This is a genomic window from Nocardioides sp. Bht2 (genome assembly GCF_047308515.1).
In the GTDB taxonomy this organism is placed as follows: domain Bacteria; phylum Actinomycetota; class Actinomycetes; order Propionibacteriales; family Nocardioidaceae; genus Nocardioides.
Window position 1 is genome coordinate 1 of record NZ_JBLBWI010000012.1, and the last position, 57,671, is coordinate 57,671.

51 protein-coding genes (1 of these 51 running past the window's edge) are annotated in these 57,671 nt (G+C 69.2%); 38 read left to right on the plus strand and 13 right to left on the minus strand.

Annotation, left to right across the window (positions count from 1 at the left end; all coding sequences use genetic code 11):
• The coding region (locus ACLM5J_RS14600) for an HNH endonuclease signature motif containing protein (RefSeq protein WP_413657167.1) at nt 1-293 on the plus strand (293 nt) is incomplete at its 5' end.
• 269 nt (nt 294-562) lie between these two features.
• Here ACLM5J_RS14600 and ACLM5J_RS14605 read toward each other — a convergent pair.
• Together ACLM5J_RS14605 and ACLM5J_RS14610 are read right to left on the minus strand one after the other, a co-directional pair.
• Complete coding sequence (locus ACLM5J_RS14605) at nt 563-1,180, minus strand: class F sortase (protein WP_413657168.1); 618 nt, start codon at nt 1,178-1,180, stop codon at nt 563-565.
• Nucleotides 1,181-1,185: 5 nt separating this feature from the next.
• Nucleotides 1,186-2,865: a hypothetical protein gene (locus tag ACLM5J_RS14610; protein ID WP_413657169.1), complete on the minus strand. Its 1,680-nt coding sequence runs from the start codon at nt 2,863-2,865 to the stop codon at nt 1,186-1,188.
• A 747-nt stretch (nt 2,866-3,612) separates the two neighbouring features.
• Between ACLM5J_RS14610 and ACLM5J_RS14615 the strand changes: the two genes are divergently transcribed.
• Nucleotides 3,613-4,764 (plus strand): glycosyltransferase family 4 protein, encoded by a 1,152-nt coding sequence (locus tag ACLM5J_RS14615; protein WP_413657170.1) that lies wholly within the window; start codon nt 3,613-3,615, stop codon nt 4,762-4,764.
• A gap of 10 nt (nt 4,765-4,774) precedes the next feature.
• On the plus strand, nt 4,775-6,130 hold the full coding sequence (locus tag ACLM5J_RS14620; RefSeq protein WP_413657171.1) for a UDP-glucose dehydrogenase family protein: 1,356 nt from the start codon (nt 4,775-4,777) through the stop codon (nt 6,128-6,130).
• Nucleotides 6,131-6,139: 9 nt separating this feature from the next.
• Here ACLM5J_RS14620 and ACLM5J_RS14625 read toward each other — a convergent pair whose 3' ends face one another.
• From ACLM5J_RS14625 to ACLM5J_RS14635, 3 genes are all read right to left on the minus strand, one after another.
• Nucleotides 6,140-6,586, minus strand: a complete 447-nt coding sequence (locus ACLM5J_RS14625) for a nuclear transport factor 2 family protein (protein WP_413657172.1) — start codon at nt 6,584-6,586, stop codon at nt 6,140-6,142.
• A gap of 95 nt (nt 6,587-6,681) precedes the next feature.
• The gene (locus ACLM5J_RS14630) at nt 6,682-7,770 is read right to left on the minus strand and encodes an LOG family protein (protein ID WP_413657173.1); all 1,089 of its coding nucleotides are present in this window, start codon (nt 7,768-7,770) and stop codon (nt 6,682-6,684) included.
• 24 nt (nt 7,771-7,794) lie between these two features.
• Nucleotides 7,795-8,634, minus strand: a complete 840-nt coding sequence (locus ACLM5J_RS14635; RefSeq protein WP_413657174.1) for a serine protein kinase RIO — start codon at nt 8,632-8,634, stop codon at nt 7,795-7,797.
• A 163-nt stretch (nt 8,635-8,797) separates the two neighbouring features.
• On the opposite strand from ACLM5J_RS14635, the gene ACLM5J_RS14640 reads away from it, so the two are divergent.
• The 11 genes from ACLM5J_RS14640 to ispG all read left to right on the plus strand — a co-directional run bounded on the left by ACLM5J_RS14640 (nt 8,798) and on the right by ispG (nt 21,639).
• On the plus strand, nt 8,798-9,367 hold the full coding sequence (locus ACLM5J_RS14640) for a hypothetical protein (protein WP_413657176.1): 570 nt from the start codon (nt 8,798-8,800) through the stop codon (nt 9,365-9,367).
• Nucleotides 9,364-10,803 carry a M1 family metallopeptidase gene (locus ACLM5J_RS14645; RefSeq protein WP_413657177.1) on the plus strand — a complete coding sequence of 480 codons (1,440 nt, stop codon included), beginning with the start codon at nt 9,364-9,366 and terminating at the stop codon, nt 10,801-10,803. Before ACLM5J_RS14640 ends, ACLM5J_RS14645 begins: the two co-directional genes overlap by 4 nt.
• A 12-nt stretch (nt 10,804-10,815) precedes the next feature.
• Complete coding sequence (gene dxr / locus ACLM5J_RS14650) at nt 10,816-11,919, plus strand: 1-deoxy-D-xylulose-5-phosphate reductoisomerase (RefSeq protein ID WP_413657178.1); 1,104 nt, start codon at nt 10,816-10,818, stop codon at nt 11,917-11,919.
• Nucleotides 11,916-13,220, plus strand: coding sequence for a M50 family metallopeptidase (locus ACLM5J_RS14655; RefSeq protein ID WP_413657179.1), 1,305 nt, complete (start codon nt 11,916-11,918; stop codon nt 13,218-13,220). The genes dxr and ACLM5J_RS14655 overlap by 4 nt, the downstream gene beginning before the upstream one ends.
• Before the next feature lie 156 nt (nt 13,221-13,376).
• Nucleotides 13,377-14,396 carry a BMP family ABC transporter substrate-binding protein gene (locus ACLM5J_RS14660; protein WP_413657180.1) on the plus strand — a complete coding sequence of 340 codons (1,020 nt, stop codon included), beginning with the start codon at nt 13,377-13,379 and terminating at the stop codon, nt 14,394-14,396.
• Nucleotides 14,397-14,398: 2 nt separating this feature from the next.
• On the plus strand, nt 14,399-15,922 hold the full coding sequence (locus ACLM5J_RS14665) for an ABC transporter ATP-binding protein (protein WP_413657181.1): 1,524 nt from the start codon (nt 14,399-14,401) through the stop codon (nt 15,920-15,922).
• Entirely contained in the window at nt 15,922-17,001 is a 1,080-nt protein-coding gene (locus tag ACLM5J_RS14670) for an ABC transporter permease (RefSeq protein WP_413657182.1), read from the plus strand. The genes ACLM5J_RS14665 and ACLM5J_RS14670 overlap by 1 nt, the downstream gene beginning before the upstream one ends.
• Nucleotides 16,998-17,918 (plus strand): ABC transporter permease, encoded by a 921-nt coding sequence (locus tag ACLM5J_RS14675; RefSeq protein WP_413657184.1) that lies wholly within the window; start codon nt 16,998-17,000, stop codon nt 17,916-17,918. Before ACLM5J_RS14670 ends, ACLM5J_RS14675 begins: the two co-directional genes overlap by 4 nt.
• 53 nt (nt 17,919-17,971) lie before the next feature.
• Nucleotides 17,972-19,102 (plus strand): acyl-CoA dehydrogenase family protein, encoded by a 1,131-nt coding sequence (locus ACLM5J_RS14680; RefSeq protein WP_413657185.1) that lies wholly within the window; start codon nt 17,972-17,974, stop codon nt 19,100-19,102.
• A complete protein-coding gene (locus ACLM5J_RS14685; protein ID WP_413657186.1) occupies nt 19,102-20,478 on the plus strand; it encodes an LLM class flavin-dependent oxidoreductase in 1,377 nt (458 codons plus the stop codon). Before ACLM5J_RS14680 ends, ACLM5J_RS14685 begins: the two co-directional genes overlap by 1 nt.
• 9 nt (nt 20,479-20,487) lie before the next feature.
• Nucleotides 20,488-21,639 (plus strand): flavodoxin-dependent (E)-4-hydroxy-3-methylbut-2-enyl-diphosphate synthase, encoded by a 1,152-nt coding sequence (ispG, locus tag ACLM5J_RS14690; RefSeq protein ID WP_413657187.1) that lies wholly within the window; start codon nt 20,488-20,490, stop codon nt 21,637-21,639.
• Nucleotides 21,640-21,649: 10 nt separating this feature from the next.
• On the opposite strand, the gene ACLM5J_RS14695 is transcribed toward ispG, so the two are convergent.
• The gene (locus tag ACLM5J_RS14695; RefSeq protein ID WP_413657188.1) at nt 21,650-22,546 is read right to left on the minus strand and encodes a homocysteine S-methyltransferase family protein; all 897 of its coding nucleotides are present in this window, start codon (nt 22,544-22,546) and stop codon (nt 21,650-21,652) included.
• Nucleotides 22,547-22,670: 124 nt separating this feature from the next.
• On the opposite strand from ACLM5J_RS14695, the gene ACLM5J_RS14700 reads away from it, so the two are divergent.
• Entirely contained in the window at nt 22,671-23,513 is an 843-nt protein-coding gene (locus ACLM5J_RS14700; protein WP_413657189.1) for a GNAT family N-acetyltransferase, read from the plus strand.
• 62 nt (nt 23,514-23,575) lie between these two features.
• Nucleotides 23,576-25,354, plus strand: a complete 1,779-nt coding sequence (locus tag ACLM5J_RS14705) for a proline--tRNA ligase (RefSeq protein ID WP_413657190.1) — start codon at nt 23,576-23,578, stop codon at nt 25,352-25,354.
• Between the two features lie 127 nt (nt 25,355-25,481).
• Here the strand turns inward: ACLM5J_RS14705 and ACLM5J_RS14710 are convergent, their stop codons facing one another.
• From ACLM5J_RS14710 to ACLM5J_RS14720, 3 genes are all read right to left on the minus strand, one after another.
• Nucleotides 25,482-26,009, minus strand: coding sequence for a GNAT family N-acetyltransferase (locus tag ACLM5J_RS14710; protein ID WP_413657191.1), 528 nt, complete (start codon nt 26,007-26,009; stop codon nt 25,482-25,484).
• 354 nt (nt 26,010-26,363) lie between these two features.
• Complete coding sequence (locus ACLM5J_RS14715; RefSeq protein ID WP_413657192.1) at nt 26,364-26,771, minus strand: DUF4439 domain-containing protein; 408 nt, start codon at nt 26,769-26,771, stop codon at nt 26,364-26,366.
• The gene (locus ACLM5J_RS14720; protein WP_413657193.1) at nt 26,768-27,286 is read right to left on the minus strand and encodes a hypothetical protein; all 519 of its coding nucleotides are present in this window, start codon (nt 27,284-27,286) and stop codon (nt 26,768-26,770) included. Before ACLM5J_RS14720 ends, ACLM5J_RS14715 begins: the two co-directional genes overlap by 4 nt.
• 72 nt (nt 27,287-27,358) lie before the next feature.
• On the opposite strand from ACLM5J_RS14720, the gene rimP reads away from it, so the two are divergent.
• The 14 genes from rimP to ACLM5J_RS14790 all read left to right on the plus strand — a co-directional run bounded on the left by rimP (nt 27,359) and on the right by ACLM5J_RS14790 (nt 48,698).
• Nucleotides 27,359-27,841: a ribosome maturation factor RimP gene (rimP, locus tag ACLM5J_RS14725; protein WP_413657194.1), complete on the plus strand. Its 483-nt coding sequence runs from the start codon at nt 27,359-27,361 to the stop codon at nt 27,839-27,841.
• On the plus strand, nt 27,841-28,815 hold the full coding sequence (gene nusA / locus ACLM5J_RS14730; protein WP_413657195.1) for a transcription termination factor NusA: 975 nt from the start codon (nt 27,841-27,843) through the stop codon (nt 28,813-28,815). Before rimP ends, nusA begins: the two co-directional genes overlap by 1 nt.
• Nucleotides 28,816-28,881: 66 nt before the next feature.
• Nucleotides 28,882-29,193, plus strand: coding sequence for a YlxR family protein (locus tag ACLM5J_RS14735; protein WP_413657196.1), 312 nt, complete (start codon nt 28,882-28,884; stop codon nt 29,191-29,193).
• Between the two features lie 141 nt (nt 29,194-29,334).
• Entirely contained in the window at nt 29,335-32,208 is a 2,874-nt protein-coding gene (infB, locus tag ACLM5J_RS14740; RefSeq protein ID WP_413657197.1) for a translation initiation factor IF-2, read from the plus strand.
• 89 nt (nt 32,209-32,297) lie between these two features.
• Complete coding sequence (gene rbfA, locus ACLM5J_RS14745) at nt 32,298-32,777, plus strand: 30S ribosome-binding factor RbfA (RefSeq protein WP_413657198.1); 480 nt, start codon at nt 32,298-32,300, stop codon at nt 32,775-32,777.
• A complete protein-coding gene (truB, locus tag ACLM5J_RS14750; protein WP_413657199.1) occupies nt 32,774-33,649 on the plus strand; it encodes a tRNA pseudouridine(55) synthase TruB in 876 nt (291 codons plus the stop codon). The genes rbfA and truB overlap by 4 nt, the downstream gene beginning before the upstream one ends.
• 67 nt (nt 33,650-33,716) lie before the next feature.
• Nucleotides 33,717-34,655 (plus strand): bifunctional riboflavin kinase/FAD synthetase, encoded by a 939-nt coding sequence (locus ACLM5J_RS14755; protein WP_413657200.1) that lies wholly within the window; start codon nt 33,717-33,719, stop codon nt 34,653-34,655.
• A gap of 125 nt (nt 34,656-34,780) precedes the next feature.
• On the plus strand, nt 34,781-38,611 hold the full coding sequence (locus ACLM5J_RS14760; RefSeq protein WP_413657201.1) for a CshA/CshB family fibrillar adhesin-related protein: 3,831 nt from the start codon (nt 34,781-34,783) through the stop codon (nt 38,609-38,611).
• A gap of 154 nt (nt 38,612-38,765) precedes the next feature.
• Nucleotides 38,766-40,169: a CshA/CshB family fibrillar adhesin-related protein gene (locus ACLM5J_RS14765; protein WP_413657202.1), complete on the plus strand. Its 1,404-nt coding sequence runs from the start codon at nt 38,766-38,768 to the stop codon at nt 40,167-40,169.
• Between the two features lie 35 nt (nt 40,170-40,204).
• Nucleotides 40,205-43,879: a hypothetical protein gene (locus ACLM5J_RS14770; protein WP_413657203.1), complete on the plus strand. Its 3,675-nt coding sequence runs from the start codon at nt 40,205-40,207 to the stop codon at nt 43,877-43,879.
• Between the two features lie 3 nt (nt 43,880-43,882).
• Nucleotides 43,883-44,362, plus strand: coding sequence for a hypothetical protein (locus ACLM5J_RS14775; RefSeq protein ID WP_413657204.1), 480 nt, complete (start codon nt 43,883-43,885; stop codon nt 44,360-44,362).
• Nucleotides 44,363-44,526: 164 nt separating this feature from the next.
• Nucleotides 44,527-44,802, plus strand: coding sequence for a 30S ribosomal protein S15 (gene rpsO, locus ACLM5J_RS14780; protein WP_343991827.1), 276 nt, complete (start codon nt 44,527-44,529; stop codon nt 44,800-44,802).
• 282 nt (nt 44,803-45,084) lie between these two features.
• Nucleotides 45,085-47,328, plus strand: coding sequence for a polyribonucleotide nucleotidyltransferase (locus ACLM5J_RS14785; RefSeq protein ID WP_413657206.1), 2,244 nt, complete (start codon nt 45,085-45,087; stop codon nt 47,326-47,328).
• Nucleotides 47,329-47,330: 2 nt separating this feature from the next.
• Nucleotides 47,331-48,698, plus strand: coding sequence for a M16 family metallopeptidase (locus ACLM5J_RS14790; protein ID WP_413657207.1), 1,368 nt, complete (start codon nt 47,331-47,333; stop codon nt 48,696-48,698).
• A 217-nt stretch (nt 48,699-48,915) separates the two neighbouring features.
• Here the strand turns inward: ACLM5J_RS14790 and ACLM5J_RS14795 are convergent, their stop codons facing one another.
• Complete coding sequence (locus ACLM5J_RS14795; protein ID WP_413657208.1) at nt 48,916-49,431, minus strand: class I SAM-dependent methyltransferase; 516 nt, start codon at nt 49,429-49,431, stop codon at nt 48,916-48,918.
• A gap of 79 nt (nt 49,432-49,510) precedes the next feature.
• Between ACLM5J_RS14795 and dapB the strand changes: the two genes are divergently transcribed.
• Both dapB and ACLM5J_RS14805 read left to right on the plus strand, forming a co-directional pair.
• Nucleotides 49,511-50,269, plus strand: a complete 759-nt coding sequence (gene dapB, locus ACLM5J_RS14800) for a 4-hydroxy-tetrahydrodipicolinate reductase (RefSeq protein WP_413657209.1) — start codon at nt 49,511-49,513, stop codon at nt 50,267-50,269.
• Nucleotides 50,270-50,443: 174 nt separating this feature from the next.
• Nucleotides 50,444-52,027 (plus strand): M4 family metallopeptidase, encoded by a 1,584-nt coding sequence (locus ACLM5J_RS14805; protein WP_413657210.1) that lies wholly within the window; start codon nt 50,444-50,446, stop codon nt 52,025-52,027.
• An 89-nt stretch (nt 52,028-52,116) separates the two neighbouring features.
• On the opposite strand, the gene ACLM5J_RS14810 is transcribed toward ACLM5J_RS14805, so the two are convergent.
• On the minus strand, nt 52,117-52,671 hold the full coding sequence (locus ACLM5J_RS14810; protein ID WP_413657211.1) for an N-acetyltransferase family protein: 555 nt from the start codon (nt 52,669-52,671) through the stop codon (nt 52,117-52,119).
• Nucleotides 52,672-52,821: 150 nt separating this feature from the next.
• On the opposite strand from ACLM5J_RS14810, the gene ACLM5J_RS14815 reads away from it, so the two are divergent.
• Nucleotides 52,822-53,118 (plus strand): hypothetical protein, encoded by a 297-nt coding sequence (locus tag ACLM5J_RS14815; protein ID WP_413657212.1) that lies wholly within the window; start codon nt 52,822-52,824, stop codon nt 53,116-53,118.
• An 87-nt stretch (nt 53,119-53,205) separates the two neighbouring features.
• Here the strand turns inward: ACLM5J_RS14815 and ACLM5J_RS14820 are convergent, their stop codons facing one another.
• Together ACLM5J_RS14820 and ACLM5J_RS14825 are read right to left on the minus strand one after the other, a co-directional pair.
• A complete protein-coding gene (locus tag ACLM5J_RS14820; protein WP_413657213.1) occupies nt 53,206-53,958 on the minus strand; it encodes a hypothetical protein in 753 nt (250 codons plus the stop codon).
• A 41-nt stretch (nt 53,959-53,999) separates the two neighbouring features.
• Nucleotides 54,000-54,587 carry a DUF3043 domain-containing protein gene (locus ACLM5J_RS14825; protein WP_413657214.1) on the minus strand — a complete coding sequence of 196 codons (588 nt, stop codon included), beginning with the start codon at nt 54,585-54,587 and terminating at the stop codon, nt 54,000-54,002.
• 103 nt (nt 54,588-54,690) lie between these two features.
• On the opposite strand from ACLM5J_RS14825, the gene ACLM5J_RS14830 reads away from it, so the two are divergent.
• The 5 genes from ACLM5J_RS14830 to ACLM5J_RS14850 all read left to right on the plus strand — a co-directional run.
• Nucleotides 54,691-55,452, plus strand: a complete 762-nt coding sequence (locus ACLM5J_RS14830; RefSeq protein ID WP_413657215.1) for a PspA/IM30 family protein — start codon at nt 54,691-54,693, stop codon at nt 55,450-55,452.
• Nucleotides 55,449-55,727, plus strand: coding sequence for a PspA-associated protein PspAA (gene pspAA, locus ACLM5J_RS14835; RefSeq protein WP_413657216.1), 279 nt, complete (start codon nt 55,449-55,451; stop codon nt 55,725-55,727). The genes ACLM5J_RS14830 and pspAA overlap by 4 nt, the downstream gene beginning before the upstream one ends.
• Before the next feature lie 6 nt (nt 55,728-55,733).
• Nucleotides 55,734-56,657, plus strand: a complete 924-nt coding sequence (gene htpX, locus ACLM5J_RS14840) for a zinc metalloprotease HtpX (RefSeq protein WP_413657217.1) — start codon at nt 55,734-55,736, stop codon at nt 56,655-56,657.
• Nucleotides 56,654-57,226, plus strand: coding sequence for a PspA-associated protein PspAB (gene pspAB, locus ACLM5J_RS14845; protein ID WP_413657218.1), 573 nt, complete (start codon nt 56,654-56,656; stop codon nt 57,224-57,226). The genes htpX and pspAB overlap by 4 nt, the downstream gene beginning before the upstream one ends.
• Before the next feature lie 101 nt (nt 57,227-57,327).
• Nucleotides 57,328-57,671, plus strand: partial view of a hypothetical protein gene (locus ACLM5J_RS14850; RefSeq protein WP_413657219.1) — the 5' portion only. The gene runs 145 nt beyond the window's last position; the window shows 344 of its 489 coding nt (coding positions 1-344); it begins with the start codon at nt 57,328-57,330; its stop codon lies beyond the right edge, outside the window.

Sequence of the window (57,671 nt, forward strand, 5' to 3'; positions counted from 1 at the left end):
CGCCGGCCTGGATGGCTGAGCAGGTACGTCAGCGCGATCCGCACTGCGTCTTCCCGCATTGCGCCCGCAGTTCAGCCGACGCGGACCTTGACCACATCACTGCGTACGACGAGACGGGGCCACCGGGCCAAACCACGCCCGAGAACTTGGCCCCGCTCTGTCGCCGCCACCACCTCGCCAAGACTCACGGCCGCTGGCGCTACCAACGCACCAAAGACGGCAACTACCTCTGGACCGACCACCGCGGACAGACCTGGCTGGTCACCACCGTCGGCACGATCCGACTCGATTGAGCCCATTCGATTGAGCCCATTCGACTGAGCCCACTCCACTGCAGCAAGGCCGAGCCCTCCGGAACCACGCGGTCACCGGAGGTATCGGCGCGCCTCACTCACCAGCAACCGCGGGCGAGGTTGCCTGCGGCGTCGATCAGATCGACGACGCCCGTACAGCCGCTCTTGCACGCTGCCGCGAGCACAACAACCGGAACGCCGCCCCAACGCGATTTGAGGAGAAGCCCCATTCCGTCGACTGCCACCAACCTGATGGCACGGCATCACATCTAGCCACGCGGGGTGGCGGAAACGTCGTCGCCGGTGATCGGGACCGCGTACCAGACGGTGCGGTGCGTCCAGCGACCCGGACCGAGCCGTTTCCCGGAGCAGACCACGATCACCACCTGCTCCTTGCCCCAGCTCCGGAACGCCTTGCGCTGGGGGAAACGCTTGACCGGATAGGACCGGCGCTCGGTCACTCGATAACAGGCCTTCTTCCTGCCAGCAGAGTCGAGGGTGATCACGTCGCCGCGTCGCAGTTTGCGGAGCAGGGTGTTGCCCAACGCGCCGCCACCGGGCCAGGTGTGGGCGTCGAGGATCACCGATCCGCGGCCGTTGGCGGGCTTGGTGTGCGGGTCCCAGCCGACGAGCCGTTTGCCGCGTGCGGTCAAGGGCGGAGTGCCGATCGCACCCGAAGGGGTGCGGGCCACCCGAACCACGTCGAACTTGCGCCGCACGGAGGAGAAGCGGGCCACCTTCGGCCGGAAGGCGGTCGCCGACGTCTCACATGTGTGGCTGCTCGGCGGAGCACCAGCCGCCGCCCCGGTCGGTGCCGGCACGAAGAGTGCCGTACCGACCAAGGCGGCGATCACTGCGCCGACTCGGCGCGCTGGCGGTGAGGACACGGAGGTCAGTTGACCCGTGCGCCGGTGTTCGGAGCGATCGGCAGGGCAGGCTTCTTGCCCTTCACCACGGCCTTCGAGGACTTCGACTCGACAGCAGCGCCGCCGGGGGTGGTGGCCGACGCCGTCGCGACGTTCACGATCTTGCCGCGCCGCACGTCCTTCTTGTGGACGGTGTACTTGGCCGTGCAGACGACCCGCTTACCCGGCTTCAGACCACCGGGCAGGCTCGGGCACTTCACCTTGGGCGTACGGCCCGCGCCGCTGAACTGCTTCTCGTTGATCTTCAACTTCTTCAGCGTCACGTTGCCGGTGTTGGTCACCCGGAAGGTGTAGACGACCTTCTGCCCGGCCTTGGTGAGCTTCTTGGGGTTCGCCTTCTTGACCAGGGCCAGGCCCGGCTTGGCCGGTGCCAGGGTGGTGGCAGCCGTGTTGTTGGCCGGGTTGCCGCGGTCGGTCACGGTGACGGTGTTGGTCACCGAGGTCGTGTCGCTGTGCGCGACGTTGTAGACCAGGGTGAGCTTCTCGCCCACGTCGAGGCCGCGGGCCCCGGCCGGGTCCGGGCGCGAGCAATCGATGTCAGCGATCACGATCGCCGTGCCCACGGCGGGCGTGCAGGTGAACGCCGCGCCGGCACCACTCGCGGTGGCGCTGACCAGGGTGCCGCCAACGGCGCGCGGGTCGGTGATCGTCACGGTGTCACCGGCGACCATGCGCTCGGGACCGTGGTTGGTGACGGTGACGACGTAGCGCACCGGGACGCCTGCCTCGAAGGCCTCGGCGGTGGTCGTCTTGGTCACGCCCAGGTCGTAGTCGCAGGGCGTCCAGGCCAGCGAGACGTTGCCCGCGGTGCCGGCGGCCGGACTGCCCAGGGTCGCCGAGGTGAAGGTCGCCGCGTCGTCGATGAAGCTGGCTCCGCCGCCACCGCCACCACCACCGTGGTTGGGCGCACCGTCGCCCTTGGTGCTGGCGCCACCGCCGGCACCGAAGTAACCGCCACCGCCACCGCCGCCGGTGTCGGCGCCCGGGTCAGGGGCTCCGGTACCGCCGTCGCGACCGACGCCGGCCGAGCCGCTCTGGCCGGGGATCGTGGTGTGGACGCCGCCAGCACCCGGAGCGGCCGCCTGGCCGCCCTGACCGCCGCCGGGGCGGACCGCCGCCGGGTCGGCCGGGTCCACGGTGTCGTCGTCCTGGCCGGCCATACCGTCAGCTCCGGGCGTGACGACGCCGACGGCAGTGGGCACGCCGGCGTCGCCACCGTGGCCGCTGCCGACCACGTGTCCACCGCCCGTGCCGCCGCCGCCGCCGGCGATCGCCAGCAGAGCGCCGTCGAGGGAGATGTCGGTGTAGCCACCTCCGCCACCGCCGTTGTGGGTACCGGCGCCCGCGGTGCCGCCACCGTTGACGCCGCCAGTACCAGCACCACCAGCGCCGCCGACCGTACCGGCGAACACCTGGCCGGGCGAGGCGGGAAGCGAGAAGCTCAGTACCGCGCCCGCGCCTGCGGCGTCGGCGGGGATGGTCTCGCCCGGGTTGGCGACGATCGAGACGCCACCGGCCGCGCCGGCCACGGTGACGTCGACGCCGCAGACGCCGTTGGGGGTCACGAAGGAGAAGGCGCCTGCCGTGGTCTGTTCGGCGTTCACCGGAAGCGGGGCGGGGCCGGCGAAGGAGAGGGGAGAGCTCACCAGGCTGAGGCTTGCCGCCAGCGAGACGACGAGGGCAGGACCGGTCTTTCGGAGGAGCCCGTTCGGTCGAGGAGTTGAGTTCATGTGACCGGACCTTAGGAGCGCCGGGCGGTCTCCCGCTGGAAGTGCCGAAGCCCGCGAAACCGCCCGCACGGGTTCCGGCGAGGGTCGCGAACACCCGCATCGACGGGCCGACGAGCGCCCCTGAAGGGACCGCCGACAGGGGGAGCCTAAGAGCTCGGAGGCAGGGTCGCGGAGAGCCCGGCCGCCCCAGAGCGGCGTACCGGACAGAGGCCTTGGCGCTGTCGGCCCCAGAATCACGTTTGCTCAGCTCAGCAAGGGGTTTCGCAGGATCCGAGGGGCAGATCCGCGCTGGTCGGAAGCAACGGTTGGCGCCGCGATCCGACCTCCGCCGCTCCTTCGCCGTGCTTACCGCCCAGGCCGTCACCGGCTGCCGTGGCGCACCGATCACGGGTGGTGCGGCATGAGCGCTCGGCCGACGCACACCCGCTCCCCATCGGTTGCCGGAGCAGGTTGAATCTTCTCCCGAAAATGACCCCCGAACGGGGGTCGGCGAGCTCTGCGTGAAGCCAACGGAGATGAAGGTCGCCGAGAACCCTGTCACCGAAGGATCGACGTTGCCGGACCGTTCATGTGACGTCCATGTGGCACGCCCGCAACGTTCGGAGCGGCTTCCTAACGTCGGCGTCGTTGAGGGTTCCTGTCGAATCGCAAGGAGCGTTGATGATGTCAACAGCGCGCGACGGCCAACCGGCGCTCAAGGTCCTGGTTGTCAGCGAATCGTTTCTCCCGCAGGTCAACGGCGTCACCAACTCGGTACGTCGCGTTCTCGACCATCTCGCCCGTGAAGGCCACCGTGCCGAGTTGGTCGCGCCGACCGGGCCAGCGAGCTACGCCGGCTTCCCGGTCCATCTGGCACGTGGCACGAAGCTCCCGTTCTACAAGGAGTTCCGGATCGGGTTGGAGACCCGGCGACGGTTGCGCGCCACCATGCTCCGCTTCCAACCGGACGTCGTCCACGTCGCCTCGCCGGCCACCTTGGGCCATCAGGCGGTCCGGGCCGCGGGGGAACTCGGTATCCCCGTGGTCGCGATCTACCAGACGGATCTGGTCGGCTTCGCCATGCAGTACGACCTGCCCGGGGGAGTGCGGGCGATGACGGCGCTCACCCGGCGGATCCATGACCACGCCGACCGCACCTTGGTCCCCTCGACCGCGAGCCTGGACCAACTGACCCACTTCGGGATCCAGCGGCTGGGCCGTTGGCCGCGCGGAGTCGACCTTGACCTCTTCCACCCAGCACGCCGCGACGAAGCCCTCCGTTCTCGGCTGGCGCCGGACGGCGAGCTGCTGGTCGGATATGTGGGTCGCCTAGCACCGGAGAAGGAGCTGGGCCTGCTCCGGCACCTCCGGTCGATTCCCCAGACCCGGTTGGTGATCGTCGGTGGTGGACCGGTCGAGTTCGAACTGCGTAAGGCGCTTCCGGGCGCCGCCTTCCTGGGGGTGCTGCACGGCGAGGAGTTGGCTGCGGCCTATGCCAGCCTCGACCTCTTCGTGCACACCGGCCGCTACGAGACCTACTGCCAGGCGGCTCAGGAGGCGCTTGCCTCCGGGGTGCCGGTGGTGGCGCCGCGCAGTGGTGGACCGATCGACGTGGTGGCCCCCGAAGCGGGCGTGCTCTACCGGCCCGGCGATGCGCAGGCGTTCGCGGCCACGGTCCGCGGGTTGGTCGACGATCCGCTGTTGCGACGCGAGTTGGCGGCCTCGGCCCGGCCCAGCGTCGCGGATCGATCCTGGGCCTCGGTCAACCGGCGACTCGTCGCGCACTATCGCGAGGTGATCGCCGAACGGCGCGGACCTCTCCGGCTCGTGGGATAAGGACGGCGACATGGTCACGATCTCGGTTATCGGTACGGGATACCTCGGCGCCACCCATGCCGCGGGGATGGCGGAGTTGGGATTCGAGGTGATCGGCGTCGACAACGACGCGGCCAAGGTCCGGGCGCTGGCTCGGGGCGAGGTGCCCTTCCATGAACCAGGCCTGCCGGAGCTGTTGCGCCGTCACCTGAGCTCCGGAAGGCTCCGCTTCGCCACCTCGCTGGCCGAGGCCGCCGCGGTGGCCGACCTGCACTTCATCTGCGTCGGCACCCCGGAGGGCGTCGACGGCGCTGCAGACCTGACTGCGGTGCACGGGGTCGTCGATGAGCTCGGGCCGCTGCTGCGCCGCAACGCGCTGGTGGTCGGGAAGTCGACCGTGCCGGTAGGTACCGCACGGGAGTTGAGCCGACGCCTCGAAGCCGTGACCCAGCCCGGCCTCCAGGTGGAGGTGGCCTGGAACCCGGAGTTCCTCCGGGAGGGCCACGGGGTGCACGACACCCTGCACCCGAACCGTTTGGTCTTCGGCTGCGAGGGGCCCGGCGCGGAGTGGCTGCTCCGCGAGGTCTACGCCCGGCCGATCGCGGACGGCGTCCCGGTCGTGGTCACGGATCTGCCGACCGCAGAACTGGTCAAGGTCTCGGCGAACGCCTTCTTGGCAACGAAGATCTCTTTCATCAACGCGATGGCCGAGCTCTGTGAGGCGGCAGGTGCCGATGTCCTCACCCTGGCCACGGCGTTGGGCCACGACGACCGGATCGGTGCCAAGTTCCTCGGCGCCGGGCTCGGCTATGGCGGTGGATGCCTGCCCAAGGACGTGCGGGCGTTGATCGCCCGTGCGCGCGAACTCGGCTCAGGTGAGTCGGTGGCGTTCTTGGCCGGGGTGGAGGAGATCAACCAGCGTCGCCGCGACCGGGTGGTCGCCGAGGCGTTGGAGGTGCTGCGGGGCGGCCCGGGCTGGCGGACCGGGCGGGTGGCGGTGTTGGGCGCGGCCTTCAAGCCGCACTCCGACGACGTCCGCGACTCCCCGGCGCTGGAGGTCGCGCAACGGCTCCATCGGGCCGACGCCTTGGTCACCGTCTTCGATCCTGTCGCTGCGGTCCGGGCGCGTGCGGTGGCACCTCAGTTGCGCTACGCGGCGAACCCGTATGCGGCGTGCCGCAAGGCCGACGTGGTGCTGCATCTCACCGAGTGGCCGGAGTTCGGGCAGTTGGACCCGGCGCGGCTGCGCTCGATCGTGCGACGCCCGATCATGATCGATGCCCGCAACACCCTCGACGCCGGTCGGTGGCTTGCTGCCGGATGGGAGTTCCGCCGCCCGGGTACGACGTTGCCGGTGGCGACCCCGCTGGGGATGGTCGCCGGCTGAGGGTGCGGACTACCGTCCAGAAGGCGTCAGCAGGTGATCGCTGAGGTCGCCGATCAGATCGAGCAGCGAGTAGTCGCGGGTGGCGAAGTGCCAGGTGCCATCGCCGTCCCGGGCGAAGGTGTCGTGGTACCGGCCCGAGCAGATCGGCTGGAGCGGCAATGCCGGCGTGGCCTGGAAGACGGTGTAGTACGAGCGACAGTTCGCGGTCCCGGCTGCTTCGTCGACCTCGATGATCGGGTTGCTGATCACGTGCTTGGTCCGCGGAGTGCCGCAGGGGTGGATGCGGACGTTCTGCTGCCACAAGGCCAGCATCGGGGCGCTGCCCTGAACCCGGCGGTCACCGGCCAGCCGGACCTCGGCGCGGGCGAAGAGGTCGGCGGCTGCGACGAGGTCACCACCGTCGATGGCTTCGGCGTAGCGGTAGAGCAGGTTGGCGATCGCGACGGCGGAGTTCATAGTGTGACGCTAGCCACGAGTCCCGGCAGCGGGTCTAGGATTTCCGCTCAGCGGCACGGCCGGCACACAGCGCCGCGGAAGGTACGGGCCCGGAATCAGATCGGGCAGACCAGGGCCGCGGCTTCGTCGAGCGTGTCGACGAGATGGATCTGCTGTTCCATCGGGCGCCCCTTGGCCAGGTTCGCCAACAGCGGCCACACCGGCAGCGTCCGGGTCCAGTGCTGGACCCCGACGAGCACCATCTTCGCCACCGATGACTCATCCGCGTAGTAGTTCTCGCAGGCGTCCTGGAAGACCTCCTGCACGGTGCCCGCAGCGCCGGGGAGGAAGACGATGCCGCGGTTGCAGATCTGCAACAGGATCGCTTCCCGGGTGGAGTTCTTGAAGTACTTGGCGATCGCGGTGGCGAACGGGTTTGGCGGCTCGTGCCCGTAGTGCCAGGTCGGGATCCCCAACGACTCCTCGCCGTCGGGGAACTCGTCGAGAACCTCGAAAGCGACCCGCGCCCATCCGCCGACGTCGGGGGTGAAGCTCGGGATCAGGCTGAGGTCGTCCACCGCGCGGGTCAGCTCAGCCGCGCTGCGCCGAGCCATCCAGGCCCCCAGGTTCGCAGCCTCCATGGCGCCCGGGCCACCGCCGGTCACGACGGTGGCGCCGCCGCGGGTGAGCAGCCGACCGAGTTGGGCGGCCTGCAGGTAGCCGGCCTCGCCGCGCACCGCGGCGTGCCCTCCCATCACGCCGACCAGTTCACGCCCGATCGTCCAGTCCGCCAGGGCTTCGTCGATCGCCAGGTCGTGCAAGGTGGTCGCCAACGCGGACTCGCGACTCTGGTGGGCGCGGGTCCAGCCGTAGGCACGGGCGTCGAAGCTGTGCTGGTAGTCAGCGGAGTCGTAGAGGTCGCGGGGCGCGTAGAGCAGCGATCGGTAGGTGTCGACGGGAGAGCCGGGAACCTCGGGAAAGACGATCGCGCCGCGGGACCTGATCGACTGCTCGTCGCCCGGCGCGAACCGGCAGCCGAGGAAGAGCGCCCCGGCAACTGCGCAGCGCCGCAGGATCGAGGACCTCTGGGAGAGGTCGACGCTGAGCAGTTGCCAGCCGGTCATCGAGCTGACGCCGACGCTGGTGCGACGATCGAACTCGGCGAGCGTTCCGATCTCCACCACTTGACCACGACGTGCACGCATGGCGCAGACGTTAGCGGGCCAGGGCTACCAGCAGTGCGCGGCCACCTCCCCGAAGAGGGCGTCGGCGTCGGCGATCGCCGGGTCGAGGCCACGCCGCACGAACCAGGTGCAGAGGTTGACGCAGTCGCGGTGCAGGAAGTCGAAGCCGTTGAGGTTGCCGGCCAGGTCGACGGCCTGCGGGAGATCGATGATGACCAGGCGTTCGCCCGCGGCCAGGATGTTGTACGGCGACAGGTCGCCGTGCGCGACGCCGTCCTGGGCCAGGGTGATCAGTGCCGCACGTAGCTGGTCGAACCACACCTGCAGTAGGTCCGGCGAGGGCCGGGTCTGCGCGAGTCGCGGTGCCGGCAGCCCATCGTGTTCGATGAACTCCATCAGGATCTCGGTCCCGTCGATCTGGACCGGGTAGGGGACCGGGAGCCCCGCACTCCACAGCCGGGTGAGTGCCTGCCACTCGGCGTTGGCCCACTGCGCAGCGGCAAGCTCCCGGCCGTAGGTGCTGCCGGCCTTGATCGCCCGGGCATCGCGGGAGCGCCGCGTCGACCAGCCTTCGGTGTAGGTGGCACTGCGATGGAAGGTGGAGTGCTCGCGGGCGCGGTAGCGCTTTGCGGCCATCACCACCGACGGTCCACCGGCGACGGCGCGTTCGAGCAGATGGACGTCGGCTTCCTTACCGGTCTTGAGGATGCCGAGCTCGGTGTCGATGGCTGCCTGCGAGGTGATCACCCAGTCGGGGCGCGGTTGCGGGCCCCTGCAGAGGGGTTCCACGGCCAACCAGGTGGACCAGCGCTGGCCCTGTTCGGCGAGGTCGTCGAGCGGGCGGAAGTCGAAACGGAAGTCAGGGTTGATCTCGTCCTGAGACAAGGGAGGTGCTCCAGAGGTGTGAGAGGTGGTCTGCGGACAGGCCAGAGACAGTGGGCTGCATGTCACGGCTCCTCTCGAACTGGGCACGACGCCTCGTCGTACGCTTCACCGGCAACCTTGCGCCAGCGGTCCGGCTCAGGGCAAACGATTTTCTGGAGAGCCGATGAACCTTTGCTTCGACGCCGTCGACCTGCGGGTCGTGCACGGATCGGCGACCGCTGCTGCGGTGGCCGGCGTCCAGGAGCTCGACTACGCGAACCTGTTGGAACAGGTCGGGGCGGTGGCTGGGCTCTTCCACGGACTGGGCACGGAGAACGAGACGGTCCTGGGCGTCGCGGTGGCCGACCCGTTCATCGAACTGCTCACCCTGTTGGCCGGTGCCCGGCTCGGCGCCACCGTGGTCTCGCTCGACGACGTGGCGCGGCTCGAGGCGTACCGCCCGACCCTTGTGGTGAGCGACGCGCTGCTCGATTTCGCCGGTCACGAGCCGCGCGCCACGGTCCTGATCGGTGTCGAGCCCGCCGACCCACAGCGCGACATCACCTGGGAGATGGGGCTGCGGGCAGGCAGGACCAAGCCGGCCGGTGCGGCGGTGGTCCGCGGTGACCAGCTCGCCTACGTCCTCGACGGCGAGGTGACGGTGGCTGAGGCCGCCGACGACCAGAGCCGTTACGGGGCATGGCTCCGCCTGCTGCGGTCCGGACAGCCGATCGAACTGGGGACCTCGGCTTGAGGACGCCTCTCGTCCGCCGGGCCGCGGCGTTCGTCGCAGTCGGCGCGTTGGCTCTGGGCGGCGTCGCCGCTGCGGAGCCGCCGACACCGACCGTCGGTGCCGCCGGGATCGGCGACCCGTACTTCGCGGAGGCGGGCAACGGTGGCTACGACGTCACCAGTTACCGGATCTCGCACACCATGCGGTTGAAGACCGGGCGGCTCCGGGGGCAGACCCAGATCCGAGCTCGGGCCGAGCAGGCCTTGCGTAGCTTCAACCTCGACTTCCTGTTGCCGGTGACCTCGGTGACGGTCAACGGCGTCAAGGCCCGCTTCAGCCGTCCCAGCAAGCACGAACTGCGGGTGACCCCGTCAACGGTCCTCGCTGCCGGAGCCTCGTTCCGGGTCGTGGTCGGCTATCGCGGCAAGCCGGGCGAGTATCGCTGGCGTGGCGAGCGGGCCTGGCTGGCCGACAAGCACGAGGTCGTCGCGATGGGCGAGCCGCAGATCGCCGCCTGGTGGTTCCCCAGCAACGACCACCCGCGGGACAAGGCCACCTTCGACATCTCGATCCGGGTGCCGCGTGGCCAGCAGGCGATCGCCAACGGGCGGTTGGTGAGCAAGAAGAAGACCAGGCACTGGACGACGTGGCGTTGGCGGGCCAAGGAGGAGATGGCGCCGTACCTGGCCTTCTTCGCCGCCGGTCACTTCGAGTTGGAGCGCGGCCGGACCAGCGACGGCACCCCGTGGGTCAACGCCGTCTCCGAACAGCTGCGCCCAGCGAGCCGCCGCGGTGCCCTGAAGTTCCTGCGTCGAACCCCGTCGGTGATCGCGTGGCTGGAACGGCGGCTCGGTCCCTACCCGTTCGCTGACGCCGGTGGTGTGGTCACCTCGCTCAACACCGGCTTCGCCCTGGAGAACCAGACCCGGCCGACCTACCCCGAGCTCTACGACTGGAGGCATGGCGGCGGTCTGCTCGCCCACGAGCTCGCGCACCAGTGGTTCGGTGATCTGGTGGCGGTGCAGAACTGGCGCGACATCTGGTTGAACGAGGGTTTCGCCGGCTATTTCGGCGACCTCTACGACGCCGGCCGCTCACTGAGCGCGGAGAGTTCGGCTGTGATGTTGAGCCAGCGGTGGCAGTGGCTGGGCACCGACCCCTCCTTCTGGGCGGTCGACATCGCGAACCCTGGCCCGAAGCAGCTGTTCAACCAGCAGGTCTACGTGCGCGGTGCGCTCGCGGTCGCGGCGTTGCGGCAACGGATCGGCGACCACGACTTCTGGCGGCTGCTGCGGAGTTGGCTGACCGGGCGCTCGCACGGAAGCGTGGCGGAGTTCGAGGCGTTGGCCGCCGAGATCTCGGGCCAGGACCTGGACAGCTTCTTCGACGCCTGGCTCCGCGCGGACCGTCGTCCGGCCAAGACGGTGGAGAACGGGCTGGTCGCACCACCCACCTGAGAGGATGGGCCGGTGAGTGCACCCCGCGACATCGTCATCCTCGGTTCCACCGGCTCGATCGGTACCCAAGCCCTCGATCTGGTCCGCGCCAACCCGGGTCGGTTCCGGGTGGTGGGGCTGACCGCCGGTGGCAGCAACCCCGAGCTCTTCGCGGCCCAGGTCGCCGAGTTCGCCCCGGGGTTCTCCGGGCTGGGGGAGCAGGCTTCGGTCGAGGCCGCCTCGATCCCGTGTGACGTGGTGCTGAACGGGGTGACCGGTGCGGTCGGTCTTCGCCCGACGTTGGCCGCGCTCGAAGCGGGCAACACGTTGGCGCTGGCGAACAAGGAGTCGCTGATCATCGGCGGCCCGGTGGTGAAGCGGATCGCGGGCCCGGGACAGATCGTCCCGGTCGACTCCGAGCACAGCGCGATCGCCCAGAGCCTGCGTGCCGGACGGGCCGACGAGGTCCGCAAGCTGGTGCTGACGGCGTCAGGCGGTCCGTTCCGGGGCTACACCCGCGAGCAGTTGGCCGACGTCACCCCGCAGCAGGCGTTGGCGCACCCGAACTTCGCGATGGGCAAGGTGATCACCACCAACTCGGCGACCCTGGTCAACAAGGGGCTGGAGGTGATCGAGGCGCATCTGCTCTTCGACGTGCCGTTCAGTGCGATCGACGTGGTGGTCCACCCGCAGCAGTACATCCACTCGATGGTCGAGTTCATCGACGGCGCCGTGGTCGCCCAGCTCGGTCTGCCGACGATGCTGGTCCCGATCGGGATGGGCCTGGCCTGGCCGGAGCGGGTGCCGGACGCGGAGACCCCGATCGACTGGACGAAGGCGGCCGACTGGCGCTTCGAGCCGCTCGACGACGGCGTCTTCCCGGCGATCACCCTGGCCCGGCAGGCCGGCGAGCTCGGCGGCACCGCGCCCGCCGTGTACAACGCCGCCAACGAGGTCTGCGTCGAGGCGTTCCACGACGGTCGGCTCTCGTTCCCGGGGATCGTCTCCACGATCGAGCGTGTTCTTTCCGGTCACGACGTAGGCTCGATGGCGAACCTCACCGTCGACGACGTCCTGGCTGCTGACGCCTGGGCCCGCGACCAGACCGAACGATTGATCCAGGGGGCCGCCCGATGAGCGTGCTGTTCTACACGCTGGGGGTACTCGTCTTCGCCGCCGCGATCGTGATCTCGATCGGGTTGCACGAGGCGGGCCATATGTTCTGGGCCAAGCGCTTCGGCGGCAAGGTCACCCAGTTCTTCGTGGGCTTCGGCAAGACGGTCTGGTCCAAGCGGATCGGCGAGACCGAGTACGGCTTCAAGGCGATCCCGCTCGGTGGCTTCGTCAAGATCATCGGCATGTTGCCGCCCGACCGGAACGGTCATCTGCGGCAGAGCAACACCGGCATGTTCACCCAGTTGGTCTCGGATGCACGCGCTGCCGAGTGGGAGCTGGTCGGGGACACCGACCACGATCGGCTCTTCTACAAGATGAGTTGGTGGAAGAAAGCCATCGTGATGGCGGCCGGGCCGCTGGTGAACATCGCGATCGCCTTCGTGATCTTCGGTGCGCTCTTCGCCACCTATGGCAACATCGGCGACCCGCGGACGCTGCCCGAGGTGGCTGGCGTCAGCAAGTGCGTGGTGCCCTACAGCGAGTCCGGCCGGGCCTGTACCGAGGACGACCCGGTCAGTCCGGCAGCCAAAGCGGGGTTGGAGAACGGCGACAAGTTCGTCTCGTTCAACGGCACCCGGATCGAGGACTGGGCACAGCTCTCCTCGCTGATCCGGGGCAACAACAACGGCGAAGCCGAGATCGTGGTGAGCCGCGACGGCGAGCTGGTCACCCTGCACACGAACACCCTGGTCACCGCCCGGCCGAAGTCGGCCGAGGACACCACCCAATCGCAGGTCGGTTTCCTCGGGGTGAACCCGGTGGTGGAGCCGACCACCGGAGGCCTGGGGTACACGGTCGGCCAGATGGGCGAGATGACGCTCAACACCGTCGAGTCGTTGGCCAGCCTGCCGAGCAAGGTGTTCGACGTCGGTCAGGCGATCGTCGGGATGGAGGAGCGTGATCCCGAGGGCCCGATGAGCGTGGTCGGTGGCGGCCGGATCGCGGGTGAGACGGCGGCCAGCGAGGCCTTCCCGTTCCAGGAGAAGGCCGTCTTCCTGCTGATGCTGATCGCTGGCTTCAACTTCTTCATCGGCATGTTCAACTTCGTGCCGCTGCTGCCGCTCGACGGCGGCCACATCGCGGGTGCGCTGTGGGAGGCGCTGCGGCGGGGCTGGGCCAAGCTCCGGCGTCGTCCCGACCCGGGCTATGTCGACGTCGCGAAGCTGCTTCCGGTGGCCTATGTCGTGGCCGGTGCGTTCCTGGTGATGAGTGTGGTGCTCATCGTGGGCGACTTCGTGGTGCCGATCAGCATCAACAGTTAGCGACCCTCCTCTCTCCGCTGAGCGGGAGAGCGATGCCCTGGGCATCGTTCTCCCGCTTTTTGCATCTGTCCACCTGGTGAGCAGAGCGGAGGAATCGGACATCCTGCGATTAAAGTCGATCAAGTTAATCAACTTTGCCAAGAATTGAGGAACCCCATGAACCTGCGCGCCACCCTCGGCGGCCTCGCTGCCCTCGTCACCGTTGCTGCTGGGGCCACCGCGTGCTCCTCGGGCGAAAGCTCCGCCACCGCCGACGACGGTCGGCTGAAGGTGGCCGTCGTGCTCGGCGGTCTCGCCAACGACGGTGGCTTCAACCAGTACGCCGCCGACGCGCTCAACGCCCTGGAGAAGGAGGGCCTCCTCGACGCGCAGATCCGGGAGTCGGTGGTCAACCCCGCCGACGCCGAGCCGATCTTCCGGCAGTTCGCCGCCGAGAAGTACGACCTGGTGATCGGCTGGGGCCTCGGCTTCTCCGACTCGGTCTTCAAGGTCGCCGAGGAGCTCCCCGAGACGCACTTCGTCGCGACCGGGAGTAGCGACATCCTGGAACGCTCCACCGCCAACGTGGAGACCTGGAGCTACGCCTTCGACGAGGTCGGTTACCTCACCGGCTGGGTGGCCGGGAAGTCCCAGCTCTCGCCGGTCGCCGTGGTCGACGGTGAACTCGCGCCCTTCAACGAGCTCAGCTACCGCTACCTCAGCGTCGGCCTGAAGGCCGCGAATCCTTCGGCACGTGAACTGAAGCCGGTCTTCACCGGCAGCTGGGAGGACCCGAAGCTCGCCCACCAGGCCACCAAGGCTCAGATCGCGGCGGGCGCCAAGCTGGTGGTGACCGGGGCCGAGGGGTTCACCTCCGGGGTGCTCGCGGCCGCCGAGGACGGCGGGATCGCCACGTTCGGGGCCTCCGACGGTTCCAGCCAGAATGCGGCCAAGGTGAACATCGGGCTGGTCAAGCTCGACTTCACGCCGACCCTGCGGCTGATCGTCGACCGTCTCGATGACGACACCTTCGGTAAGACCAGCTACGAGTCGACGATCGCCAACCGGGGCTTGATCCTGGCCGACTTCCACGCGGTGCAGGCCGCGCCGGAGCTGCCCGCCGACATCGAGGGCCAGGTGGAGAAGTTGGCCGCCGACCTCGCCGACGGCACCGTCACCATCCCCGAGGTGCGTTGACCATGTCGGCCCTCTCCCTGCGTGGCGTCGGCAAACGCTACGGCGAGCACTGGGCGCTGCGCGACGTCGACCTGGAGCTGGCTCCGGGCCGGGTCCATGCGGTGGTCGGCGCGAACGGCGCCGGCAAGTCGACCCTGGTGAATGTGATCGCGGGGCTGGAGCCCCCCAGCTCCGGTGCGTTGTTGCTCGACGGTGTGCAGCGCCGGTTGTCGGGGCGGAGCGCCGCGCTGCGACACGGCATCGGGCTGGTCGCCCAGCAGCTCAGCCTGGTCGAGACGATGACCCTGGCCGAGAACCTTGCGCTGGCCAGCCCCGAGTTCCGGGTCCGACGCCGCCGTGCCCGGGCTCGGCTGCTGGAGACCGCGGAACGGGTCGGCGTCCGGGTCGCGCCGGACCGACCGGTGGCCGAGCTCAGTGTGGCCCAGCGGCAGCTCGGCGAACTCACCATCGCGCTGGCCCAAGGAGCCCAGGTGCTCCTGCTCGACGAGCCGACCTCGGCGATCGGGCCGCATCAGGTCGGTGGGCTCTTCGAGCAGGTACGGAAGATCGCCGACGACGGTGCAGCCGTCGTCCTGGTCACGCACCGGCTGCCCGAGGTGCGCGACGTCGCCGACGACGTCACCGTGCTGGCCCAGGGGAGGATCACTCTGCAGGGCCGGGTCAGCGACTTCGGTGACGCCGAGCTGGTCACCGCGATGGTCGGCAGCGTGCCCGCGGTGGAGCGGTCCGTCGGGGATCGCACGCCGGGGCCGGCCCGCCTTGAGATGCGTTCCCTGACCGCCCGCGCTGATGCGAGCCACGGCGTCACCGATCTCGACCTGACCGTGCGCGGCGGTGAGGTCCTCGGCGTGCTCGGGGTCGCCGGCAACGGCCAGCGTGAGTTGGCCGACGCCGCGGCCGGTCACCTGGTGCCCCGCCACGGCGAGGTGCTGGTGGACGGGGTGCCGGTGACCGGCCGTCCGGCGGTCGCCCTGCAGCGGGGCCTCGGCTATCTGCCCGAGGATCGGAGCCGTTTCCTCCTGGCCGAGGCGCCGCTCTGGGGTTCGGCGATCGCCCGTCGCCTGCATGCGCGGGAGTTCGGTGGCCGGGCGCGGCTCGACAAGCGGGCAGCTCGGCGCTACGCGGACCGGCTGATCGCGGCCTTCGACGTCCGGCCGACCGATCCGAACCTCGGCGCCGGCTCCCTCTCCGGTGGCAACCAGCAGAAGCTGGTGCTCGGCCGCGAAGTGGACGCGACGCCCGCTGTGGTGGTGCTGCACGGACCTACCCAGGGGCTCGACCTGCATGCCGCGGCACTGCTGCGCGGCACGGTCCGCAGGGTCGCGGACGACGGCGCCGCCGTGTTGCTGATCTCTGCTGAGTTCGACGAGGTGGAGGCGCTGGCGGACCGCGTCGTCGTGCTGAGCGGTGGCCGCATCGTCGATGAGTTCCCGATCGCGGAGTGGGACCTGCAACGGGTCGGCGCCGCGATGGCCGAGGCTCACCGAGCGGCGCCGGGAGCACCCGACACGTGGCGGGCCGCGTGATGAGTGTCGGCGTACTCGAACAGGTGCGCTCGCGGCGAACTGCACTGATCCTGGGCTACCTGGTCGCCGCGGTGGCCGCGCTCGCTGCGTTGGTGCTCGCGACCGGGGGATTCGTGGACACCGCCATGCTGGGTTGGTATCGCGGCGCCTTCGGCACCGGCTTCAACCTGGTGCAGACGCTGGCCTACGCCACCCCGCTGGTCCTGATCGGGCTGGGCGTGGCGCCGGCGCTGCGGGCTGGCGTGATCACCGTCGGCGCCGAGGGCCAGCTGGTGATGGGAGCCATCGCCGCGGCCTGGATCGCCCTGAACCTGGACGGACTCCCGCCGATCCTGGCGCTGCCGCTCGGCGCGGTCGGCGGTGCGGCGGCAGGTCTGGGCTGGGCGCTGGTGGCCGGCTTCGCGCGGGTGCGCTGGGGAGTCAACGAGATCCTCTTCACCCTGCTCGCCAACTACCTGGCCGGCTATCTGTTGGCCTATCTGCTGCGGACCAGCCTCCGCGACCCGGCGAGCACCGGGACGCCCAAGTCGCCGGTACTTCCGGATGCCGCACTGCTGCCGATCCTGCCGTTGCCCGGCCGGCTCCATGTGGGTGCGCTGCTGGTGGTCGGCCTGGTCGTACTGGCCTGGTACTGGCAACGGACCCGGTCGTCGTTCCTGGTCGATCTGCACGGCGCCCGTCCGGAGTTGGCAGCCCGGCTGGGGCTGAGCTCGGGCCGGGCTGTGCTGACCACCTTCGCGGTCTCGGGTGCTGCTGCCGGCCTCGCCGGCTGGATGCAGTTGGCCGGGGTGGACGGACGGTTGCAGCCCGCCGTCAGCGCCGGCGTCGGGTTCGCCGGGATCGCTGTCGCGGTACTCGGTGGGTACCGGCCGCTCGGGATCGTGCTGGCCGCCATCGCCTACGCCTCCTTGACCACCGGCGGCAACGGGATCCAGATCGCCACCGGCACGGTCCCGGCCTCGATCGGCACCGTCGGTCAGGGCGTGTTGCTGCTCACCGCCGCGCTGGTGGTCGGGGTCCGGCAGGTACTTCCGGCCGTCGCGACCCGACGTGAGCGCGCCGTGCAGGAGGTCCGATGACCGACCTGACCTTCTGGACCGCGGTGATCGCCGGTGCATTCACCCTCTGCGTCCCGGTGGTGCTCGCCGGACTCGGCGAGATCATCCTCGAACGCAGCGGCGGATTCAACGTCGGCATCGAGGGGATCATGTTGCTGGGTGCGGCATCCGGCGTTGTCGGCGCACTCCAGGGTGGCTTCGTCATGGGGCTGCTCAGTGGCGTCGCCGCCGGAGCCCTGCTCGGCTTCCTGCTCGGCGCCGCCACCGCCTGGGGGCGTGCCGACATCATCGTCTCCGGTATCGCTGTCGGCCTGCTCGGCAGCGGTTTGAGCATCGCCGTCTACCAGGCGCTGGCCCCCGCCGGGTCGGGGAACCGGATCGCTCCGGTCCAGCCCCACCTCGCCCTCGACTGGCTGCGAGCGGTGCCCCTGGTCGGTACCGGGATCGCCGACGCCGGCCCGCTCTTCGGGCTGACCCTGCTCCTGGTCGGGCTGGTCTGGTGGTTCCTACGCCAGACCCGCCTCGGGCTCCGGCTGATCGCCGTCGGCGACGACGAGGCTGTCGCCGCGGTACGCGGCATCCGCGTCCGCGAGGTACGGCTCGGCGCGGCCGTCGTCGCCGGTGCCTTCGCGGGCCTCGGTGGCGCGGCGGTACCGCTCAGCGACATCGGCAGCTTCACCCCGCAGATGACCGGCGGTACCGGCTTCATCGCACTGGCCGTGGTGATCATCGCCCGACGCCACCCCGGGGGACTTCTTGCCGGGGCGCTGCTCTTCGCCGTCTTCAACTCGCTCGCCCTGTTGTCGCAGACCCGCGACGTCGAACTACCGGTCGAGCTCTATCAAGCCCTGCCCTACCTGGCGACCTTGTTCGTGCTGATCGTGACCGCTCGGCGGCGCACGGCACTGCACGCCCGCAGCCTCGCCAGTCCTGCCTGACCCACCCCGAACGCACCGCGACGAGGTCACGGTGCCGCCCCTAAGGAAGTCACATGTCTGCCCCGACCAGCCCCTACCCGTTCAGCGACCTCGAACAGCGCCTGCTCAGCGACATCGACAAGTTGGCGTCGGAGTTCGCTCTCCGCGCCCCGGAGCTCGACGCTGCGGCGGAGTTGCCGATCGAGAACCTCCACGCCCTGCACGCTGCCGGGATCGACCGGGCGTTCCTGCCCCGAGCCCTCGGCGGCGACGGGATCAGCTACCTCGCCTTCGGCGAGATCGTTCGCACCCTCGCCGCGGCCTGCCCGTCGACGGCCACGATCTGGGTGATGCACTCCGGGGCGGGGATCGGACTCGCCCAGCTCACCCGCGACAGCCAGGGCACGTTCTTCGCCGACGAGTTCCTGGCCGGCAAGCGGTTCGCCAACGCGCTCAGCGAACCGACCAGCGGCAACCAGTTTCTCAACCCGCAGCAGGCCGCAGAGCCGGTGCCGGGCGGCTTCCGCCTCGACGGCGCCAAGCGGTTCGTCTCGGGGAGCGAGGTCGCCGACTATCTCCTCGTCAACGCCTCGGTGGCCGGGGAACCGGCGTTCTTCGCGGTGATCCCGGACGAGACCGTCTCGATCATCCCGATCTGGGACACCCTGGGTCTGCGCGCCACCCGCAGCCAGTTGCTCTCCTTCGAGGCGACCGTCCTTCGCGCCGAACTGCGTGGCCGGGCGATGGGTCCTGGGGACATCAACCCGATCGGGGCGGGGCTGCCGATGATCTCCCTCGGCATCGCCGACGCCGCGCTCGCTGCGGCGGTCGCGCATGCCCAGCAGCGGATCATCCTCGACGCACCGTTGAGCCACCAGCAGTGGGTGCAGCACGAGATCGCCGACGTCCATGCGCGCCTGGAAGCCGCGCATGCGTTCACCCAGATCGCCTTGTGGCGCAGCGAATCGGGAGACCCGGGGGCCCTGGGTGCGCTCGGCACAGCGAAGTATCTGGCCAACAAGATCGCCGTCGACGCCGCCCAACTCGGGGTGCGGATCGGGGGAGGGTCAGGCTTCCTGCGGAGCTCGCCCATCCAGCGTCATCTCCGCGATGCCCAAGCAGGACAGCTGATGGCGCACTCCACCGAGGTGCTGGCCACCCTGATCGGCCAGCAGGTGCTCGGCGTCGCCCAGGTAGGTGCCTGATGTCGCGACCACGGATGATCTTCAACGCCTTCAACATCTTCTCCGCCTCCCACCACGACCAGGGCATGTGGGCCTGGCCCACCTCACGGCAGTTGGAGTACAACTCCTTCGACTACTGGGTCGATGTCGCGCGACTGTTGGAGCGTGGCCACTTCGACACCCTCTTCTTCGCCGACGTGTTGGCTCCGTACGAGACGTTCTCGAACTCGCGCGAGCTCGCGGTCCGCAGCGGAATGCAGTTCCCGATCAACGACCCCGGCGAGCTGATCCCGGCGTTGGCCTACGCCACCAGTGATCTCGGCTTCGTGCTCACCCAGAACATCCTCCAGGAACCGCCGTACACCTTCGCCCGCAAGATGTCGACGCTCGACCACCTCACCCGGGGCCGGATCGCCTGGAACATCGTGACCACCTTCCTGCCTGGGGCCGGACGGAACCTGGGCCTGGGCGGACTGCCGGAGCACGAGGACCGCTACGCCCGCGCCGACGACTTCACCGACGTCGTCTACAAGCTCTGGGAGGCGTCCTGGGAGGACGACGCGGTGCTGCGGGACCGCGTCACCAAGCAGTACAGCGATCCGGCGAAGATCCACCAGATCGACCACGTCGGTCCGTTCTACGACGTCACCGGTCCGCATCTGTGCGAACCGAGCCCGCAACGCACCCCGTTCCTGGTCCAGGCAGGGGTCTCGCCGCGGGGCAGGGCATTCGCCGGGCGCAACGCGGAGGCACTGTTCATCAACTCGCTCGACCCGGCGTCCGCGGCCCCGGTGGTGGCCGACGTTCGCCGGGCCGCGGAACAGGCCGGTCGGCGCCGCGACAACGTGAAGCTGTTGGCGATCCTCGGTTTCGTGGTCGGCTCGACGGAGGAGGAGGCGCGCCGTCTGCACGAGGAGATCACCGATTTCCAGTCGATCGAGGCGAACCTCGCCAAACAGAGCGTCTTCCTGGGCCATGATTTCAGCCAGTACGACCCGGTGGAGCCGATCTCGGAGATCGCGCGCCGCCCCGAAGGCCGACAGGGGATCCTCGGCGAGCTGATCGCGATGTCTCCACGCACGGACATCACCGTCGGCGAACTGGTCCGTTGGTACGGAAACCTGCGGGTGGTCGGCACCCCGGAGCAGATCGCCGATCAGATCGAGGCCTGGCAGGACGCCGGCGTCGACGGGCTGAACGTGCAGTACGTCACCTCGCCGGGAACCTTCGAGGATTTCGTGGACCAGGTGGCCCCGGTACTCCGTTCGCGTGGCCTGATGCAGGACCGGTACGGCGAGGGCACGCTGCGCGAGAAGATCTTCGGTCAGGGGCCGTTCCTGCCCGACGAGCACCGGGCTCGGGGCTTCCGGCGGGCGGCCTGGGGTGACGGCTCGTAGACTGGGACCATGACCTCGATCTCCCTCGGCATGCCCGCAGCACCGCCTCCGGTGCTCGCACCTCGACGCACCACCCGCCAGATCCAGGTCGGCAAGGTCGGGGTGGGCAGCGACCACCCGATCTCGGTGCAGTCGATGACGACGACGCTCACCTCGGACGTCAACTCCACGCTGCAGCAGATCGCCGAACTCACCACCGCGGGTTGTGACATCGTCCGCGTCGCCTGCCCCTCGCAGGACGACGCCGAGGCGCTGCCGGCGATCGCCAAGAAGTCCCAGATCCCGGTCATCGCCGACATCCACTTCCAGCCGAAGTACGTCTTCGCGGCGATCGAGGCGGGCTGCGCGGCGGTCCGGGTGAACCCGGGCAACATCAAGAAGTTCGACGACCAGATCAAGGAGATCGCCAAGGCGGCCTCCGACCATGGCACCTCGATCCGGATCGGCGTCAACGCCGGTTCGCTCGACAAGCGGCTGCTGGAGAAGTACGGCAAGGCCACGCCGGAGGCGTTGGTGGAGTCGGCCGTCTGGGAGGCGAGCCTCTTCGAGGAGCACGGCTTCCGCGACTTCAAGATCTCGGTCAAGCACAACGACCCGGTCGTCATGGTCCGTGCCTACGAACTGCTCGCCGAGGCCGGCGACTGGCCGCTGCACCTCGGCGTCACCGAGGCCGGCCCGGCGTTCCAGGGCACCATCAAGTCGGCGACCGCCTTCGGTGCGCTGCTCTCGCGTGGCATCGGCGACACCATCCGGGTCTCGCTCTCGGCCCCTCCGGTCGAGGAGGTCAAGGTCGGCATCCAGATCCTGGAGTCGCTGAACCTGAAGCCGCGCCGGCTGGAGATCGTCTCCTGCCCGTCCTGTGGCCGGGCCCAGGTCGACGTCTACACCCTGGCCGAGCAGGTCACCGCAGGCCTTGACGGCCTGGAGGTTCCGCTGCGGGTCGCCGTGATGGGCTGCGTCGTCAACGGTCCCGGTGAGGCCCGGGAGGCCGACCTCGGTGTCGCCTCGGGCAACGGCAAGGGTCAGATCTTCGTCAAGGGCGAAGTGATCAAGACCGTGCCCGAGTCCAAGATCGTGGAGACCCTGATCGAAGAGGCGATGCGGATCGCCGAGTCGATGGAGCCGGTCGAGGGCGCGGAGCCGAGCGTCTCCGTCTCCTGACCCGCGGCGCTCAGGCGCCGGCACCCCACATCGCGGCGACATGCCGGATGTCGGTGCCGCAACAGCCACCGAGCACTTCGAGTTCGCCGAACGCGTCGAGGAGTGGCCGCTGGTCGGCGGCGAGCCCTGCGGGGTCGCCGTCGTCCAGGGTCTCCATCTGATCCAGCTCCGCATGGCTCATCGCCGAGGCGTTGCAGCGCAGGCCGCCGATCCGACTCCGCCAGGCGCCCTCGTCGAGGCCACGCAGCACGTGGCTGGGATGGGCGCAGTTGATCAGGTAGTGCGCCGGGGGAGCGACCTCGTCGACGGCGGCGACGGCGTCGGCCAACGTGGTGCCGTCCGGGAGCCGCCCATCGGTCTCGACGGTGAAGCCGATCGCCACCGGCAGCCCGACGGCGTCCGCCGCCCAGACGACCCCGATCGCCTCGCCGACCTCGGTCAGGGTGAGTGCGGTGGCCCGGTGCGCCCCGGCCGCCACGAACGACTGCAACTGTGCCCGGTGGTACTCCGCCGCTCGTTCCGGCTCTACCGGGCCGGCGCTGCGGTATCCGTCTCCCCGGGGACCGACGATGCCGCCCACCTGCCACCCGGGGAGGTCGGCGGCGTGCTGCTCGGCCAGGTCGGCGAGCAGATCCACCGCGGCCCGATTGACGGCGTCCAAGGTGGCGGTGTCGTAGCCGAGCAGCGCGCCGTGGTCCGGATTGGCCCGCCAGGTCGGTGTCTCCAGCAACAAGGGCGTACCCAGTGCAGCGGCGAGCCGCAGGTAGTCGAGGTAGTAGGCGTCCAGCACTGCCCGGCCCTCGGCGGAGTCGAGCAGCGGGAAGGCGGCGAACTCGGGTAGATCGACGCCACGTAAGAAGATCAGGTCGGTCTCCAGACCGCCGTCGGTGAGATATCTGGTCGGCATCGCGGTGCCTTTCGCACAGTTCCCGCCGTCACTGCCGCGACGGATCGCCTCGCAGTCTCCAGCGCACACCTGACCCGGCGGTGCGGTCAACCCCCATGGAGGGGCGATGACCTAGGGTCTGAGCGTGTCGTCCTCCCAGAGCGTTCGTGTCCTCGGGCCCAGCGACATGCTCGAGTTCATGGCCCTGGTCGACCGCGACCCGGTGGTCAACGTCTTCGCCGGGCATCGGGCGCGGTTGACCACCTTGGAGCCGCGTTGGCTCGGCGGAGAGGTGTGGGGCCGTTTCGTGGACGGCGAACTGAGTTCGGCCCTGCACGTCGGAGCCAACCTGGTGCCGATCAACTTCGGTCCCGACGACGCCGAGGCCTACCTGGGTCAGGCTCTTGACGACCGCCGTGGTGTCGCCACGATCGTCGGCCCCCAGGACGCCGTCGAGCAGCTCTGGACGGGACTTCGGCCGCGGTGGGGCCCGGCGCGCGAGGTGCGCCGCGGTCAGCCGCACCTCGAGATCGCCCACGCGCCACTCGTCCCGTTCGACCCCCGGGTGGCGCCGACCGGGCGCAACGAGCTCGACCTGGTCTATCCGGCCTGTGTCGCGATGTACACCGAAGAGGTGGGCGTCTCGCCCGAGCAGGACGGTGGCTCGGACCTCTATCGGGCGCGGGTCGCGCAGTTGATCGCCCGCGGCTGGCAGTTCTCGCTGATCGAGGACGGTCGGGTCGTCTTCAAGGCCGAGGTCGCCTGCGCGACCGCGCGCGCCGCGCAGATCCAAGGGGTCTACGTGGTCCCTGATCGGCGCGGTGGCGGGTTGGCCACCAGCGGGATGGCGGCGGTGGTGGAGTTGGTCCGGCGTACCATCGCCCCGGTCGTCTCGCTCTACGTCAACGACTTCAACGTCTCCGCGCGCGCCGTCTACGCGAAGGTGGGCTTCGTCGAGACGGCACGGTTCACCACCGTGATGTTCTGAGCAGCGACCCGGCGTGACCCGCGAAAGCGGAGCCCGGGCCCGGGGCCGATAACCTTGGCGCCATGAGTTCGCAGATCCTCCGGATGTCGCAGTTGTTCGCCCGCACGCTTCGGGAGGACCCTGCCGACGCCGAGGTGCCCAGCCACCGTTTGCTCGTCCGCGCCGGTTACATCCGACGCTCCGCGCCGGGCGGTTACACCTGGCTGCCGCTGGGTCTTCGGGTACTGAACAACGTGGAGCGGATCGTCCGCGAGGAGATGGACGCGATCGGTGGCCAGGAGGTGCGCTTCCCGGCGCTGCTGCCGCGCGAACCTTATGAGGCCACCAACCGGTGGACCGAGTACGGCGACAGCCTCTTCCGCCTCCAGGACCGCAAGGGCGCCGACTACCTGCTCGGCCCCACCCACGAAGAGATGTTCACCCTGGTGGTGAAGGACCTCTACTCCTCGTACAAGGACCTCCCGGTCATCCTGTACCAGGTGCAGACCAAGTACCGCGACGAAGCGCGTCCGCGGGCCGGTCTGCTCCGGGGGCGCGAGTTCATCATGAAGGACTCCTACTCCTTCGACACCACGGACGCCGGCTTGGACGCCTCCTACGCCGCTCACCGCGCCGCCTACATCCGGACTTTCGACCGACTCGGTTTCGACTACGCGATCGTGAAGGCGACCTCGGGGGCGATGGGCGGCTCGAAGTCCGAGGAGTTCCTGGCGCGCGCCGACGTCGGCGAGGACACCTACGTCCGCTGCACCACCTGCGACTACGCCGCGAACGTAGAAGCGGTGCAGGTCCGTGCGCCCGAGGCGTTGGACTTCTCGTCCGCTCCCGCGGCACACGCCGAACAGACCCCGGACACCCCGACCATCGACTCGTTGGTCGCGCACCTGAACGAGAAGTTCCCCCGCGACGACCGTCCCTGGGCGGCCGGGGACACCCTGAAGAACGTGCTGGTCGTGCTCAAGCACCCGGACGGCACCCGGGAGCCGCTGGCGATCGGTATCCCTGGCGACCGCGAGGTCGACCAGAAGCGGCTCGAGGGCCAGTTGGAGCCGATCGAGGTCGAGCCGATGGACGAGGCGGAGTTCGCCAAGCACCCGGCGCTGGTCAAGGGCTACATCGGTCCCGGTGTGCTCGGCGAGGAGTCGGCGACCAAGATCCGCTACCTGCTCGACCCGCGGATCGTGGCCGGTACCCGCTGGGTGACCGGTGCCGACGTCGCCGGCCAGCACGTGATCGACCTGGTCGCGGTCCGTGACTTCCAGGGCGACGGCACCATCGAGGCCGCCGAGGTCCGTGACGGCGACGCCTGCCCGTCCTGCACCGAGGGCGTGTTGGAGTCGGCGCGCGGCATCGAGATGGGCCACATCTTCCAGCTCGGCCGCAAGTACGCCGAGGCGCTCGACCTGAAGGTGCTCGACGAGAACGGCAAGCTGGTCACCGTCACGATGGGCTCGTACGGGATCGGCGTCTCGCGGGCCGTGGCCGCGATCGCCGAGGACAACAACGACGAGCTCGGCCTGATCTGGCCCCGCGAGATCGCTCCGGCCGACGTGCACGTGGTCGCCGCCGGTAAGGACCCGGCTCTCTTCGAGGCAGCCGAGAAGCTCTCCGCTGAGCTGGCCGCCGCCGGCGTCACCGTGATCTACGACGACCGGACCGGAAAGATCAGCCCCGGAGTGAAGTTCAAGGACGCCGAGCTGATCGGCATCCCGACCATCCTCGTGGTCGGCAAGGGCCTGGCCGACGGCGTGGTCGAGATCAAGGACCGCCGCTCCGGAGACCGCGCCGAGGTCGCCGTCAGCGACGCCGTTTCCACCCTCCTGGAGACCCTCCGCTCCTGAAGCCCCCCGGGCGATAGTCCCTGACGAAAAGCCCCTCTTTCTGACCGAAAGAGGGGCTTTTCGTTCGGCAGCGCCAGTTCGGCGAGGCGCTGCCGAACGTTTGGCCCCTCGCCGAGAACGCTCGGGACTAGCGGTCCGACGGCGTGGTCGCGGCCCAGTAGCGGCGCTTGTCGCTACGGGTGTCCTCCCAGACGCCGCCGCACGACTCGATGGTCCGGGCGGAGGCGACGTTGTCGTCGTCGCAGGTGATCAGAGCGCGGTCCAGGCCGAGGTCGGCCGCCCGGGTGAGTGCCTCGCGCAGGGCGCTGTGGGCGTGCCCCTCACGGCGGCGGCTCGGCCGTACCGAGTAGCCGATGTGGCCGCCCTGCTCGAAGAGGAAGTCGTTGAGGGTGTGCCGCAGCGCCAGGAAGCCGACCCAGGCATCGTCGGCGTCGGTGATCCAGAAGTAGCTGCAGTGGACCCGGCCGGCCGGCAGCTCGATCTCCGTGTTGCCCTCGGCGAGCAGCGTCGCCACCCAGGCTCGGTAGCCCTCGGGGGTCAACACCGGCCGGTGGTCGCCCCAGAAGCCGGAACCGTCCAGGGAACCGCCGTCGAAATCGGCGATCAGGTCGAGGAAATCGGGGTACCGGTCGAGGCTGGGAAAGCGTAGGGGCATCTGCCCATCTGAGCAGATCGGACAGGCCGTCGCATCCTGATAAAGGTGAACTGCGCACTTCGCGCACATTTGCAGCTTTCTGCAGTGCAAGAAGATGCAGCGGGATCTGCTGGGAACTGCAGGGATTTTCCGAAAGGATAAGGAACGTCCGGTGCAGAACGGGCTCAAGGAACGACTGGTGTTGGGGCAGATCTCGGGGCTACCCCAACACCAGTCGTTTCGCATTTCCAGGGTCTGACGCCGTCGCGTTGCGACTCCCTGACGGTTCGACGCGAACGCCTGACGGTTCGACGCGTGCAGTTGACGGTTCGACACGAACGCCTGACGGTTCGGCGCGTGCAGGTGACGGTTCGGCTAGAGGCCGGGGGTGGGCTCGGGGAGTCCGCCGAAGCTGAGCTGGCGTACGGCGGAGTCCGCGAGGGCGCGCAGTGCCCAAGCACGGAGCGGACCGCTGGTGGTCGAGATGGCCTCGCCGTACAGGGCGGTACCGGCCTGCTCCACGGCCAAGGCGGCTGCGCGGATCTCGTCGTTGGTCGCGGCGGCGGGTGCCTGGTAGGCGACCTCGGCCGCCACCGGCTCCTCACCGGCGTCGCGGATCAGCAGATTCAGCTGGTCGCGTCGGCTGCGGTGGGTCCGGTAGGACAAGGTGATCGCGTCGGCCAGCGCAGCCGACGAGCTCCGTGACACCCGGCCTCCGAGGAAGCTCAACACCCACATCGCGGCGTGTTCTCCGGCCAGTACGGACTGCAGGGGGTGGGTCATCGTGTGTCTCCCGAACTCGCCAGTGCCTGGGCGATCCCGGCTGCGATCGCGGCGAAGGCCCGGGCCAGGTCACCGCTGGCCGCTTCGCCGGCGTAGCCCGTCATGGTCCCCTGGACGGCGCGGGCCCGGGTGAGCGCGGCGGCCACCGTCGCGTCGCCCGCGGGGGTTGTCTCGGCGGCGTCGGGCCGGGCGCTTCCGAGGAGCTCCAGCTGGGCGACGTAGCCGGTCTGAAGGACCCGCAGACGTCGCGCCGCAGCCGGTGCCCGGCGGGCGGCCTGGGCGGCAATCGCCTGGGCCGCGAGCAGGTCGGTGACGGCCTGATCGACCAGGGCGTCGTCCGGATCGGTGCCCGTCCGGGCGCTGTTCTGGTTCGCCGCAGATCCGTCGGAGGAGGAGTCGTCATCGGGGCCCCACTCGCAGCCGGAGACGGTGACGCCGGCCACTGCCGCAGCGATTCCGCCGATCATCCAGCGGCGCGTGAGCGCCAGTTGAGCGGAGGAAGGGGGAGAGGGCACGCGCTGACTCTAGCTACCGGCCCCACCTTGGCTATGGTGGGACCTGACAACAGCAAAAAGGAGGTCGTGACTGTGAGCACCCCCAAGGCGGATGCCACCCGAGACCGCGTGATCGCGGAACTGAACGACCCCCTGGCCGAGCTCGGCCTCGACATCGAGGCCGTCGAGCTCACCCCGGCCGGCAAGCGCCGCGTGCTGCGGATCGCCTGCGACAAGGACGGCGGCGTGACTCTCGACGACATCGCGGAGGCCACCCGAGTTGTCTCCGACGTGCTCGATGAGTCCGACGCACTGGGCGAACAGCCCTACACCCTCGAGGTCACCTCGCGTGGCGTCGACCGGCCGCTGAGCCTGCCTCGGCACTGGCGACGCAACGCCGATCGCCTGGTCAAGGTCACCTTGATCGAGGGCGGCGAAGTGACCGGGCGGATCCAGGCCAGCGACGAGGACGGCGTCGACCTCGACGTCGACGGCACCAAGTCCCGCGTCGCGTATGTGGATATCGCCAAAGCATTGGTACAGATCGAGTTCAACCGAACGGGAGGTCAGGGCTGATGGATATCGACCTCAGCATTCTTCGGCAGCTGGAGCAGGAGAAGGAGATCAAGTTCTCCGTGCTCGTGGAGGCCATCGAGCAGGCCCTGCTCACGGCGTACCACAAGTCGCCCGGCGCCGAGCAGCACGCACGCGTGCTGCTCAACCAGAAGACCGGTCACGTCACCGTCTTCGCGCAGGAGCGCGACGAGAACGGCAATGTGATCACCGAGTACGACGACACCCCCGAGGGTTTCGGCCGGATCGCGGCGACCACCGCCAAGCAGTTGATCCTGCAGCGGCTCCGTGACGCCGAGGACGAGATGCGTTTCGGCGAGTTCTCCGGCAAGGAGGGCGACATCATCTCGGGCATCATCCAGCAGGGTCGCAACCCTGACGACGTGATGGTCGACCTCGGCAAGCTGGAGGCACTGCTCCCCGCGGGCGAGCGCGTGCCGGGCGAGAACTACGAGCACGGCACCCGGATCAAGTGCATGGTGGTCTCGGTCCGCAAGGGCATGCGTGGTCCGCAGATCACGCTGTCGAGGACCCACCCGAACCTGGTCAAGAAGCTCTTCGCCCTCGAGGTGCCCGAGATCGCCGACGGCACCGTCGAGATCGCGGCGATCGCCCGTGAGGCGGGTCACCGGACCAAGATCGCCGTTCACTCGCGGGTCGCCGGCGTCAACGCCAAGGGTGCCTGCATCGGTCCGATGGGCCAGCGGGTCCGCAACGTGATGGCTGAGCTCCAGGACGAGAAGATCGACATCGTCGACTGGTCCGAGGACCCGGCCAAGCTGGTTGCCAGCGCCCTCTCTCCGGCCCGGGTGAACTCGGTGGAGATCGTCTCCCTGCAGGAGCGTTCGGCGCGGGTCATCGTGCCCGATTTCCAGCTTTCGCTGGCGATCGGCAAGGAGGGCCAGAACGCCCGTCTCGCCGCCCGGCTCACGGGTTGGCGGATCGACATCCGTTCCGACGAGGCCCCCGCTCAGTAGGCGGGTGCCCTCGCGGCGCGTGGCCGGTTCGGAAATACCTCGCCTAGGGGAGTAGAGTTGGCTGAAGTGGCTGGTGAACGACGACTACATGCATGCGCGGATCCGGAGACCCTCATCGGTCCCGTCCGCACCTGTATCGGTTGCCGCAAGCGAGCTACCAAGAACGAGTTGCTGCGAGTCGTGGCTGGATCGGACGTCGATGGCCAAGCTGTCGTGCCCGATCCCCGCGGCACCGCCCCCGGTAGAGGTGCCTACCTTCATCGGGATGTGGAGTGCCTCGACCTAGCAGTCCGCAGGCGAGCTTTCGCCCGAGCCTTACGGCTCGATCGGAGCTTGGCCACGGACCTGGTCCGGGCGCAGCTGAACTCACCACAATGACCGTGATGACCGAGATGAAACTGGAGCAGCAGCTCATGAGCACTCGATGAGTACTTCCCGATGAGCATGCACAACCACTAACGGCTTCGGCGCACCACCTCGCAACAGGCGGGGCAAGGGCTCGGGGCCAGAAGGAGAAGCGTGGCCAAGCCCCGAGTCCATGAACTCGCCAAGGAATTCGGCGTCGAGAGCAAGTTTGTTCTCGAGAAGCTGAAGGAGATGGGTGAGTTTGTTAAGTCTGCATCCTCGACCGTGGAACCCCCGGTCGCGATGCGTTTCAAGAAGGAGTACGGCGAGCAGCTGAAGGCTGCTGGCTCCGCTGCTCCCGCGCCTGCTGCCGCTCCGGCACCGGCGAAGTCCGCCGCGCCCGCGGCACCGGCGGCTCCCGAAGCTCCGGCTGCCTCCGCGCCGGCGCCCGCCGCCGCGGCTCCCGCTCCGGCCAAGAAGGCAGCTCCGCGTCCCGGCCCGAAGCCGGCTCCCAAGCCTGCTCCGGTTGCCGAGAAGCCCGCTGAGAAGCCGGCTCCCGCTGTGGAGAAGCCGGCCGCTCCGGCTGCTGAGAAGCCCGCTGCGCCGGCCGCTGAGGAGCCCACCGCTCCTGCTGCCGCTTCGGCACCCAAGCCCGCGCCCCGTGCGCCGGCTCCGCGTCCGGTCGGTCGTCCTGGCGCTCCGCGCCCGGGCAACAACCCGTTCGCGCCCAGCCAGGGCATGGGCAAGCGCCCGACCCCGGCCGACCGTGGTCCGAGCGCACCCAGCCAGGGCAACGCCAACGACCAGCGTCCGCCGCGTCCCCCGGCCTCCCGTGAGGGTGGCGCACCGGGTCGTCCGGGCATGCCCCGTCCGAACCCGGCGATGATGCCGAAGTCGCCGGCTGCCTTCGGGCAGGGTCCCGGCGGTGCGCGTCCGGCTGCCCCGGGCCGTGGCGGCCCCGGTGGCCGTGGCGGTGCTCCGGGTCGTCCCGGTGGCGGTGCTCCGGGCCGTGGCGGTCCGGGTGCTGGCGGCGGTGCCGCTCGTCCCGGTGGTTTCGGTGGCGGTCCCGCTGGTGGCGGTCGTCCCGGCGGCGGCGGTGGCCGTCCCGGTCAGCGCGGTCAGACCCAGGGTGCCTTCGGTCGTCCGGGTGGTCCGTCGCGTCGTGGTCGCAAGTCGAAGCGCGCGCGTCGTCAAGAGTTCGAGGCCATGCAGGCCCCGACCATCGGTGGCGTGCGGGTCCGCAAGGGCGACGGCGAGACCGTGCGTCTGGCCCGTGGTGCCTCGCTGACCGACTTCGCGGAGAAGATCGGCGTCGACCCGGCTGCTCTGGTGCAGATGCTCTTCTCGCTCGGCGAGATGGTCACCGCGACCGAGTCGGTCAACGACGAGACGCTGGAACTGCTCGGCGAAGAGCTCAACTACATCGTCCAGGTGGTTTCGCCTGAGGACGAGGACCGCGAGCTGCTCGAGTCGTTCGACATCGACTTCGGTGCCGACGAGGGCGGCGAGGACGACCTCGCGCACCGCCCGCCGGTGGTCACCGTGATGGGTCACGTCGACCACGGAAAGACCCGACTCCTCGACGCGTTGCGCAATGCCAACGTGGGCGACAAGGAGGCCGGTGGCATCACCCAGCACATCGGTGCCTACCAGGTCACCACCGAGGTCGACGGCAACGAGCGTCCGATCACCTTCATCGACACCCCGGGTCACGAGGCGTTCACCGCCATGCGTGCTCGTGGTGCGCAGGCCACCGACATCGCGATCCTCGTGGTGGCGGCTGACGACGGCGTGATGCCGCAGACCGTCGAGGCGTTGAACCACGCCAAGGCGGCCGGCGTCCCGATCGTGGTCGCGGTCAACAAGATCGACAAGGAGCAGGCCGACCCGACCAAGGTCCGCGGTCAGCTCAGCGAGTACGGCCTGGTGCCCGAGGAGTACGGCGGCGACACGATGTTCGTCGACGTCTCGGCCAAGGCCGGGCTCCACCTCGACAAGCTGCTCGAGGCTGTCGTCCTCACCGCCGACGCATCGCTCGACCTGCGGGCCAACCCGAACATGGACGCCCAGGGTCTCGTCGTCGAAGCACACCTCGACCGCGGTCGCGGTCCGGTGGCCACGATCCTGGTCCAGCGCGGAACGCTCCGCGTCGGTGACTCGATCGTCGCCGGTCCGGCCCACGGTCGTGTCCGGGCCATGCTCGACGAGTACGGCAACGAGCTGGAGATCGCCGAGCCGTCGCGTCCCGCGATGGTCCTGGGTCTGAGCTCGGTCCCGGGTGCCGGCCAGAACTTCATCGTCGTCGAGGACGACCGGATGGCGCGCCAGATCGCTGAGAAGCGTGAGGCACGTGAGCGTGCGGCCATGCAGGCCAAGCGTCGCGTCCGCCGCACGCTCGAGGACTTCATGGCCTCCATGGAGAAGGGCGAGAGCCAGGAGCTCAACCTCATCCTCAAGGGTGACGTCTCCGGTTCGGTCGAGGCCTTGGAAGACTCCTTGGCGCAGATCGACGTCGGCGACGAGGTCACGCTGCGGGTCATCGACCGCGGTGTCGGTGCGATCACCGAGACCAACGTCGACCTGGCCGCGGCCTCCGACGCGATCATCATCGGCTTCAACGTCCGCCCGCAGGGCAAGGCGGCGCAGATGGCCGACAAGGAAGGCGTGGAGATCCGGTACTACTCGGTCATCTACCAGGCCATCGAAGAGATCGAGGCGGCCCTCAAGGGCATGCTCAAGCCGGAGTACGAAGAGGCCCAGCTGGGTCAGGCCGAGATCCGCGACATCTTCCGCTCCTCGCGAGCCGGAAACATCGCGGGTTGCATGGTCACCTCCGGCGTCATCCGTCGCAACGCGAAGGTCCGGGTGCTCCGCGATGGCGCTGTCATCGCCGACAACCTCGACCTGGCTTCGCTGCGGCGCGAGAAGGACGACGCAGCCGAGGTCCGCGAGGGCTTCGAGTGCGGCATGGTGTTGAAGAACTTCCAGGACATTAAGCTCGGCGATGTCGTGGAGGCCTTCGAGATGCGCGAGATCCCGCGCAGCTGAATCCCGGTATGACCCTCTCGCCCGCCTGTGGATCCTTCCGCAGGCGGGCGAGGGGTTCCCAGCAGTAGAGAACTTCCCAAGGAGCAACCATGGCGAGCCCACGAGTACGCAAGATCGCCGACCGGATCAAGGTCATCGTCGCCGAGATGTTGGAGCGACGGATCAAGGACCCGCGTCTGGGCTTCGTCACCGTCACCGACGTCCGGCTGACCGGCGACTCCCAGCAGGCGACCATCTTCTATACCGTCTTCGGGTCCGAGGACGAGGTCGCCGGTACCGCTGCGGCGTTGGAGTCGGCCAAGGGCCTGATCCGCTCCGAGGTCGGTAAGCAGCTCGGTATGCGGCATGTGCCGTCGCTCGACTTCATCCGTGACGCCCTCCCGGAGACGGCACGTCACCTGGACGAGGTGCTGGCCCGCGCCAAGCAGCTCGACGAGCAGGTGGCCGCCACCGCGGCCGGCGCGACCTACGCCGGTGGCGAGGACCCGTACCGCAAGCCACGTGAAGAGGTCGACCTCGACGAGGCCGACGACGCAGCCGACGAGGCCGACGCCGAACCCACCGCATGAGCGATCCTCTCGTCTCGGGGCTGGTCATCGTCGACAAGCCCCAAGGCTTGACCTCGCACGGTGTGGTGGCCCGGGTCCGGCGGATGGCCGGTACCCGGAAGGTCGGCCACGCCGGCACGCTCGACCCGATGGCGACCGGGGTCCTGGTCGTCGGGGTGAACCGGGCGACCCGCCTGCTCGGCCACCTGATGTTGACCGAGAAGGGCTACGACGCCACCATCCGTCTCGGTGTCGCCACCACCACGGATGACGCCGAGGGTGAGGTCACCGCGCAGACCAGCGCGGCCGGCGTCGCCGAGTCCGCTGTGCACACGGCACTGGCTGCCTTCGTGGGGCGGATCGAGCAGGTGCCGACCGCCGTCTCGGCGATCAAGGTGGACGGCAAGCGGGCCTACCAGCGGGTCCGCGACGGCGAGGAGGTCGAGCTCAAGGCCCGGCCCGTCACGATCCACGAGCTCGCCGTCCACGAGTTCCGCCGCGAGGGGGAGTTCCTGGACGTCGACGTCACCGTGCGGTGCTCGTCGGGCACCTACATCCGGGCGATCGCGCGTGACCTCGGCCTCGCACTCGGGGTCGGCGGCCACCTGACCGCGCTCCGTCGTACGGCGGTGGGGGAGTTCGGGTTCGATGTTGCTCGCACCATCGAACAGCTGGACGACGAGTTCGTGATGCTCCCGATCGCCGAAGCGGCACGGCGCAGTTTCGCTGCGCTCGACCTGAGCGAGGAGCAGGCGTCGTCGGTCCGGGTGGGGCGCCGCCTCGACCTCGAGTTGGCGACCGCGACGGCGCTCTTCGCCCCCGACGGCGAGTTCCTGGCCCTGTACGAGCCGAGCAGCTCGGGTGCGAAGCCGGTCGCCGTCTTCGTCGGCTGAGCCGCTTCTCGCCTCGTTGACTCGCCCCGAGTGCGTGGAACGGGTACGAGTCTCGTAGAGTGCCGGGGTGGAAATCTGGCGCTCGCCGCAGGAGGTGCCCTCCGAGCTCGGAGGTGCCATCGTCACCATCGGCAACTTCGATGGCTGCCATCTCGGACATCAGCAGGTCATCCGCCGCGCTCGCGAGGTAGCCGACCAGCTCGGTGGCCTGCCGGTGGTCGCGGTGACCTTCGACCCGCACCCGATGGCGGTGCTGCGTCCGGAACACGCGCCGGTCATGCTGACGACGTTGGAGGAGCGCGCGGCGCTGCTCGGTGAGGCCGGGGTCGACCATGTGCTGGTGATCCCGTTCGACCGAGAGGTCGCCGGCTGGTCTCCCGCCGAGTTCGTCGACCGGATCGTGGTCGACGCGCTCTCCGCGCGAGCCGTGGTGGTCGGTGCGAACTTCCGCTTCGGCAACCGTGCTGCGGGCGACGTCGCCACCCTGCGCGAGTTGGGCGCCGAGCGTGGCTTCGCCGCCGAGGGCGTGGCGCTGGACGGCGGCCCGCAGGTCTGGAGCTCCACCTACATCCGGACCTGCCTGGCTGCCGGCGACGTGGCGGGTGCCGCGGAGGCGTTGGGGCGGCCGGTAGCGGTCCGCGGCATCGTGGTGCTGGGCGATCAGCGCGGGCGCGAGCTGGGCTTCCCGACCGCCAACCTGGTGGTGGGCAACGACGGTGGTGTGCCGGCGGACGGTGTCTACGCCGGTTGGCTGCGTCGCCTCGACACCGAGGAGACCTTCCCCGCGGCGATCTCGGTCGGCACCAACCCGACCTTCGAGGGCGTCAAGGACCGTCGGGTGGAGTCCTACGTCCTGGACCGTACCGACCTGGAACTGTATGGCGTCGAGGTCGAGGTCACCTTCGTCGACCACCTCCGGGGCATGTTGCGCTTCGACGGGCTCGAGTCGTTGATCGTCGCCATGAACGACGACGTCGCTCGGGCTCGGGAGATCCTCAGCGCCTGATCCTCAGCGTTGCGACGACTGACTCCGCCAGGCGTCCGGTGACGTAGTTACCCGATCTGGGGTAGGCGCAACTTCTTCCGCCATAGATACGGTCCTGCTGGACGATCTTTGGGGGAGGGAAGTCTGTGACTTCGATTCTGTCGCGCCTGCGACTTGTTGCTGTGTTGAGTCTGGTCGCCGGTGCGTTGACCGTTGTCGGCGCCGGTCTGCTGAGCGCTCCGGCGGACGCCGTTCAGGCCACTGCCGGTTCTGCGAAGTACAAGGCGATCGAGTGGATCTCGTGGGGCCAACGGGCGGGTGAGGAGATCCCCAACGCGGGCCGCACCGTCACCGAGCGGTCGACGATCGCCGGCAAGGAGTTGGCGGTCACCTGCACGGTGAGCAACATCCAACACCCGGCCGGCTCCGGGACGGGCGCCCTGCTCCAGGCCTACCGGTCCGGTAGCTGGCAGGGAGATGGGTTCGACGACCTCTACAACCGGGGCGGGACCGGGGGCGACAACCAGATGGTGGTCGGCCTGGCCAACCGGCAGGTCGCCAACACGGTGACCTTCTCCTTCACCTGCAGCGCCACCTTGGACGGTCAGGCGATGCCGTTGGCCGGCCTGGTGATGGCCGACGCCGAGTCGTCCGCGGGCAACGTCGAGCATGTGGGCGCCACGATCCCGCGAACCAACCCGCAGACCGGCGAGCCGACCCGTTGGCGGATCCTGGACCGGGTCAGGTCCGCCACCTGTGCGGACTCGGCGACTGCGCGGCGGTCCGAGACCGGGACCGCCGCCTCGGGCACGAACCGGCTCGACCTCTACGGTCCAGCCTCGTCCAGGTGCGAGTCGTCCGGCGCGACGTCGCCGAGCCCGTCGGTGGTCGCCTTCATGGAGAACGCCAGCTCGGCGACCGAGGTCACCGTCGCCGGTGGTGGGCGGAGCGCGATCGCCCTGGGCGTGGCGCTCGACCTCGACTTCGGTGACGCTCCCGCGAGCTACGGTGACGCCGTCGCCGCGACCCAGCTCGCCTACACCAGCAGCGATATCCCGGTCGCCCAGGGCACCTTCCCGAGCAATCGCGGCGTCGACCTGTTCGATGGTTTCGGTCTGGCCACCGTGACGCCGCCGACGCCGCGACTCGGCGCCGCCACCGACGGCGAGCTGTCGCAGCCGTACAGCGCGGACGCGACCGGTGACGACGCGCAACCTGCGGCCGGACCGGACGACGAAGACTCGGTCAGCCTGCCGTCCCAGGTGGTGATGGCGCCGGGCGGCACCTTCACGACCGATGTCGCCTGCACCCGCAGTGGTGCGTTGGGCGGAAAGGTCGCCGGGTGGATCGACTGGAACCTCGACGGTGCCTTCCAGGACGGCGAAAGGTCCACCGGAACGCCGGACTGCCCGGCGAGCGGCTCGGTGCGGCTGAGCTGGGACCTGCCGGCCGATCCGCTGCCCCAGGGCGGGGTGCAGAGCACCTTCCTGCGGCTGCGGATCGTCGGCGCGGGGGACCGGCTGCAGCCGGAGGGGATCAGCAACGCGGGTGAGGTGGAGGACCACCAGCTCCGGGTCACCACGGCTCCGCGCCTTGAGGTGGTCAAGAAGGTCGAGGGCCGCACCGCTCGTGGCGACCAGTTCGTCGTCGACGCGACCGGTACCGGTCTGGACGCCGGCGAGATCCGGGCCACGACCAGTGGTGCGCAGAACACCGCCAGCAGCGAGCGGCGTCGGGTCGCGACCGGAACGCGCTACGCGATCTCCGACGCGATGGCACCGGGTAGCCCGAACTCGATCAGTGACTATGTCACGGCGATCAGCTGTGTCGATCTTGCGGCGAACAACGCGCCGGTCGCCGCCACGGGCTCGGGGCCGCGTTGGCAGCTCGCCGAGCTGAACGACGGCCAGATCGTCCGCTGTACCGTCATCAACACCGCCAAGCCCGCCGCGTTGAACGTCGCGAAGGAGGCAGTCGAGGTCACCGGCCCGACGGCGGAGGGTGTCTTCACCGCCCGCTACCGGGTCACCGTGAGCAACAGCGGACCGCAGGCTGCTAGCTACGACCTCGCCGACACTCCGCAGTTCGCGGAGAACCTCACCGTGCTCGAAGGTTCCTGGCGTCGGGACGACGCTGCCGAGCAGCGGGCGACGGGCGCGGGTCCGTTCACGTTGGCGTCGGGCCAGCGGATCGAGCGCGAGAGCACCCACGTCTATCGGCTCGACGTCGCCTTCCGGTACGCGGACGGCGCCGCGGCGTCGAGCTGCGGCGGGCCGGGGGCGGGGCTCTTCAACCGGGTCGCCCTCGGCGTCGACCAGGAGTCGGGCCCGCGTGACGACAACACCGCCTGTCTACCGCCGCCGGCGGTGCCGACGAGCGCACTGGCGCTGGACAAGCAGGCCGGCGAGATCCTCGACCTGGACGGCAACGGCGCAGACGCAGGTGACCGGATCGACTACCGGTTCGTGGTGACCAACACCGGTGAGCTCACCTTGCGCGAGCTCACCGTCGACGACGACCGGGTGACGGGGCTGGACTGCCCGACCCGAACCCTGATGCCCGGCGCGAGCACCACCTGCACCGGCCACCGGATCCTCACCCAGACCGACGTCGACGCGGGCTCGGTGGAGAACACCGCGACGGCGACCGGTAGCGATCCGCAGGGTGAACCGGTGCCGAGCCCCGAGGACTCCACCTCCACGCCGATCGGACAGCGCGCGGAGCTCCTGCTGGACAAGCGAGCAGCTGCTCCCACCGATCTGAACGAGAACGGCACCATCGAGCCGGGTGACACCATCGCCTACACCTTCGTGGTGACCAACACCGGGACGACGACGGTGACCGCGGTCGAGGTGATCGACACGCTGGTGGACCAGGTGACCTGCCCGGTCCGGGAGCTGGCGCCGGGAGAGTCGACGACGTGTGCCGCGACGCCGTACGTGATCACTCAGGACGACATGGACGCGGGCACCGTGCAGAACGTCGCCCTCGCTTCGGGGAAGGCGCCGACCGGCACGGTGGAGAGCAACAGGGACGACACCTCCACCAATCTGACCACCCGCGCCAGCCTGGCGCTGGAGAAGCGGGCCGGTACGCCGAACGATGTCAACGGGTCGGGCCTCACCGATGTCGGTGACACGATCGCGTACAGCTTCACCGTCACCAACACCGGCACGGTCCGGCTGAGCGGGGTCGCGGTTCAGGACCCGGTGCTGACCGACGCCGGGGCCACGATCACCTGTGTGCGCACGGATCTGGCGCCGGGGGAGAGCACCGAGTGCACGCCGTCGCAGGACCATGTGGTGACCGCGGACGACGTGGCCGCCGGGCAGGTGGTCAACGTGGCGACGTCGTCGGCGAGGAACCGGGCGGGTGGGCCCGTCGACTCCAACCAGGACGAGACCCGTACGCCGACCGACCGGGTCGCGGCTCTCGTCCTGGCGAAGGACGCCGAACTGGTCGACGCCAACAGCAACGGGTTGGCGGAGGTGGGGGAGACGGTGCGGTACCTCTTCACCGTCACCAACGCCGGGGCGGTCCCGGTGGTGGACCTGCGGATCGCGGACGACATGTTGGCCAAGGCGCGGGTCGCGATCACCTGCGCGGCGGAAGAGTTGGCACCGGGTGCTTCGACCACGTGTTCGGCCAGTTATCCGGTCCGCGCCGCCGACATCGGTAAGGACCTGATCAACGTGGCGACGGCGCATGGCGAGGCGAGTACCGGTCCGGTGGTCAGCGATCAGGATGACGCCGTGGTGCCGACGGCGGGCGTGCTGCCGCACCAGGAGAACGGCGTCGACGGTGGCACCGACGGCGGGGACGATGGTGGTAGTCCGCTCACCGGTGTGCTGCCCTCGACCGGTGGCTTTGCCAGCGCCTGGGTCACGGTGGGCGTTGGTCTGGTGGGGGCAGGTCTGCTGTTCGTGCTCGGGGGCCGCCGTCGGACAGCCCGGCGCGGAACGAACGCTCTGCAGTGACTTCGGGTTGTGAGATAGGTCACTACTCAGCCTGAATGATTGCCCTGACCAACTAGCTGGTCTAGACAGTTGCTTGATGCAAGAAGATTCCGGCCTATCACGCGCGCCCCTTTATTAGCCTCGGTGCTTCTGACCCGAGGGCTGGAGGGGCGCCGTGAGGGCATGGAGTCGCGGTATCGCCGCACTGGCACTGATTGCCACGTCGTTGACCGGCTTCGCGGTCGCCGAGGTGGCCACCGCACCAGAGGCCGAAGCGCTCCAAGCGACCGGTGGCGCCGCACGGTTCAAGGCGATCGAGTGGATCTCCTGGGGCTCGGTGGCGGGCGAACAGATCTCCAACTCCGGCAAGACGGTCACCGAGACCTCAACGATCGCCGGCCAGACCCTGGCCGTCACCTGTTCGGTCAAGAACATCGGCCGGACCCGCGGCACGGGCAGCGGCTCGCTGTTGGAGGCCTACCGTCCCGGGACCTGGCGCGGCGACGGGTTCGACGAGCTCTACAACCGGGGCGGTACCGGTACCGCCAACCAGATGATCGTCGGGCTCTCCAACCGCACCACCGCCAACACCGTCGAGTTCGACTTCGCGTGTTCGGCCACCCTCGGCGGCGCGCCCTTCCCGCTCTCCGGCCTGGTGATGGCCGACGCCGAGTCGTCCGGTGGTGACACCGAGCACGTGGCGGCAACCATTCCGCGCACCAACCCCGCCAACAGCCTGCCGACGACCTGGCGGATCCTGGACCGGATCAGGGGCGGTGCCTGCACCCTGACGGCGACCGCGCGGCGCACCGAGACCGGTACCGCCGCCGCGGGTACCAACCGACTGGAGATGTACGGGCCGGCCACCAACAGCTGCGAGAACAACGCCGCGGAGTATCCCGGGCCTTCGGCGATCGCCTTCATGGAGAACGCCACCAGCGCCACCAAGGTGACCGTCGCCGGCGGCGGCAAGAGCGCCATCGCCCTCGGCGTGGCGCTCGACTTCGACTTCGGCGACGCGCCGCTCTCCTACGGCGAGGCGGTGGCCGGCACTCAGTTCAACTACGTCGGCGGCGAGGTGCCGCTGACCACCGTGCCGTTCTCCACCACCCAGCGGGGCACCAACCTGCAGACCCTGGCCCTGGCCGAGCTCTCCGCGCCGTCGCCGCGGCTCGGGGAGAACACCGACGGCGAACTCTCCCAGCCGTACGGGGCCGCTGCCGACGGCGACGACGCGGCACCGGTCGCCGGACCCGACGACGAGGACGCGATCACTGCGCTCGGCACCCGCTTGGTCACTCCCGGGCAGACCTTCACTGTCGACGTCGCCTGTCGGCGCAACGCCGCGGTCGGGGGCCAGGTGGCCGGTTGGATCGACTGGAACCTCAACGGCAGCTTCGACGCCGCCGAGCGGAGCGCCGTCGTCGCGTGTCCGGGGGCCGGATCGGTCCAGTTGAGCTGGACGATCCCCAATGACGTGCTCAGCTCGGGTGGCACCAAGGCCACCTACCTCCGGCTTCGGATCGCCGCCGACAACGAGACGCCTGGCGCCCGACCGACGTCAACTCCTCCGGGCTGACCGACGCGGGTGACACCGTCCGGTATCAGTTCGAGGTGACCAACACCGGCAACGTGACGCTGGAAGACCTCAGCGTCGACGACCCGAAGCTGGCCGCGCTCGGCATCGGGGTGGTCTGTGACTTCCCTGGCGCCAACGAGCTCGCACCGGGGGAGTCGGTGCGCTGCGTCGCCGACCGTGACTACACGATCACCGCCGCCGACGAGCAGGCCAAACACATCACCAATGTCGCAACCGTGCGAGCCACCACCAGCGTTCCGCCGCAGGTGCCGATCGAGAGCCCGCCGAGCACCACCAACGTTCCCGTCGACCGGCCCGACCCCAAGCTCAGCATCGTGAAGACCGCGGGGACGCCGAGCGACGTCAACGGCTCGGGGATCACCGACGCCGGCGACACGCTGCACTTCACCTTCATGGTGACGAACGTCGGCAACGTCCCGGTGCGCCAGATCGTCGTCGACGACCCGATGTTGGCCGGACTGACGATCACCTGCGACGCCACCGCGCTGACGGTGGGCGGACCGGGTGCCAGTACCGAATGTCTTACCGAGGAGCCCTACGTGGTGACCGCGGCGGACGTGGCGAACGGCGCGGTTGCGAACAGCGCCACCGCCAATGGCCGCGACCCCGACGACGGCCCGGTGCGCAGCCCCGAGGACACCACCTCCACGCCGACCACCTTGCCGCAACCGCAGCTGAGCCTGGTCAAGACCGCGGGCACCGTCGACGACGTCAACGGCTCCGGCCTGACCGATGCCGGCGACACCCTGGACTACACGTTCGTGGTCAGCAACGTCGGCAACGTGCCGATCAGCGCCATCACACTCAGCGACCCGAAGCTGACGGCGGCCGGTGTCGAGATCGCCTGCACCGTCAACTGTGCGGGACCGCTGGCCCCCGGTGCCGAGCGCACCTTCGCCGCGAGCGGTTACCGGATCACCCGCGCCGACGTCGTCGACGGAGCGGTGGCCAACCGTGCAACCGCTCAAGGGCAGGACCCCGACGGCGGTACGGTGCAGACCCCGCCGAGCGTGACCACGACGCCGACCACGCTGCCGCAGCCGGGGATCACCCTGGACAAGATCGTCGATCAGGTGGTGGACAGCAACGCGTCGGGCCTGACCGATGCCGGTGACCGGATCACCTATGAGTTCGTGGTGCGCAACACCGGCAACGTACCGATCGCGACTCTGCGGGTGGCCGACCCGGCGCTGGTCGCGGTCGGGATCGGGATCGTCTGTGACGCCACGACGATCGAGGTCGGGGACGAGGTGACCTGCCGCGCGGACGACGTCTATGTCGTCACCGAGGACGACGAGCGGGCCGGCGCCGTCGCCAACACCGCGACCGCGCACGGTGCCGATCCCGACCGCCTTCCGGTCGACTCGGCCCCGGACTCGACCGCGGTGCCGACCAGCGTCCCGGCACCCGCACTCAAGGTCGACAAGAGCGTCTCGGTGGTCCGGGACATCAACGGTTCCGGGCTCACCGACGCAGGTGACGAGATCGTCTACACCTTCGCGATCACCAACACCGGCAACGTCCCGGTCTTCGACCTGGAGATCGACGACCCGCGGTTGAGCCCGCTGGCGATCACCTGCACGGTCTCCTGGATCGGTCCGGGTGATGCTCCGGTGCTCTGCACCAGCGCGCCCTATGTGGTCACCGAGGCGGACGAGGCCGCAGGGTCGGTGGCGAACCGTGCCACCGCGATCGGAGACGACCCCGACGGTGATCCGGTGACCAGCCCGCCGGACACCACGTCGACGCCGACCACCCGGCCCCAGCCCACGTTGACGATCGAGAAGATCGCCTCCGCGCCCACCGACGTCAACGACTCCGGGCTGACCGACGCGGGCGACCAGATCAGCTACACCTTCTCCGTGACCAACACCGGCAACGTTCCGCTGGACGGGGTCACCGTCGTCGACGACAAGCTGGCGGCGCAGGGGATCACCATCGCCTGCCTACCCACGCGGTTGCTGCCGCGAGAGGTGGCCGCCTGCACGTCCTCGGCGCCCTACCGGGTGAGCGCGGCCGACGTCGCCGATCGTGTCGTTGCCAACAGTGCCACCGCGACGGCCACCGACCCCGACGGCGCCCCGGCGGCCAGCCCGCCGGACACGACCGCGACGCCGACCACCCGGCCCGCGCCGGGCCTGAGCATCGAGAAGCTGGCGCGGGCGCCGATCGACCGGAACGGTTCCGGGATCACCGATGCGGGAGACCGGATCATCTTCACCTTCACGGTGACCAACACCGGCAACGTTCCGCTCGACGAGGTCGTCGTCGAGGACCAGATGCTCAGCGACGCAGGCATCGCCCCGACCTGTGTCGTCGGCTGCCTCGGCAGGCTGGACCCGGGTGCGGTACGTGAGTACGTCTCGGCGCCCTACTCCGTGACCGCTGCCGACGTGGCTCGCGGTGCTGTCCACAACAGCGCCTTCGCGACCGCTGAGGACCCTGACGGTGGGGAGGTCGAGAGCCCGCCGGACACCACCTCGACGCCGACCACCGTGCCCGCGCCCGAGCTCGCGCTGGACAAGTCGGTCAGCAGCATCGACGACGTCAACGGCAACGGTCGCAGCGACGCCGGAGACCTGGTGCACTTCGGCTTCACAGTGACCAACGTCGGCAACGTGCCGATCACCCAGATCGTCGTCACCGACCCGATGCTGGGTGCGGTCACCTGTGACGCCGACACGCTGCTGCCCACCCGCAGTACCACCTGCACCGCGGCGCCCTACGAAGTCACCTTGGACGACGTCGACCAGGGTTCGGTGATCAACCGTGCCGACGTCATCGGCGTCGACCCCGACGACAATCCGCTGCCACCGGTCGGCGACACCGAAGTGGTCGACACCGACCGGGTGGTCGAGCTGCTGCTCGACAAGGAGGCCGGGGAGCCCGTTGACAGCAACGGCAACGGCCGGATCGGTGCCGGTGACGCGATCACCTACAGGTTCACCGTCACCAACACCGGAACGGTCACCGTCACCGACGTCGCCGTGGACGACCCGCTGCTCGGTACGGTGAGCTGCCTCGCCACCAGCCTGCAGGCGGGGGAGTCGACCACCTGTACGGCGGCGCCGCACATCATCACCGAACGGGAGATGGTCGCCGGCGCGGTCAACAACAAGGCCGTCGCCACCGGCACCGGCGTTCCCGGTGCCGCGCACCCCGCACTGCCGGTGAACAGCAACCAGGACCAGACCACCACACCGTTGGTCCCCGTCTCCCGGCTCTCCCTGGTCAAGGAGGCTGAGCTGCAGGACCGCAACGACAACGGCCTGGCCGACGCCGGCGAGGTGGTCCGCTACCGGTTCACCATCACCAACACCGGAACGCTGAGGATCAACAAGGTCCGGGTGGTCGACCCGATGCTGAGCAACGCCGGCGTCGCCGTCACCTGTGCTGCCCGCAGCCTGGAGCCGGGGGAGAGCACGACCTGCTCGGCCGACTACACCGTCCGGGCCGCCGATCTGGGCGACGGCCCGCTGGTCAACGTCGCCCACGCTGCCGGTGACACGACCCGGTCCCCGGTGAGCAGCGCCGACGACGCGGCCGAGGTGCGGACCGCCAGTGACAGCTCGCTGCCCGACGCCGGTGGCTTCGGGCGCGGCTGGCTGGGCCTCGGGGCCGCACTGCTCGGCGCCGGTATCGTCATCCTGGTCGGCGCCCGCCGCAGGATTCGTCGAGGAGAGAGCTGACAGATGCGTCTCGTTCCATCCCACCGCCGTCGGCTGACGGCAGTCACCGCTGTCGCGCTGTGCGGCCTGCTCGCCCTGGGAGCCTGCTCCGGCAACGACGACAAGGGCGAGTCGGGTAAGGAGAAGTCGACCCCCACCGCACAGCCCAGCGTCGACCCCGGCAAGGTCTCGCCGACCGACCTGCCCGACGTCCCGGAGCTCGCCAAGCCGGAAGGCGCCGTCGCCGACGTCTCCTTCGGGCCGTGCGTCGCCGAGCCGGGTAGGCAGGAGGTGGCCGCCACCGTCACCAACTCCGCCAAGAAGGCGCGTGACTACGTGGTGACCGTCTCCTGGATCAACGCGACCTCCGACGTGTTGGCCCGCGACGTGGCGGTGGTGAAGGCGCTGGCGGCCGGGGCCGAGAAGAAGGTGACTCTCTCGGCCGAGGTGCCGAAGCAGGCCGACCAGTGCACCTTCCACGTCCAGCGGGGGGCGCTGCGCTGACACGGAGAGCCTCCACCGATTCGCTCGCGGCTGCGAGTGATTGATAGTCTCGCCAGGTTGCCCTTCGCGGGTGACACCTGCCGTCAGAACGGCCGCGGATAAAGAGAGCCATCGATGACCTATCGGTGGCGCCGCGCAACGAACATCAGGAGAGGAGTCGCCGTATGTCCATTGGTACCGACGCGGAGACCAAGAAGAAGATCATCGCCGAATACGCCACGACCGAGGGCGACACCGGTTCTCCGGAGGTGCAGATCGCGCTGCTCAGCCACCGCATCGCCCACCTCACCGAGCACCTCAAGCAGCACAAGCACGACCACCACAGCCGTCGTGGTCTGCTGCTGCTCGTCGGCCAGCGCCGTCGTCTGCTGAACTACCTGCAGAAGACCGAGATCGAGCGCTACCGTTCGATCGTCGAGCGCCTCGGCCTTCGTCGTTGATCAACGACTTGTGACGCGCGGAAGCGGCCACCTCCCGAGGTGGCCGCTTCTTCCGCATCCATGACCCGAGCGATAGGCTCGGGACGTACACAACTGAACACGGAATTAATCCAGGAGCGACCCGCGCGACGCCGGGCCCGGTCCTCGGTAGTGGCTCTCAGATCGTCGATCTGCGAGCCTCGATCGAAGACCGGCCAATTTTATGCGGGGACTTCATTCGCACGCTCCCGCCAGTCGAGGCGGCGGCGGTTCGCTCCGCGAACAGAAAGCACACTTCTCTTCATGAGCAATGTGGCAGAACCCACTATCTCTGCTGTGGAGACCGTTCTCGATAACGGTCGCTTCGGCACCCGCAAGGTCAAGTTCGAGACGGGCCTGCTGGCCCGCCAGGCCGCCGGTTCGGTGACCGCCTACCTCGACGACGACACCATGCTGCTGTCGGCGACCACCGCCGGCAAGCACCCCAAGGACCACTTCGACTTCTTCCCGTTGACCATCGACGTGGAAGAGCGGATGTACGCGGCCGGCAAGATCCCCGGCTCGTTCTTCCGTAGCGAAGGCCGCCCGGGCGAGGACGCGATCCTCACCTGCCGCCTGATCGACCGCCCGCTGCGCCCGACCTTCAAGAAGGGTCTGCGCAACGAGGTCCAGGTCGTCATCACGGTGATGGCACTCAACCCCGACACCCCCTACGACGTGCTGGCGATCAACGCCGCGTCGCTGTCGACCCAGCTCTCCGGGCTGCCGTTCTCCGGCCCGGTCGGCGGCGTCCGCGTCGCCCTGATCGACGGCCAGTGGGTGGCGTTCCCGACCCACAGCCAGCTCGAGGACGCCGTCTTCGACATGGTCGTGGCCGGCCGCGTCACCGAGACCGGCGACGTCGCCATCATGATGGTGGAGGCCGAGGCCACCGAGACCACCTTCGACAAGGTGCAGGCCGGTGCCCAGGCTCCGACCGAGGCGATCGTGGCCACCGGCCTCGACGCTGCCAAGCCCTTCATCAAGCAGCTGGTTCAGGCCCAGGCCGAGCTCGCCGCTGTGGCCGCCAAGCCGGTCCAGGAGTTCCCGATCTTCCTCGACTACGAGGACGACGTCTACGAGGCCGTCACGGCTGCCGCCAAGGCTGACCTGACCAGCGCGATGACGATCGGCGACAAGCAGGAGCGCGAGGCCAAGACCGACGAGCTCAAGGTTGCGCTGCTGGAGAAGCTGGCCGGCCAGTTCGAGGGTCGCGAGAAGGAGATCGGCGCAGCGTTCCGCTCGCTGAACAAGGAGGTCGTGCGCGAGCGCGTCCTGCGCGACAAGGTCCGCATCGACGGTCGTGGCCTCGCCGACATCCGTCCGCTGCACTCCGAGGTCGGCGTGATCCCGCGCGTCCACGGTTCGGCTCTGTTCGAGCGTGGCGAGACCCAGATCCTGGGCGTCACCACCCTCGACATGCTGAAGCTCGAGCAGCAGCTCGACACGCTGTCGCCGGAGAAGCACCGCCGCTACATGCACAAGTACGTCTTCCCGCCGTTCTCCACCGGTGAGACCGGCCGCGTCGGCTCGCCGAAGCGCCGCGAGGTCGGACACGGTGCGCTGGCCCGCCGCGCCCTGCTGCCGGTGCTGCCGAGCCGCGAGGAGTTCCCCTACGCGATCCGTCAGCTCTCCGAGGCGATGGGCTCCAACGGCTCGACCTCGATGGGCTCCGTCTGCGCCTCGACCCTGTCGCTGCTCGCCGCCGGTGTGCCGCTGAAGGCCTCCGTCGCCGGTATCGCGATGGGCCTCATCTCGGGTGAGATCGACGGCGAGACCCAGTACGTCGCGCTGACCGACATCCTCGGTGCCGAGGACGCCTTCGGCGACATGGACTTCAAGGTCGCCGGTACCAAGGAGTTCGTCACCGCGCTCCAGCTCGACACCAAGCTCGACGGCATCCCGGCCGAGGTCCTCGCTGCGGCGCTGACCCAGGCCCGTGACGCCCGTCTGGCCATCCTCGAGGTGATGAACGAGGCGATCGACGCTCCCGACGAGATGTCGGTGCACGCCCCGCGGATCATCACGGTGAAGGTGCCGGTCGACAAGATCGGCGAGGTCATCGGCCCCAAGGGCAAGGTGATCAACCAGATCCAGGACGACACCGGCGCAACCCTCTCCATCGAGGACGACGGCACCGTCTACATCGGCGCGACCAACGGCGAGGCAGCCGAGGCGGCCCGCGCGGCCGTCAACGCCATCGCCAACCCGACGATGCCCGAGGTCGGCGAGCGCTACCTCGGCACCGTCGTCAAGACGACCAACTTCGGTGCGTTCGTCTCCCTGCTCCCGGGCAAGGACGGCCTGCTGCACATCAGCAAGCTCCGTTCGCTGGCCGGCGGCAAGCGGGTCGACACGGTCGAAGACGTCCTCGCCGTGGGCCAGAAGGTCCAGGTCCAGATCGCCGAGATCGACGACCGCGGCAAGCTCTCCCTGATCCCCGTGGTCGAGGAGTCGGAGTCGGCTGAGGCCGGCGACGCCGCGACCGAGGACGACGCGGAAGCCTGAGCATGACCCACGCATCAAGCGTGCACCCGACCGGCCGGCAGATTTCTGCCGGCCGGTCGGCCGTTGCGCAGCAGACCGGCAGCACCCGCACCCTGCTCACCGAGAAGGACCAGGACGGCCAGGTCGTCTCCCAGGTCCGACGGACGGTGCTGCCCGGCGGCCTCCGCGTGGTCACCGAACAGATGGCCGGCGTCCGCTCGGCGAGCATCGGCGTCTGGGTGGGTGTCGGGTCGCGGGACGAGAGTCCCTCGCTGCACGGCTGCTCGCACTTCCTTGAGCATCTGCTCTTCAAGGGCACCCGGGAGCGCACCGCGATGGATATCTCGGTCGCTCTCGACGCGGTGGGCGGCGAGTTCAACGCCTTCACCGCCAAGGAGTACACCTGCTTCCACGCGCGGGTGCTCGACCACGATCTCGAGATGACCGTCGACGTGCTCGGCGACATGATCACCGGATCGTTGCTGGCCGACGCCGATGTCGAAGCCGAGCGCGAGGTGATCCTCGACGAGATCGCCATGCACGACGACGATCCCGACGACGTGGTGCACAACCTCTTCGCGGCCCAGGCGTACGGCGACACCCCCTTGGGGCGTCCGATCGCCGGTACCGAAGAGTCGATCCGGGCGTTGACCCGGGCCCAGATCAACCGGTTCTACAAGAGCCACTACCGCGCCGCGAACATGGTGGTCGCGGTCGCCGGCAACATCGACCATGCCACCGTGGTCCGTCAGGTGCGCGCAGCCTTCGGTAGGCACGGCTTCCTCAAGGGCGACGAGGCCCCGGTGCCGCCGCGGATCACCGAGCGGGCCCGTCGGGTCACCGCAGGAACGGCGATGGTCGCCAAGCCCTTCGAGCAGGTGAACCTCGTCCTGGGCGTCAAGGGGATCACCCGCAGCGACGAGCGGCGCTTCGCGCTCGGCGTGCTCTCCACGGCGATCGGTGGTGGGACGTCGTCACGGCTCTTCCAGGAGGTGCGTGAGCGACGCGGGTTGGCCTATTCGGTCTACTTCTTCGGCAGCAGCCATGCCGACGCCGGTCTGGTCGGCGTCGCTGTGGGGTGCCTGCCCGGCAAGTACGACGAGGTCCTGGAGGTGATCCGCGCCGAGCTGGGCAAGGTCGCCCGCGAGGGGATCACCGCCGAAGAGCTGACCCGCGGCAAAGGCCAGATGAAGGGCGGTCTGGTCCTCGGTATGGAGGATTCCGGCTCCCGGATGAGTCGGATCGGCAAGGCCGAACTCGTCCACGACGAGATGCTTAGCCTCGACGAGGTCCTCGAACGGATCGACGCCGTCACCCTCGACGACGTCCGGACCCTGGCCGCCAAGCTCTTCGCCCAGCCCGAGATCCTCGCCGTCGTCGGCCCCCAATAGCCGAACCGTCAGGCACACGCGCCGAGCCGTCAGGCACACGCGCCGAGCCGTCAGGCACACGCTCCGAGCCGTCAGACATACGCGCCGAACCGTCAGGCACACGCGCTGAGCCGTCAGTCGTTCAGCTGGCGCCGTCACCTATGTGACGGTTCGACGCGTCTCACTGACGGTTCGGCGCGTATAGCTGACAGTTCGGCGCATGTAGCTGACGGTTCGGCTAACGGCGGGCGATGAGGCCGATCGCCAGCGGCTGGTTGTTGTTGATCACCGAGACCTCGAAGCCGGCTCTGACGAGGGCGTCGGAGGCTTTGCCGGCCATCGTCAGCAGCTCGTCGGCCTTGGGGGCGTCGTAGAAGAGGAAGAGCGCGCCGCCGGGGGAGAGGCGCTCGTGGATCAGCGCCAACTCGTCCTGGCACTCGCGGACCCAGAAGAGGTTCACGTTGAAGGCGAAGGCGCGGTCCAGACGCTTGACCGGAACCCGCAGGGTCGCCAGATCGATGTGCCGGACGGCGAGGCGACCAGCCTCCACATACTTGGCGCAACGCCGCTTGGTGCGGTCGACTCCGGACTCGGAACGGTCGATCGCGAGCAGGCGGCCCGTGGTCAGGCGACTGCAGATCAGCTCGGCTGCGAACCCCTGTCCGCACCCGATCTCGAGAATCTGATCGGCCGGTTGGACATCGAGTACGTCCACGGCCCAGCGGATCCGCGCTGGAATCGTCTGCAACACCATGGGGTAAAGATTGCCACCTCCTGTTCCAAACGCACACCACCGGTCCGGCTTCGTGTCGCAACGCAGTAGGTTTGGACACGTGAGTGACGTGAAGATTCGGGTGGGCGTGCTGGGTGCACGCGGCAAGGTCGGCAGTGAGATCTGCTCCGTCGTGGAGGCCGCGGCAGACCTCGAACTGGTGGCCGCCATCGACGCCGGAGACGACCGCGAGGAGTTGGTCCGCTCCGGCGCGCAGGTCGTCGTGGACTTCACCCACCCCGATGTGGTGATGGGCAACCTGGAGTACTGCATCGCCAACGGCATCCACGCCGTCGTCGGCACGACCGGCTTCGACGACGAGCGTCTGGCCCAACTGGAGGCCTGGCTGGCCGCCAAGCCGGAGGCCGGCGTGCTGATCGCTCCCAACTTCTCCATCGGCGCGATCCTGATGATGCGCTTCGCCGCGCTCGCCGCCCCGCACTACGAATCGGTGGAGATCATCGAACTGCATCACCCGACCAAGGCCGACGCGCCGTCCGGTACCGCCCGGCGGACCGCCGAACTGGTCAGCGAAGCGCGCCGCGAGGCCGGCTCCGCGCCGATGCCGGACGCCACCTCCACCTCCCTGGACGGCGCCCGCGGTGCCGACGTCGACGGCGTCCGGGTGCACTCGATCCGGGCCCGTGGCCTGATCGCTCACCAGGAGGTCGTCCTGGGCGGCCCCGGCGAGACCCTGACCATCCGGCACGACTCGATGGACCGTGCCTCGTTCGGGCCCGGCGTTCTCGCCGGTGTCCGTGCGATCGGTAGCAACCCGGGACTGACGGTCGGCCTCGAGCACTTCCTCGACCTGGGCTGAACCACGATCGACCACGCCACTCATCGGGCGTGGGCGAAAGTGTGGTGTCCAGGCCGTAACCCGCTCTGCAACTTCGTGCATTGCGAAGATCTGCAGCGCCGTTGATCTCGCCACCACACGGTGGCGTTGGCAGCCTTCGACCCGGAGGGTCACACAGAAGGCAGGTAGATCAGCATGCGTGTTATCTCGGCAGCGGCCGTTCTCGGGCTCGCGGCATCGCTGGGGGTGGTCGGCGTCGCCGGTCCCACCCAGGCGCAGCAGGATCGGCCGGGCGCCCTGGCCGCGCTGGACGCCCATCCCGCGCTGGCCCGCGACGCCGCCGGACAGGGCTTCGAGCGGCGGGCTCAGATCCGGGACGCGAACGGCCGCACCCACGTCCGGTTCGAGCGGACCTACCGGGGGCTTCCGGTGATCGGTGGCGACCTGGTCGTCCACCAGAGCGCGGACGGCGACCTCAGCGGCGTCAACCAGACCCTGCGGGCTCCGCTCTCGCTCGCCACCAAGGCGCGGGTCGCGCGGGGCGTGGCGGAGCGCAAGGCGACCGGCAGCCGGTTCCAGCGGGCGATCCGGAAGGCGGAGGTGACCGGTACCGCGCAACTCGTGGTGGACGCCACGGCAGCGAAGCCGGTCCTGGCCTGGGAGGTGGTGACCTCCGGGGTACAGCGCGATGGCACGCCGAGCCGGCTCGCCACCTATGTCGATGCGACCTCGGGCACGGTGCTCCGCGCGGTGCAGCAGATCCACAATGTCGACGGCCAGGGCACGGGGCTCTACAGCGGCTCGGTGCCGGTGGAGATCAGCACCAGCGGAAGCGGGTATGTGCTGACCGACCCGGATCGCGGGAACTCGTCGACGGTGGATGCGCAGAACAAGACCGACGGTCTGCTCTGCAACCTGCTGGGGCTCGGCTGCGCGAAGGGGGTCGCATTCGCCAGCACCGACACCTCCTATGGCACCGGCACCTCGGCGAGTCGGGAGAGCGCGGCGGTCGACGCCCACTACGGCGCCGCGCAGACCTGGGACTACTTCGCTCAGGTGCACGGCCGGCAGGGGATCTTCGGGAACGGCAAGGGAGCCGTCAGCCGGGTGCATTACGGCAATGGTTATGTGAACGCCTTCTGGGACGGCGAGAAGATGACCTACGGCGACGGGGACGGCACCAACTACGGCCCGTTGGTCTCCCTCGACGTGGCGGGCCACGAGATGAGCCACGGAGTCACCGAGAACACCGCGAACCTCACCTACTCGGGTGAGTCCGGTGGCCTCAACGAGGCGACGTCGGACATCTTCGGCACGATGGTCGAGTTCCATGCCGCCAACACCAACGACCCCGGGGACTACCTGATCGGTGAGGAGTTCGACCTGGCCGACGGCAGTGGGCTGCGGCGGATGGACGACCCGGCCTCCGACGGCAAGTCGGTGGGGTGCTGGACCAGCACCACCAAGAACCTCGACGTGCACTACTCGTCCGGCGTCGGCAACCACTTCTTCTACCTGCTGGCCGAGGGGTCGGGAGCCAAGACGGTCGGCGGCAAGGCACACAACAGCCCGACCTGCAACGGCTCGAGCCTCGCTGGGATCGGCCGAGCCGCCGCGGCTGACATCTGGTTCCGGGCACTGACCGTCTACTTCACCTCGGGCACCACCTACGCCCAGGCCCGGACGGCGACCCTGCAGTCCGCCACCGACCTGTACGGCCCCAGCTCGCCTCAGCGGGCCGCTGTGGCCGCCGCTTGGAGCGCCGTCGGCGTGAACTGACGTCCAGGACTCGCTGGCCCGCTCCGTGCTGCGTCGGGGCGGGCCAGTGCTCTCTTCAGCGCGCTCTCCGGGGCCCCGGTGCACTCACGTCAGGCGAGGGCGGTGTGCAGCCGGACCTGCTTGAGCCGCTGCGGCTCCGTGCCTGGTGCCGCGACGTCGAGTTCGAGCTCGCGGTACGCACCGTCCGGGGCCCAACCGGCGGCGGTCAGGAACTTTCGAGTCTCGTCGTCCGCCGCATTCACCCAGGTGACGGCCCTGGTGAAGCGGTCCGACGTCAGGGTGTCGGCAGCGGCTTGAAGGAGGCGTGACCCGTGGCCCTGCCGGCGCTGGGCGGAGGGCACGGTCAGTTCGCCCACCTCACCGACGACGATCGGGTCGCAGTCCGGGTCGGCGGCCGGCGAGGTGGTGACGAAGCCCTGGACCTGGTTGCGGAGGAGGGCGACCAGGACCCGGTTGCGGGCGTCGCCCGGTCGGGTCAGGGCGTGGTGCCAGCTCGCGGCGACAGCGTCGGGGTCGAGGCCGGCCGTCACAGAGGCGGGCAGATCGCGGTACTGCTCGTGCCAGGCGTCGAGTTGGGCACGGGCGATGGCGGCGGCGTCATCGGCCCAGGCCACGCGGACCGAGGTGTCGGCGGTGGGGGACATGCGGACCATCCTGCCGCATATGGCGTGATCTGGATCACGTGGTGCTACGGTGGCCGGGATGTTCGCCGGGGGACGATCGCACACGGTCCGACTCCGGGGAGCCTCTGTCCCTGACCTCGAACATGAACGATGACCTCGAACATGACGATGATGACGTACTTGACCGGCTGGTCGGCGCCGACGATGTCCGCTCCGACACTGCCGATGCTTCCGCCGCCTCCGCATGCGTGGGAGATCGCAGCCAGGATCCCTGATCCGATCAGGCCGCACGCCACGATCGCCGAGAACGGCATCCTCTATGACGTCGTCGCCTACGACCAGGGCGACGTCCACGTCCAGATCAGCTTGGCGGATCTGCCGCCGCGCGCCGTTGACACGCTCCGGGAGCGGCTGATCCAGGCGCTCTGCGAGGAAGGTTTCCGGCGCGTCGACGTCGAGTGCCTCTGACGTGCTGCCGGGCTGGCGCCGGGCCGTCATACGTTCGGTGGAAGTGCGTCCACGCGGCGTATGACGTCCGCAGGGAGCGCAGCGGGTTCAGAGTGCGTCGAGGCGCGGCGAGAGCCGGATCGCGCCAAGCGTGCCCAGCGACAGGCCGGCGACGGCGAGCCAGACGCCGTCCGGATGCAGGCTGTCGCCCATCAACAGCAGTCCGACCACGGCAGGCACGAAGGTCTGGTTGACGATCATCGCGCCGGTGGCGGGGGTGACATCGGCGCGCGACATCGAGACCGAGTAGAGCCAGAAGGCGATCAGGCCGAAGATCGGGAGCAGGAGCGCCGAGAGGATCGTCGGCCCGGTCAGTTCGGTGCCGACGCCGCGCATCGCCAGGGCGGAACCGGCATAGCCGAGCCCCGCGAGCGCACCGAGCGCGACGGCGTCCTTGCCGTTCAGCAGGAGCAGGCCACCGACGACGCAGACGGCGAGTAGCGCGGCGAGACCCAGGGGCAGCGACCAGCCTTCGATCTGCGGCCCGGGTTCGCCCGCCCCGAAGGCGAGCAGGGCGATGCCCAGGCAGACCGCGCCGACGCCGACGAGTCGGCCGCGGCCGAGGGGTTCGTGGAAGACCCGGGCGGAGCAGACCGCCGTCACCGGCATCGAGAACGCGACGCAGGCCTGAGCGAGGTAGAGCGGTAGCAGGACTACCGAGACCGCGTGCAGCACGAAGCCGACGAGGTAGGCACCGACCACGAGGAGCATGGCCGGGCTGCGCAACGAAGCGCGTATGAAATCGCCGAACCCACTGACCGCGAAGTCGCGGGCGACGGCTGCCTGCACCACCGCGGCCACCCCGAAGACGGTGGCCGAGGCGAGTGCGGCGATGAGCCCGATCAGCGGTAGTGCTCCGGCAGCGGCTGCCCGATCTTGATCTGCGGCTTGGGCAGGCGCAGGAAGCGCATGTTCACGGCGCGCATGATCGCGTAGAACGTGAGCCCCTTCAACGGAGCGTCGGGGAAGCGCTGGCTGACCGCCTTGCGCACCCGGAAGCGCAGCATCACGGTGTCGCCGACGACCAGCAGGATGGTCGCCAGCCAGAGGCCGTTCGCGATCGAGGCGCCGCCGGTGCCGAAGATGCCGGTACCGAGCAGCAGGATCAGGATCAGCAGCGGCGCGAGCAGTTCGGCGATGTTGAGCCGGCAGTCCACGAAGTCACGCACGAAGCGCCGCACCGGGCCCTTGTCGCGTGCCGGGAGGTTGGCGTCGTCGCCGGACTTCAGCGCGGCGCGCACCGCCTGGCTCGACTCGAGGCGGAGCTCGCGCTGACGGCGCGCAGCTTCCTTGCGGGTCCGCGGGGGCCTGGCGCGCAGCTTGGCTGCCTCCTGGGCTTCCTTGCGGGTAGGGGTGGGGCGTCCCTTGCCGGTGGGCTTGGGGACGTCGGTGGGTTCAGGCTGCGACTCGGCAGAGGAGCGACGGAACAACGCGATGAGGCCAATCGGCGAGGGAGTACGACAGGACCAGTTTAGGGCGTCACCTAGTAGGGTTGATCGAGACGTAGATCCGAACAGATGGGACGCCCCTTCGATGAGCATCTGGAAGCGCATGACCTTGGTCTTCCGGTCCAAGGCCAACAAGGCACTGGACCGTGCAGAGGACCCCCGCGAGGTGCTCGACTACAGCTACCAGCGCCAGCTGGAACTGCTGTCGAAGGTCCGGCGCGGTGTCGCTGACGTGGCCACCAGCCGGAAGCGGATCGAGCTCCAGGTCACCCAGCTCGAGCAGCAGCAGAGCAAGCTCCAGACGCAGGCTCAGAAGGCGATCGACATGGGCCGCGAGGACCTCGCCCGCGAGGCGCTGACCCGCAAGTCGGGCCTCAATCAGCAGATCGAGGACCTCCGTCTCCAGCACGCCAACCTGCAGGCCGAGGAGGAGAAGCTCACCCTCGCCCAACAGCGCCTGCAGGCCAAGGTCGAAGCCTTCCGCACCAAGAAGGAGACGATCAAGGCGACCTACACCGCAGCCGAGGCGCAGACCAAGATCAACGAGGCGCTCTCCGGTATCGGTGAGGAGATGGGCGACGTCGGCATGGCGATCCAGCGGGCCGAGGACAAGACCGCGACGATGCAGGCCCGCGCCGGTGCGATCGACGAGCTGCTCGCTTCCGGCGCGCTCGACGACGTCACCGCACCGGGTGGCGGCGACAGTATCGCCCGTGAGCTCGACGCACTGAGCTCGGCCGCCGACGTCGAGTCGGAGCTGGCCGCGCTCAAGGGTGCCAGCGCCCCGGCCGCGATCGAGAGCCCGATCCTGGACGCCGAGCCGACCAAGCAGGAGGGCCAGGCATGATCGTCCGGATCCTGGGGGAGGGCCAGTTCGACGTCGACGACGCCCACGTGGCTCGTCTCAACGAGCTGGACGACGCGCTGGAGACGGCGATCGAGGCCGACGACGAGGCTGGCTTCGCTGCCGCCCTGGCGGCGTTGCTCGACCAGGTGCGTTCGGTGGGCGCGCCGCACGACGCCGAGGCGATCGACGTCTCCGACGCCGTGCTGCCGTATGCCGAGGCGACCTTGGCGCAGGTCCGTGAACTGCTCGCCGACGATGGATTGATCCCGGGCTGACCTACGGTGGCGCACTCCCGTTTCATCAAGGACCGAGGCCTCACCGCCCGGATGACCTTGACCATGTTCCTGCTCGGCGCGTTGTTCGTGGCGTTGATCGTCACGTTGATGTACCTGTTCAGCGGGTACGCCCCCATCATCGCCGTGATCGGTATCGGCATCGCGTTCTACCAATGGTGGAGCAGCGACAAGGTGGCGATGCGGGCGATGCGGGCCCGCGAGGTCTCTCCTGAAGAGGCCCCCGAGCTGCACGGCATGATCGATCGGTTGTGCGCGCTGGCGGATATGCCGAAGCCGCGCGTCGGCGTCGCGGACATGGATATCCCGAACGCCTTCGCCACCGGCCGCTCGCCGAACCGCTCCGTGGTCTGCGTGACGACCGGAATCCTGCGCACGCTGAACGCGGAGGAGCTGGAGGGGGTGCTCGCCCACGAGCTCTCGCACGTGGCGCACCGCGACGTCCTGGTGATGACGGTGGCCTCCTCGGCCGGCATCGTCGCCGGGATGATCACCCAGTCCGCCCAGTACGGCGGGTTCGCGTTGCTCGGCGGGAACCGGCGCGACAACAACAACGGCGGCGCGCTGCCGGCCTACCTGATCGCGCTGCTGCTGAGCCTGGTCGTCTACGCGGTCAGCTTCCTGCTCACCCGGCTGCTCTCGCGCTACCGCGAGATGTGCGCCGATCGAGCCGGTGCCTACCTGACCATGAAGCCGGCCGCGCTGGCCTCGGCGCTGCAGAAGATCTCCGGCGAGATGGCTGCGATCCCGCAGAAGGATCTGCGTGCTTCTGCGGCGATGAACGCGTTCTTCATCGCCCCGGCGATCAGCGGCGCATCGTTGAAGACGCTCAGTTCGACCCACCCCAGCCTGGAGCAGCGTCTGGAGCAGTTGGCCCGGATCCAGGCAGAGCTGGGACGGCCCAACGGATGAGTTTCTGGGCCTCGATCTTCGGGCGGACGGCGCCCACCGCGGCCAAGCTGGATGCACTCTTCATGGTGCCGTCCGCCGCGATCACCCTGCAGACCGCGGCAGGGCTGGAACCCACCGGGACGGGCGCGGTCTGCTTCCGGGGTGCCGGCGGTGCCGCCTTCGCGCAGACCCAGCAGGAGATCGTGGCGCTGCTGGAGGCGCACCCGGACGCGCCCTCGGTCGAGGTGACCCAGGACCGGTTCGGCTTCACCTGGCTGCTGGTGCACCGCGATCCGCTGGACGTGGCTGGTCTCTGTACCGACCTGCACGCCGTCAACACGGTCCTGGAGGACCAGGGCTTCGGCACCGGCCTGCTCTGTTCGTTGATCCCCTTCCAGGCCGCTGACGGCGCCAAGGTGGGTCTGGTCTACCTCTACAAGCAGGGCACGTTCTACCCGTTCGCGCCGATCGGTCCCGAACGCCGTGACAACCTCCTGGAGATCACCGTGCGTGATCACCTCTCCGCCGAACTGCCGATGGAGAAGGATCTGCAACGCTGGCTCGCCGTCTGGGGAGCCCCCGGTCTGTAGGGCGCGCGCGTAGGTGGGCGGCAGCGGGTCTGACACCCGCCAAGTCCACGAATCTCGCCAACTGAGGGTTGGCTCTGCAGCAATGGGGAAGGATGTCGGTTGTGACCGCATTCCTCATCATCGGCGCAGCAGGCATTGCGCTGCTGTTGCTCTCCCTGATCATCGGCGATCTCTTCGACGGCCTCTTCGACTTCGGTGGTGACCTCTTCTCCGGTGCCGCGCTGGCAGGCTTCCTCGGCGCCTTCGGCTTCGGTGGTGCGTTGGTCTACGACCTCAGCGACAGCCTGGGCTGGGCGATCGGGCTCGGTCTGATCGCCGGGCTGGTGGTCGGTGCCGGCGTGGGGTGGGCCTCGCTCAAGCTCAAGCAGGGCGGGGATGAGGCCAACGTGCGGACCGGCGACCTCGCCGGCTTCGAGGGCACCGTGATCAGTGCCATCCCGGCGGA

Coding starts and splice junctions, on each gene's coding strand:
- ACLM5J_RS14670 (WP_413657182.1), top strand. CDS start 15,922: ATGAGTGTCGGCGTACTCGAACAGGTGCGCTCGCGGCGAACTGCACTG.
- ispG (WP_413657187.1), top strand. CDS start 20,488: ATGACCTCGATCTCCCTCGGCATGCCCGCAGCACCGCCTCCGGTGCTC.
- ACLM5J_RS14810 (WP_413657211.1), bottom strand. CDS start 52,671: ATGTCCCCCACCGCCGACACCTCGGTCCGCGTGGCCTGGGCCGATGAC.
- ACLM5J_RS14830 (WP_413657215.1), top strand. CDS start 54,691: ATGAGCATCTGGAAGCGCATGACCTTGGTCTTCCGGTCCAAGGCCAAC.
- ACLM5J_RS14615 (WP_413657170.1), top strand. CDS start 3,613: ATGTCAACAGCGCGCGACGGCCAACCGGCGCTCAAGGTCCTGGTTGTC.
- pspAB (WP_413657218.1), top strand. CDS start 56,654: ATGAGTTTCTGGGCCTCGATCTTCGGGCGGACGGCGCCCACCGCGGCC.
- nusA (WP_413657195.1), top strand. CDS start 27,841: ATGGATATCGACCTCAGCATTCTTCGGCAGCTGGAGCAGGAGAAGGAG.
- ACLM5J_RS14805 (WP_413657210.1), top strand. CDS start 50,444: ATGCGTGTTATCTCGGCAGCGGCCGTTCTCGGGCTCGCGGCATCGCTG.
- ACLM5J_RS14785 (WP_413657206.1), top strand. CDS start 45,085: ATGAGCAATGTGGCAGAACCCACTATCTCTGCTGTGGAGACCGTTCTC.
- ACLM5J_RS14680 (WP_413657185.1), top strand. CDS start 17,972: ATGTCTGCCCCGACCAGCCCCTACCCGTTCAGCGACCTCGAACAGCGC.
- ACLM5J_RS14685 (WP_413657186.1), top strand. CDS start 19,102: ATGTCGCGACCACGGATGATCTTCAACGCCTTCAACATCTTCTCCGCC.
- ACLM5J_RS14660 (WP_413657180.1), top strand. CDS start 13,377: ATGAACCTGCGCGCCACCCTCGGCGGCCTCGCTGCCCTCGTCACCGTT.
- ACLM5J_RS14710 (WP_413657191.1), bottom strand. CDS start 26,009: ATGCCCCTACGCTTTCCCAGCCTCGACCGGTACCCCGATTTCCTCGAC.
- ACLM5J_RS14620 (WP_413657171.1), top strand. CDS start 4,775: ATGGTCACGATCTCGGTTATCGGTACGGGATACCTCGGCGCCACCCAT.
- pspAA (WP_413657216.1), top strand. CDS start 55,449: ATGATCGTCCGGATCCTGGGGGAGGGCCAGTTCGACGTCGACGACGCC.
- truB (WP_413657199.1), top strand. CDS start 32,774: ATGAGCGATCCTCTCGTCTCGGGGCTGGTCATCGTCGACAAGCCCCAA.
- ACLM5J_RS14705 (WP_413657190.1), top strand. CDS start 23,576: ATGAGTTCGCAGATCCTCCGGATGTCGCAGTTGTTCGCCCGCACGCTT.
- ACLM5J_RS14795 (WP_413657208.1), bottom strand. CDS start 49,431: ATGGTGTTGCAGACGATTCCAGCGCGGATCCGCTGGGCCGTGGACGTA.
- ACLM5J_RS14715 (WP_413657192.1), bottom strand. CDS start 26,771: ATGACCCACCCCCTGCAGTCCGTACTGGCCGGAGAACACGCCGCGATG.
- ACLM5J_RS14665 (WP_413657181.1), top strand. CDS start 14,399: ATGTCGGCCCTCTCCCTGCGTGGCGTCGGCAAACGCTACGGCGAGCAC.
- ACLM5J_RS14815 (WP_413657212.1), top strand. CDS start 52,822: ATGACGTACTTGACCGGCTGGTCGGCGCCGACGATGTCCGCTCCGACA.
- ACLM5J_RS14775 (WP_413657204.1), top strand. CDS start 43,883: ATGCGTCTCGTTCCATCCCACCGCCGTCGGCTGACGGCAGTCACCGCT.
- ACLM5J_RS14655 (WP_413657179.1), top strand. CDS start 11,916: ATGAGCGTGCTGTTCTACACGCTGGGGGTACTCGTCTTCGCCGCCGCG.
- rbfA (WP_413657198.1), top strand. CDS start 32,298: ATGGCGAGCCCACGAGTACGCAAGATCGCCGACCGGATCAAGGTCATC.
- ACLM5J_RS14640 (WP_413657176.1), top strand. CDS start 8,798: ATGAACCTTTGCTTCGACGCCGTCGACCTGCGGGTCGTGCACGGATCG.
- ACLM5J_RS14625 (WP_413657172.1), bottom strand. CDS start 6,586: ATGAACTCCGCCGTCGCGATCGCCAACCTGCTCTACCGCTACGCCGAA.
- ACLM5J_RS14695 (WP_413657188.1), bottom strand. CDS start 22,546: ATGCCGACCAGATATCTCACCGACGGCGGTCTGGAGACCGACCTGATC.
- ACLM5J_RS14790 (WP_413657207.1), top strand. CDS start 47,331: ATGACCCACGCATCAAGCGTGCACCCGACCGGCCGGCAGATTTCTGCC.
- ACLM5J_RS14675 (WP_413657184.1), top strand. CDS start 16,998: ATGACCGACCTGACCTTCTGGACCGCGGTGATCGCCGGTGCATTCACC.
- rpsO (WP_343991827.1), top strand. CDS start 44,527: ATGTCCATTGGTACCGACGCGGAGACCAAGAAGAAGATCATCGCCGAA.
- ACLM5J_RS14630 (WP_413657173.1), bottom strand. CDS start 7,770: ATGCGTGCACGTCGTGGTCAAGTGGTGGAGATCGGAACGCTCGCCGAG.